The sequence below is a fragment of the Amphibacillus jilinensis Y1 genome, from assembly GCF_000306965.1.
Classification (GTDB): Bacteria; Bacillota; Bacilli; order Bacillales; family Amphibacillaceae; genus Amphibacillus_C; species Amphibacillus_C jilinensis.
The window spans coordinates 138,996-183,188 of sequence record NZ_JH976440.1 but is presented as its reverse complement, the minus strand read 5'-3'; the positions used below and the strand labels follow the sequence as shown (position 1 = coordinate 183,188).

Genomic DNA, 44,193 nt, shown 5'->3' with positions numbered 1-44,193 from the left:
AGCGCCGATGGTAGTTGGGGATTTCCCCTGCAAGAGTAGGACGTCGCTAAGCCTGTACCATTATTTATATCGTCGCGGGGTGGAGCAGTCTGGTAGCTCGTCGGGCTCATAACCCGAAGGTCGTAGGTTCAAATCCTACCCCCGCAACCAAATTATTTTTTAACAACATCAAATAACGAGAATGAAGCAAATTATTTTCTACTGCCAAAGTGAAACTAAATGACGTTTGATGCTGCTACTACATTTTGAACAATACGGTCCGGTAGTTCAGTTGGTTAGAATGCCTGCCTGTCACGCAGGAGGTCGCGGGTTCGAGTCCCGTCCGGACCGCCATTATACTATTAGTTAGCTAAACTATATTGTATTTCCAACAATGGAAATAAAGTATAGTTTTTTTATTGTTTTATCATAAATAACGGACGATTACGTTCAGTTTTACCTTAATGATTTTTCACCTTATATACATCTGAATTTTAAGTTCAGCTACGATACGATAACATAAGGGTAAACTTCATATTAAATATAAGCGACTTTGAATATAGACGCACAGGTGAGAAAGTTGAATAATTAATTAATGCTTAATAATAGCTCAAGACCTGTTTAACTGTATTCTTTTAAAAGGACAATTTGTTTCGATTTATTTTTAAATCTTTGCTATGATAGGATTAGTATGATAAGGGGAGTTTAAGCAGATGGATGAGTTTAAATTTATACAATCAATTAAACAACCAGTTTACCGAAATCGACAAATTATTAAAGGTGTAGGTGATGATGCTGCGGTATTTCGTGAGGCCTATCGTGATGTTGTTGTCGCCGTCGATACGTTTGTTGAAAATGTTCATTTTACTCGAGAAACTATGGAGCCATTTCATATTGGTTATCGATTATTAGCAGCTAATCTCAGTGACATGGCCGCTATGGGAGCCGAGCCTATCTCTTATTTAATTTCGATTGTAGTACCAACTGGTTGGAGTGATGAGGATTTAAAAGAGGTCTATCGCGGTTTGGATACGATTGCTAAAGTGTTTAAGGTTGATCTTATTGGTGGTGACACTGTTTCTGGTCAGCAATTTGTTTTAACTGTTACTATAAATGGTGCTGTTGAACAAGGTAAGGCACGCTATCGTCACAATATGCGAGATAAGGATGTTCTATTTGTAACAGGCACACTTGGTGATTCAGCAGCAGGTTTATCGATTTTACAAGGAGAAAACAAAGCAATAGGAGAAACAGAATATTTAATTAAAAGACATCGTATGCCAACACCACGTGTAGACTTTGCACGAGGTTTGCTTAATTTACCGCGTGTGGCACTTAATGATGTTAGCGACGGAATAGCAAGTGAGGCAAATGAACTTGCAGAGGCTTCCAAGCTTACCGTATACATTGAAGCGCATGCTATTCCACTTTCTGACCCAATTAAACAATTGCCGAAAAATGCACAAATGAACTATATGTTGAATGGTGGAGAAGATTTTGAATTGATCGGGGCAGTCGCACCTGAATATTGGCAAGTGGTGAAGCAGATAGCTAAAGAAACCAACACGTCAGTTACACAAATAGGTACAGTCAAAGATGAAGCAAATCACAAGGGTCAGGTGTACATAAAAAGACAAAATGGATATCAACAACTGCATTCAAGTGGTTACGTCCATCGAAATTAGGTGATATGATGAAAAGTAAAACATACCGAACATATACAGCATTAGAAACACAGCAATTAGCTAAAAAGCTAGCACTGCTTTTGCGTCCAAACGATGTGCTCACGCTCACAGGGGATTTAGGCGCAGGTAAAACAACTTTCACAAAAGGAATAGGGATTGGACTTGGTGTCAAACGGACAATAAATAGCCCGACGTTTACTATTGTCAAGAGTTATCAAGGAGAAATGCCACTGTATCATATGGATGCCTATCGATTGGAAGAAACAGCTGAAGATATTGGATTTGATGAATATTTTAATGGTGAAGGTCTTTCAGTAGTAGAATGGCCTCAATTTATTGAAGATTATTTACCCGAAGAGCGACTAGATATTATGATAAAAACGGAGGGGGATAATGAGCGAGTGCTTATTTTTGAACCCAAGGGAGCATATTTTGAATATGTATGTGAGGAGTTAGCCAGATGACCATTTTAGCGATTGACACGTCAAATGATGCAATGGGCATTGCTTTGTATCAGGATGATCAGGTGATTGCAGAATATGTATCAATTAATAAGAATAAACATTCTACTCGTTTAATGCCGGCAATAGCTCAACTGATGAAAGATGCTAATGTTGAGCCGAAGACATTAACTAAAATTGTTGTAGCAAAGGGCCCTGGTTCTTATACCGGCGTAAGAATTGGCTTATCTGTTGCTAAAACAATGGCTTGGAGTTTGAGCATTCCGATTGTGGGTATCTCCAGTTTAGAGGCTTTATCATTATCAACTAAGCCATTGCAACAGCTGGTTTGTCCGTTTTTTGATGCCCGCAGAGGTTTAGTTTACACCGGCTTGTTTAATGCTGATGGCGAAGCGGTTATCGAAGAACAGAATATATTAATGGAAGACTGGCTAAATCAGCTAAAAACCATTGAAAAACCCATTATTTTTGTAAGCCCAGATTTGTCAAAGTACCAAATGTTAATTGAAAGTGCCCTTACACAACCACAATGGTTACCAGATGGTTTCCACATATCAAGACCTGGGTTATTGGCGATTGCCGGTAAAGACCGACAAGGTGATCAGGTTCATCAACTTACACCAAACTATTTAAGGCTAGTTGAAGCAGAGGCTAAATGGCTAGCTGCTCAAGAAGGAGAGTAAGATGAAGGATGTTAATATTCGACCGATGGAACTTGATGATTTAGATCAAGTTACACAGATAGAAAAGAAGTCGTTTCAAACCCCATGGTCAAAAGTTTTATATCGTAAAGAATTATTTGAGAATCATTTTGCTCATTATTTTGTGATTGAAAATTGTTATCAGATTATTGGCTTTTGTGGGGTCTGGCTCGTATTAGATGAAGCGCAAGTAACGAATATAGCGATTGACCCTATTTATCGTGGGCAAGGTTATGGGAAAATGTTGTTTCAATACATGTTGAGTAAGGCGATGCTCAATGGAGCAAAGAGCCTATCGCTCGAAGTTAGGAAAACAAATAAAGCCGCACAAGCCTTATATGAAAGGTTTGGCTTAGAAAAAGCTGGTATACGGAAGAATTATTATACCGATAATAATGAAGATGCGATTGTGATGTGGGTGAAATTATGAGTGAAGAGAGAGGAACATATATTTTAGCAATTGAAACAAGCTGTGATGAAACAGCAGCCGCAATTATTAAAGATGGAAAGCAAGTTGTTGCGAACGTAGTGGCTTCGCAAATTGAAAGTCATAAACGCTTTGGTGGGGTTGTCCCAGAAGTTGCGTCAAGACACCATGTTGAACAAATCACCATTGTGTTAGAAGATGTTTTTAAAGAAGCTGGCCTTTCAATTGAAGAGGTCGATGCAATTGCAGTTACAGAAGGCCCTGGTTTAGTAGGTGCTTTACTCGTAGGTGTTAGTACAGCTAAAGCACTAGCCTTTGCAAATCAAAAGCCATTAATAGGCGTTCATCATATTGCAGGACATGTTTATGCCAATCGCCTTCAAGACGAATTTGAGTTTCCATTATTAGCATTAGTCGTATCTGGAGGACATACTGAACTGATTTTAATGCGAGAACACGGTGATTTTGAGGTCATTGGAGAAACAAGAGATGATGCAGCTGGTGAAGCTTATGATAAAGTTGCACGTACGATGAAGCTTCCTTATCCTGGGGGGCCGGAAATCGATCGATTAGCACAGCAAGGTGACGATATACTTGATTTTCCAAGAGCATGGTTAGAGGAAGGGTCCTTTGATTTTAGTTTTAGTGGACTAAAATCAGCTGTGATTAATACATTGCATAATGCTAAACAAAAAGGTGTGACCTTAAATAAAGAGGATATCGCTGCTAGCTTTCAAGCAAGTGTTGTTGATGTGTTAGTAGAAAAGACATATCGAGCAGCAAAAGTACACCAAGTTAAACAAGTGATTGTTGCAGGTGGGGTAGCTGCTAATAGGGGATTAAGAGATGCATTAACCAATAAGTTTGCAGATCAACCGATGCGTTTATCGGTGCCCCCATTATCATTTTGTACAGATAATGCAGCCATGATTGGTGCAGCGGCCATGATTGCTTATCAAAAAGGGCAACGTGCAGGTTGGGATTTAAATGCTAATCCAGGTTTGGACTTAGAAATGTATAGTCAACGATAAGAAAGTTACCCACAGAACTGTTGATAAATGTGGGTAACTTTTTCATTTGTTGTGATTAAAACCTTTTACTTGTGTACAAAAACTGTGCATAACTCCACTTTTTGTTGTGGATAATGTGTATAAGTCGGTTGATAACTGAAAAAAGGCTGTTTTTCCTGTGTATAACTTATGGGTTTGAAAAACGGTGCAGTAAGAGAAAATATCCCCTCTTACTTACACCGTTTAATGAATAGGATAAGTTATCAATAGCTTCAACCTTGTTTAAAAGCAATCTGCTTACAACTGACTATAAGCAAACGAATCTCAAGAGTTACGCTTGTAATGACTCCCACTCCTCTAGTAATTTATCAATCTTTTTACTTAATTGTTGATTCGCTTCAGTTAACTCAAGTGCTTTTTCATGATCCTGAAACACATCTGGTTGGCAGAGTAACGCTTCATTTTCCACTACCTTTTCCTCTAATGTTTCAATGACTTGTTCAATTTCTTCAATCCTTCTGATCCGTTTACGCTCAAGCTGTTTCTTTTGTTTATCCTCTTGAAAGCTTAATCTAGCTCGTGTTTCACTAACTTCAACCTTTGTTTCTTGTTCAAGTGCCTGTAATTCCTTCATTTCCTGTTTCTTTTCAATATAATAATCATAATCACCTAAGTAAATCATGGCGTCTTGATGCTGTTGTTCAATCACTTGTGTAGCAATTTCATTGATAAAATAGCGATCATGTGAAACAAATATAATGGTACCAGGATAATCAATCAAGGCTGCTTCTAAAATTTCTTTACTATCAAGATCTAAATGGTTTGTTGGTTCATCAAGGATTAACAGATTTGCATTTAAAAGCATCAGCTTAGCGAGTGCTAATCGTGCTTTCTCGCCACCACTCAAGGTGGAGACGGTCTTTAAAACATCTTCACCAGAAAAAAGGAAATTCCCTAGAATCGTTCGAATATCTTTTTCATTCATGTGTGGATAATCATCCCATAATTCCATTAAGACCGATTTATTCGAGGTAAGCTTTGCTTGTTCTTGGTCGTAGTAACCTATTTCCACATTTGAGCCGATTTCAATGGTGCCATCGGTTACTTGATAATCACCAATAATCGTTTTTAATAATGTCGTTTTTCCTACACCATTTTGTCCCACAAGCGCAATGCGATCACCACGATTTACATTAAAGTTAAGGTTTGAGAAGACAAAATCCTTCTCATTAGGGTAACGATAAGCTAACTGCTTTATTTTAAGAACGTCATTACCACTACGGCGATTAATCGTAAAGGAAAAAGAAGCAGAGGCCTCATCACCTTTTGGTTTATCAATACGCTCGATTTTCTCAAGTTGTTTCCGTCGACTTTGTGCACGTTTTGTTGTTGAGGCTCTAACCAAATTACGTTGAACAAAATCTTCAAGTTTTTTGATTTCTGTTTGTTGCTTCTCAAAAGCCTTAAGCTCACGTTCGTAATCCAATGCTTTTTGTTCTAGAAACTTTGAATAGTTACCAAGATATTTCTTTGACTGTTGTCTTGAAATTTCATAGATAATATTAACCGTTTTATCTAAGAAATAGCGATCATGTGAGACGATCACGACGGCACCGCTATAATTATTTAAGAAATTTTCAAGCCATGTTAGGGTTTCTATATCTAGGTGGTTTGTCGGCTCGTCTAATATTAACAGATCGGGTTTAGCGAGTAGCAGTTTACCAAGTGCAAGTCTGGTTTTTTGCCCGCCACTCAATTCATTAATCGTCGTGTTTAAATCGAAGTTAGAGAAATTTAATCCATTTAAGACGCTGCGAATATCTGATTCATATTGGTAACCACCCTTGGCTTTAAATGTGATTTGGCGTTGATCGTATTGATTGAGCAGCTGATTATAACGTTCCGTATTTGCAAGTAAATCTGGATCCCCCATTTGTGCTTCCATTTTCCGTAATACTTTTTCTTCTTCAATGAGATCAGTAAATACAGTTAACATCTCTTGCCAAATGGAGTTGTCAGACTCTAATCCAGTATGTTGATCCAAATATCCAAGAGAAGTTTCTTTAGGACGATGAATTTCCCCTTCATCGTAAGAAAGGGTGCCAGAAATGATTTTTAATAAAGTCGATTTTCCCGCACCATTTCTTCCAACAATCGCAATGCGATCTTGATTTTTTATTTCAAGTTTTATATTTTCTAAGATCGTTTGCGAGCCAAAACGTTTAACTAATTGATTAACTTGCATGACTATCATCTTCTTTTCACCTCATCTTTATCAGTGTATCTTATTCGTAAAGAGACAAGCAAGCAAATCAGTATAGGTTTATGGTAAAATTGTTTATACTAAGTAAAGAAATTTTAAATTAAATTGGGAACTTAGCCCGCGATCACCGTTCGGTTTATACCTGCATACAAAAGTGATAAATTCTAATCGGATAAAAAAGACAGAAAACAGTTAATTTGGTACACTAGTATTAATAACCAAACAGCACCCTACATACGTAAGCGTTGATAAAGATATAATTTTATGAAAAGAGGAGAATAAAGAATGGCAGGACAAAATAAAATTCCACAAGCTACAGCAAAACGACTACCGTTATATTATCGGTTTTTAAACAATTTACATTTGCAAGGGAAGAGTCGCGTGTCCTCAAAAGAATTAAGTGATGCCGTCAAGGTTGATTCAGCGACGATTCGTCGTGATTTTTCATATTTCGGGGCACTGGGAAAAAAAGGATATGGTTATAATGTTGAATATCTTTTAGGATTTTTCCGTAAAACATTAGATCAAGATGAAACGACAAGTGTCGCCTTAATCGGTGTTGGAAATTTAGGAACAGCTTTCTTACATTATAATTTCACTAAAAATAATAATACAAAAATTGAAATGGCATTTGAGGCAGATCAAAGTAAGGTAGGTGAGACGATCGGAGGTGTAGAGGTTTTTCATATCGATGAGCTAGAAGCGCGCTTAAAAGATGTGCAAGCAGCCATTTTAACTGTACCGGGCTCAGTCGCTCAACCGATTGCCGAGCAACTTGTAAAATCAGGGGTAACAGGGATTTTAAACTTTACACCTGCCCGTATCACTGTGCCTGAACAAGTGCGTGTCCATCACATTGATTTAGCTGTCGAGTTACAATCACTTGTGTACTTTATGAAGCATTATCCAATGGAAGAAGGATAAAAGAGCGCTAGGACATAACTAGCCGCAAATAGAAAAGAAAGAAGTTCCAAGCAAATGCATATTGCATGGAACTTCTTTTTATTAATAACTTTGTTAAGCTGTATTTTTCTATTTGAGGAGTGAAACCTAAATTAGCCTTCAGATATCCAAAGGCTAGTTTCACATCAATTTTATGATCAGCGTAATTTCGCCCGTTTTCTCGTCCGAAGCCTTTGTTCATATATATTCTTTTACCTTCCCCCTTTGCGTTTATCAGGATAAGAAAAAGGAATCCAGTATTAACTGAATTCCTTTTTCTTATTTCTTATTTTGTTTCTGTTTTCGCTTAATTCGTATATGTAAATGTATTAGGCGAATAGCGACACCAAACTGCAATGCTGCAACAGCAGTTAACAGAATGGTAATCGGATTCAAGACATCATCATCTATCGATTGATAAGCGAAATAAATAAATATCGCGCCAACAATGCCATATACAACGGCATTTAATAACGGTGAAATACGCATAAGTTGCTCTTAGCCTCCAATAACAATCATTTGAACTTGTTCAATTATTTGCTCCATTTCTACAGGATTAAATAGCTGCACGATGACTACGAAAGTATTCATAAGTACATGGGCAGCAATCGGAACGATAATACGTTTTGATTGTACATAAACAAATGCAAACACAAAGCTCATAACGAAATAGACGAGTAAATGAGTAAAGTCATTATGGATCACTGCAAAGATCAAACCGGAAATAACCCCGGCGATCCAAAAGTTACTACGCTTATAAAGTTCCCCAAAAATAATTTTTCGAAAAATTATTTCCTCTAAAACAGGTCCAACCACAGCAATAATTAAAATGAAAAGTGGGAAAGCTCGTGCAACTTCCATTATCTCTACTGTATTTTGTGATTGTTGATCGACACCAAACAATGTTATTTGAATGATATTTGCAATAAATTGTCCAAATAGGGCCATGGCAAGACCAAGGATAGACCAAACAACCGTCATGACAGGACTTGCCTGCTCAGGATCGCGTGGTAAATCTTTTTCTTTTCTTAATAAAAGCAAGGTGAAAATTAGTGCTAAAATAAAGCCAGTGATCTGCCACCCTAATAAAATATTGTTAAACTCATTAGGAGATAAATCAAATCTGTTTAGCCAACGAGCTACGGGAAAGATAGATAGTTGAGCGAAAACATAGATCAGAATAATCCCAATATAACGCTTCAGCATAGAAGCTTACCCCCTTTTCAATAAAAAACACCAATAAACGTATTTTACCACAAACCTAGAATAGAATTAAATATTGACATTTGACGTTGATATTTTTTCAAAAAAAATAATCACAAGACTTGCAAAATAACAATGAATTCATTATTATAATAATTGTGTTAGCACTCTTCGCAAACGAGTGCTAATAAAGTCACTTACTAAAAATTTTATAATAAATGGAGGAGGTTTTATAATGCTAAAGCCATTAGGTGATCGTATCATTATTGAACTCGTTGAACAAGAAGAAAAAACAACAAGTGGGATTGTACTCCCGGACTCTGCAAAGGAAAAGCCACAACAAGGTAAGGTGGTAGCAGTAGGTTCTGGACGTGTTGCTGACAATGGAGCAAAAATCACTCCAGAAGTAGAAGAAGGAAATACCGTTGTATTTGCTAAATATGCAGGTACTGAATTGAAATATGAAGGTAAAGAATACTTAATTCTTCGTGAAGATGACATTTTAGCTGTTATTGGTTAATGAAGAATCGATTGACAAAACATACTTAGTTTTAAGGAGGAATTATTAATGGCAAAAGAACTAAAATTTAGTGAAGATGCACGTCGCGCAATGTTACGTGGTGTGGATACGTTAGCAAATGCTGTAAAAGTAACATTAGGACCAAAAGGACGTAATGTCGTTTTAGATAAAAAATTTGGTTCACCACTGATTACAAATGATGGGGTAACCATTGCAAAAGAAATCGAACTTGAAGATAAATTCGAAAACATGGGTGCTCAACTTGTATCAGAGGTTGCTTCTCAAACAAATGATGTAGCTGGTGATGGAACAACAACGGCGACGGTTTTAGCGCAAGCAATGATTCAAGAGGGACTTAAAAACGTTGCATCAGGTGCTAACCCTGTAGGTGTACGTCGCGGTATTGAAAAAGCCGTTGACATTGCAACAAAAGAATTAGCTAAAATCTCTAAGCCAATCGAAGGCAAAGACTCAATTGCACAAGTTGCTGCAATCTCTGCAGCTGACGAAGAAGTTGGTCAATTAATTGCAGAAGCTATGGAACGTGTGGGTAACGATGGGGTTATCACCATTGAAGAATCTAAAGGATTTTCAACTGAATTAGAAGTAGTAGAAGGTATGCAATTTGATCGTGGTTACGCATCGCCTTACATGGTGACAGACCAAGATAAGATGGAAGCAGAATTAGAAGATCCATATATTTTAATTACTGACAAAAAGATCAACAACATTCAAGAAGTATTACCTGTACTTGAACAAGTTGTTCAACAAGGTAAACCATTACTTCTTATTGCCGAAGATGTTGAAGGTGAAGCCCTTGCTACACTAGTAGTCAATAAACTTCGTGGTACATTCAATGCCGTAGCGGTCAAAGCACCAGGATTTGGTGACCGTCGTAAAGCAATGCTAGAAGATATTGCTACCTTAACAGGTGCTGAGGTTATTACAGAAGATCTTGGACTAGATCTTAAAGCAACTTCTATTGAGCAATTAGGTCGCGCATCTAAAGTTGTTGTCACTAAAGAAAATACGACTATTGTAGAAGGGTCTGGTAATCCAGAAACGATTTCTTCTCGTGTCCAACAAATTCGCGCGCAAATTGAAGAAACAACTTCAGATTTCGATAAAGAAAAATTACAAGAACGCCTCGCTAAATTGGCTGGTGGTGTAGCGGTTGTTAAAGTAGGTGCAGCAACTGAAACAGAATTAAAAGAGCGTAAGCTACGTATCGAAGATGCCCTTAACTCTACTCGTGCCGCAGTAGAAGAAGGTATTGTTTCTGGTGGGGGTACAGCATTAATGAACGTCTACCAACAAGTATCAGCTCTAGATTTAGAGGGAGATGAAGCAACAGGCGCAAGCATCGTTCTTCGTGCTTTAGAAGAGCCTGTACGTCAAATTGTAGAAAATGCTGGACTAGAAGGTTCAGTTATTGTAGAAAAATTAAAAGGTGAACAAGTTGGTGTTGGTTATAATGCCGCAACAGGCGAATGGGTAAATATGATTGATTCAGGTATCGTTGACCCAACGAAAGTAACACGTTCAGCCCTACAAAATGCAGCATCAGTCGCAGCAATGTTCTTAACTACTGAAGCGGTTGTTGCAGACATTCCAGAAGAATCTGGTGGCGGTGCCCCAGATATGAGCGGAATGGGTGGCATGGGCGGAATGGGCGGCATGATGTAATCTGTCCCCCAAAACCTTTTCATCATAGGGTTGAGAACAATTTGACTGGTTTTTATAATTGACCAGTAAAATCTATAAGCCTCTCAAGAGTTTATAAACTCTTGAGAGGCTTTTCTTATATTCTTAAGTTTGTAAGGGTCCATGTGGTAAAGAGGATATGTAGAGATGCAAAATCACTGGCAGCTTAAATAAGGATCCTCTAATAATACTTGTTCATAAGTTTTAAAACCTATCTACTTTGCAACAAAACTCCCCCTTAAGCCGGCTTAAGGGGGGAGTTATCAATTTCAGTAAAAACGGTGTTAGTGACTGATGTTGCCTCTATATATAGCTCCAGTTATCACAGCGCCCAATTAAATAGGGTCAATGATAGGCATTATAATGATAATCAGTAGTTCATACGCTAACAGCTGTCACTCAAAATAATGCTTGCCTTAAAGTGTACTTTAAGGTTTAAGATAAGGAAGAACCAGCTGATTATGTCTGAAAATAACTGACAAGGAGGGATCTGGCCAATGGCATTCACGATCAAAGAAGCTTCAGAGCGGCTTGGTTGCCCGGCTCATACGATTCGTTTTTATGAGAAGGAGGGATTGCTACCTTACATTAAAAGAGATAAGAACGGGAATCGACTGTTCGAACAAGATCACCTAGATTGGCTCCGGGTGATGACATGTTTCCGGGCGACAGGGATGAAGCTTTCGTTGCTGAAGGAGATGGTGCATCTTGCGCTCGATGGTGATTCCACGATTCCACAGCGCAAAGCGATCTTGAATCAGTACAAGGAAGACTTATTTCGCCGCCAGAATGAATTGACCACAGCGCTCGACGCCGTCAATAACAAACTGTCGATATACGAAGAAATCGCGAAAGGGAAAACCCCTTCCGAGAGCCAGTTGTTAGTCAAGATGGAGGAGTCAGAGCGACAACAAACACGGAATGAGGGATTAACAAATGAAGCAAAGAATTTTAGGCAATAGCAATATCCGCGTCTCTTCGATCGGACTAGGAATTATGGGGATGTCTCCAGGCATTTACGGGGAGACTAACGACGAGCAGTCGATCCAAACGATACATCACGCTTTGGACATTGGCGTCACGATGTTCGATACCGCGGACGTGTACGGGAACGGACATAACGAAAAGCTGCTCGGCCGTGCTCTTCAAGGCCGCCGTGAGCAAGCCATAATCGCCACCAAGTTCTCGTACACCCCAAATTACGAGAGCATCAGTGGCCATCCTGATTACGTTAAGAAAGTAGTGGAGGATAGCCTTCGCCGTTTGAATACGGATTACATCGACCTATACTACCAACACCGCGTCGATCCGCAAATCCCGATAGAGGAGACGGTCGGAGCGATGGCAGAATTGGTCAAGGCAGGCAAAGTTCGGGCGCTCGGCCTGTCCGAGGCTTCCGCTTCCACCATTCGCCGCGCTCATGCCGTGTATCCTATCTCCGTGCTAGAGAGTGAGTATTCGCTCTGGAGCCGTGACATCGAAGAGGAGATACTCCCTACCGTAAGAGAGCTGGGGATTACCCATGTGGCCTACAGTCCACTGAGTAGGGGCTTTATCTCCGGCGAGCTTCGCACTTTCGAGGATCTGGCCGCTGACGATCTTCGCAGATGGATGCTGCGGTTCCAAGGAGACAACTTCCGGAAGAACATTAAGGTTGTCGACAAGATTAAGGAGATCGCGGTGGAGAAGAACTGTACACCATCCCAATTGGCCATTGCCTGGACGATTGCCAACGGGGCGCTACCGATCCCGGGTACGAAGCGTATCAAGTATCTGGAGGAAAATGCTGCTGCGGCTGATATCCTTCTCATGAAGGAGGACCTCGAACGAATCGATCAGGTCAGCCCAAAGAATGTCGTTCACGGCATGCGTTATATGAAAGAACAGATGACGCTTCTCGACGGCTAGACTATAATCAGAAGAAGCAATGGTTCACGGGCTCCGTGGACCATTTGCAATTGGATATTGTCTCAGGAGGTCGACAAGCCATGAACGCTCGTTTTTGTAAATTGCCTTTATACGATGATACGTAATTACTACGAAACAAAGAAATACGCTGTTTATACCATGTTAGGCTATACCATGGAAGGAAAGAAAGACATTCTTGGTCTGTGGTGGTATGGGTATTAAGGAGAATGCAACCACTGTTTGTCTTTTCCTTAGCGATCCTTTGTACTGGGTATGGGTTACTAAGCACAGATAATGGTTGGGAAGGGATGACCTATGGCATTATTGGTTTTGGTATCGTGCTTTCTTCTATTATAGGTGTGGCATTAATACCTGTTTTGTACAATATAAGATTGATTCACTCGATAAAAAGATAAAAAGGTGTACGATGATCATTTTAGGTTTATGTTTCATTTTGTGTTTTATATTTATGTGGTTCCCTGGGTTAATTAATTTTTCGGAAAATAATGAAGATAATTAATGTATCATTATATAGTGTATCTTTTTTTAGCGAAGGTGGTTGTATTAAGTTTTTTGAGAATAATGTAAGTTTAGGGTTTGCCTATAAAAAGATGTGAGCAAAAGGAAAGTATTCTCGTAAAAGAATGCTTTTATATATGTGACTAAACAATAATAAGATGTCAAAAAGCAGAATCAACATATAACCTAATCCGTTGTTGATTAGGCAACACTTATTATATTAGACAAAGTTTTACCGTATCTTACAAAAATGTAATATCTATTTAATAAAATTCGATGGTTACGACCTCCATTATTTTTTACAGTAAAATCAATAGTTGTTAGAAATAAAGGATCGATGATATATGATAAAGGTTTTCAATATAATTATTTGCATTATTGGGGTACTTGTAGATGGTAAGCAATGACCAAATGAGTTAAAATGCAATAAACTATTAGTTTTGAGGGGAGTCTTACTTCTCTCCCATTACATAAATAAGCTGAGAAGGGATAATATCCATGAAAAAAATCATGATAGTTGAGGATAATGATAAACTCCGTATACCTTTAGCTAAACAGATAGAAAAATTCGGGTACGAAGTAATTACTTTAGAACAATTCAATGATATCTTAGGCAAATTTCTTGAGAAAGAACCTGATTTAGTATTACTAGATATAAATTTACCATCATTTGACGGCTTTTATTGGTGCAGACAGATTCGCCAACGTTCAACATGCCCGATTATCTTTATATCTGCACGAGAGGGCACAATGGATCAAATTATGGCCCTAGAAAACGGAGGGGATGACTACATTACAAAACCTTTTGAATATGATGTGGTAATTGCTAAAGTCAAGAGTCATCTAAGACGAGCATATGGCGAATATGCACCCAGTCAAGGTGAGCGGATGATTAATTTTCATGGTTTAACATTTTTACCAGAGCGAATGGAACTTCGATTTCAATTGAAGTCAACAGAGGTTTCAAAAAAGGAATCATTATTATTAGAAGTATTATTAGAACGTGGAGAAAAGATAACAAGTAGAGATCGTTTAATTGAAAAAATGTGGAATACGGATATGTTTATTGATGAAAATACGTTAAACGTTTATATCACACGGGTAAGGAAAAGACTTTCTGATATTGGAATCAAAGATGCTATTGAAACAGTTCGTGGGGCAGGTTATAGGATGAGATGTACATGGGAGGAAGTAGAATGAAGTTATTTCTTCGTTCACATTTGTCCCTTGTTTTTGTTACCACCATACAGGGAATATTTGTGTTTGTTTACTACTGGTTTCTAGGATTTCAAGAATTGGATCATTTGTTTTATGTCTTTATGATTCAAGTAATAACTATAGGAATTTATCTAATATATCGATGGATACAGGATATAAAACTTTACCGATGGTTACAAAAGTCTAATGATGACGAATTATATGTAACACAATTGGGAAAAAGCGTACTAGCTGAATCCATTTATGAAAGGCAATCTGTACTCACCGAACTATATGAAAATAATCTGCAACAGGTTAAGAAAGATTTAAATGAAAGAGTAACATTTACAAATCAATGGGTACATCAAATGAAAACGCCCTTATCTGTCATCCATTTAATGATTCAAGATAATGATGAAGCGTTATTTCAGGCAATTCGAAAAGAGTTATATCGATTAGAAGATGGATTAAAAACTGTGCTATATTCATCACGACTATCTATGTTTGAAAAAGACTATTCTATTGAAAAGATCCCTCTTCAAAACTTTATGAATGAAATTATAATGGAAAATAAAAGATTGTTTATTCAATACAAAATTTTCCCTAGAAAGTACTTCCCAAAAGATAAATTGTGCGTGTATTCTGATAAGAAGTGGCTGCAATTTGTTATAGGTCAAATTATCTCAAACGCCGTTAAATATTCCGCTAACAAAAGTGATACATTAAATATCAAAATTGAGAAACAAGAAGAGTGCATCTTATTAGAAATTAAAGACTTCGGTGTTGGAATTCCTTCACAAGATATCAGAAGGGTTTTTGAACCTTATTTTACAGGAGTAAATGGTAGATTGTATCACGAGTCAACGGGAATGGGGCTTTATTTAGTAAAAGAAATTATGGGTAAGCTCCAGCATGAAATAGAACTACAATCAGAAATAGGACAAAGTACAACCTTTAAAATATATTTTAAGGAATATGTTTCATCGAATAAACACTAGCATAAAGGGAAATGAAAGAGTCGTTTTTAAAATGGACAATATAGCCGGAAAAACATACAAAATCGTCGCCATAAATTTCGACAAACTTCATAATTAGTTTGAATCCTAAGAGGAGGAGATTTGATTTATAAAGTTGGAGGAAGAGCGACGAAGAGTGAAAGAATTCTTGGAACGAGGTATGGCACATACTGATATCGCAGAGATGTTGGGAATGCATAGACATACTGTGAAAGCGTTAAGTGAACGAGAGAAAAACCATGTACAGAAGCGTGTGAAAAGGGATCGAAGCTAGATCCCTACAAAGAATACTTTATTAAGCGCGTAAAAGAAGATCACGTGTTTAATTGTGAGAAGCTTATCCTGGAGATTAAACAACGTGGCTATACAGGCGCGGTAGTACGATATTAAAGAGTTTGTACAACCCTATCGTAAGGCCTTTAAAGAAAGTCATACCTTACCCAACTAATGAAGGGGTAAGGTTCTTTTATGTCTTTTCCTTACTAAAGTGTAAGGTTGATTTAAGGTAATTCTATTTTTGTATTTTATATTCCTTATATAATAAATATACAGTCAAATATGTAGGAGGCAATATAATGGCAGATCTATTACAAGTACAAGATTTAAATAAAATTTATGATGGAAAATCGACCTTCCAAGCTTTAACAAATATTACGTTTAATGTTGAAAAGGGAGAATTTATTGGTGTAATGGGGCCGTCTGGATCGGGGAAGACAACACTATTAAATCTAATCTCCACAATTGATAGACCGACATCGGGACAGGTCATTGTTAACGGGCAAGAGCCTCATAAATTAAAAAAAGGGAAACTTGCAGAATTTCGAAGGAAAGAACTAGGATTTGTTTTTCAGGACTTTAACTTATTAGACACATTAATATTGGAAGAAAATATTATGCTGCCTTTGACACTAGAAAGTGTAGATTCAGGTGAAATTGACAAGAAAGTACAGGCTATCACTCAAAAGCTAGGTATTGATTTAATCTTAAATAAACGAACATATGAAGTATCAGGCGGTCAGAAACAACGTACTGCAATCGCTAGAGCAATCATTCATCAGCCTTCCTTGTTGTTAGCTGACGAACCAACGGGAAACTTAGATTCTAAATCATCGAAAGATGTGATGCAGACTTTACAAATGATTAACGAAAAAGATAAAACAACGATGTTAATGGTTACCCATGATCCATCTGCTGCTAGCTATTGTGATCGAGTTATTTTCATTAAAGATGGTAAATTGTACAACGAAGTATATAAAGGAACGAATCAAAAGGTATTTTTCCAACAGATTTTAGATGTTCTATCAATGCTAGGGGGAGATTCGGATGACCTTTCCACAGTTCGCTTATAAAAATATAACGCGTAATTTGCGGGCATATCTAGCTTTTTATTTAAGCAGTTCGTTCGCTGTTATGATTTTCTTTATGTTTGCGATGTTCATCTTTCATCCTGCATTAGAAACAGGTTATATGAATAACATTGCCAAAAAAGGCATGGTATTTGCAGAATGGGTCATTTTTGTCTTTTCAATCTTATTTGTCCTTTATTCTGTAAGTGCCTTTTTAAAAACACGGAAAAGTGAATTTGGAATCCTTACAATTCAAGGGGCATCACCTAAACAACTTCGCCTACTAATCACACTGGAGAATGTATTCATCGGTCTTGCTTCTATCATTACAGGAATCATTGGTGGAACAGTGCTTGCTAAACTGTTCTTTACTGCAGGGTCATATATAGTCGAAATGGAACCACTTGAACTATATTTCCCCTTGAAAGCACTAGGAATAACAATTGGGGTATTTCTACCTCTGTTTGTACTTATTTCTCAATTTACACTCTTTATTATCCATTCAGAAGAAGTAGTTTCTTTACTAAAGGGGTCGGTCAAACCAAAAAGAGAACCAAAGCCTTCTATACCTTTTTCTATACTAGGAATGATGTTCTTAGGTGGAGGGTTTGGCATGGCTTTATTTGCAGGTATTGATATTGGTAGTGCAGTTATTATTACTGTTTGTACAGTAATAGGGACCTACTTGTTTTATAGCCAGTTAAGTGTCTGGGTACTGAAACTGTTGAAACGAAATAAGAAATTTTATAGAAAAGGTACAAACCTACTTTGGATTTCTGATTTAATGTATCGAGTCAAAGATAATGCTCGTTTATTTTTCATCGTAAGTATTGTTTCTGCTGTAGCCTTTACGGCAACAGGGACTTTAGCCACTTATAAATCAATGTTTACCACTGAAGATTCATTATATGAAATGGAGTTTCTATCCTATTCTAGTAACAAGGATGAAAATGAACAACTGACATATATTCAACAACAGTTTGAACAAAAAAATATAGATTACGAGCAATCTAAATTTAAAGTGATTGAAACTGGTCAAGGATCATCGAATTATCCTGTTTTAGTTCTTTCATACAAAGATGGGATTAAGATATTACCTGAATTAAAAACTTCTAAACTTGAGGAAGGAAAAGGGGTTTACTTTGGGCAAACAGAACGAGAAGGATATACAGTACTCCAAGATAATACGACAGACTTACAATTAAATAACCAACAAATGTCGATAAAGTTGCAATCAATTGAACAGCCACTCCTTTCTCTTCATGATGTGTTAGTTGTTGATGAAAATACCTTTAATCTATTGAAGCAAGGTAATGAGTTAGTAACCTTTTATGCTTTTCAATTTGCTAATTCAAAAGAGAACTTAGATATAAGTCAAAAGATACATGATCATATCGTTGGTGAAACATATAACCCAGATGCTAGGTACTCTTCAAAGGCCATCGAATATTATCAGACTGTTCAATTACCAAGTTTAAGTCTGTTTATTGGTTTATTTATTGGCATCATCTTTTTTTTGGCTGCTGGGAGTTTCTTGTATTTCAGGTTGTTTACGGATTTATATGAGGAAAGAAAAAAATATAAATCACTAGCTAAAATCGGATTGAGTGAAAAGGAAATGGTTAAAAACGCAAACATTCAAATGGCAATCCTCTTTTTCCTACCATTTTTGTTGGCTATTGTTGAAACAGGTTTCGCCTTACAGGTGTTACAAAGGGAGGGAGGATTTTCTAACGTATTTCAATCAGGAGTTATTACCATTTTAGGATTCTTGGGATTACAGCTTCTATACTTTATTGTCATTCGTTCTAGTTACATCAAAAATTTAAAAGAATATGTATATCGCTAATTATAAATTAAGGGAGAGATAAATATTGAAAAAAGTAGTGAAAATAACTGTAGGAATTGTACTTGCTTTAGTTGTCATATTAGTTGGTTTTTTTACGCTTGTTCCAGAAGTAGAAAGAGATCTTATCAACCCTTTTGTACCTAAAGAAGAGATATATGTACAAATCAATGAAGAACCCATTGATGTTCGCAGATATGAATATACTTTAATTGGCTATACTGAAGACGGTGATAAAAAGGAAGTAACATTTAGTTCAGCAAGAGTATTAAAAGAAAATGCCTTTTTAATAGTTACTACAAAAGGGACTTATGTAGAAAAGTGGGAAGAAATACAGGTTGAAGAACTACCAGATAGAGTAAAAGAACAGTTAAACAGTGATTGACCAAATAGATTTGCCACCATCTGTTTAAAGTTCGAAATTATAAGTTTGAGTATCTGAAATGAGTAAAAGAATATTTTGTAACTATATTAAGAGAAAATAACCATCCCAATAATTAAGATGATGGAGAGGTTATATGTTTAAATTAGAATAAACAAAATAGAAATCCAAAATACGAGCAGTTAACCGAAAAAATAAAAGTGCAAATTTTAAGTAATATGATTAGCCCGAATACTGTACAAAGATCATACTATGAACTTGAAAATCAAGGATAGTTATATTCTATAAAAGGAAAAGGTTATTATGTCGCATCTATTAATATTTTTCAAATAGGAAAGAAAATAGAACATGAGTTAAAACCACAGTTTTTAAGAGTATTAGGAGATCAATTGCAAAAACATAAGCACGATGAATACCGGGTATGCATCATTAGGCGTGATTGATTTATAGCTCATGTGGGCGAGCAACGCAAATAGTAAAAGCAAGCAGAACTTTAATAAGATTCGAAATGGCCACAAAAAGTCGTTGCCCCTGTGAATTTCATAGCCGAGATTCCTGATACAGTATCCTATGCTCAAGCTGCCACTCTGCCAGTGGCAGGCTTATCTGCTCTTTATACACTTAGAAAAGGGGGAATGCTTCTAGGTAAACGAATACTTATAACCGGTTCGACTGGTGTACTTGGACATTTCGCTCATCAACTTGCTTCTCTGAGTGAGGCATTCAATGTTGGTATAGCTCGTAATGATGAGAAAGCAAAAAAAGTAATAGAAGCAGGTGCCAACGAGGTAATTATAGGTGAATACATTTCGAAATCAGTAGAAAAATTTGATCCATTTTACCTCATTGTATTTGTCAATTGAAAAGTGAACCATATGTTAATTTAATTTTGCACCACTTGTTCACTTTCTGATCTCAGCCATTCTGCTGTTTCACGCATCCGATAAGAATTGCCATTCATGTTTAAAACATAAGATCTATGTGTTAAACGATCCGTTAAAGCTGCGGTTAAAACAGAATCGTGAAAGATATCTTGCCAATTTATAAAAGACAAATTACTCGTTATTATCGTTGACTTTCTTCCAGCTCTTAAAGATAAATGGGAGAAGAGTAATTCTGCGCCTTCTTTATCAAATGAAATATAGCCTAATTCGTCGAGAATGACGAGGTCATATTTCTCGAATTTCAATTCAAAGCTACGTAACGTTCGTTCTGAACGATGTTCTTTTAATTGATTAATAAAGGAAGGTACTGTTGCGAGAAACACACGATATCCTGCCAAACAAGCCTCCATCCCTAATCCAATGGCCATGTGGGATTTCCCTGTCCCTGGTGGTCCAGTTAAAATGATATTCTGGCCTTTTTTTATGAATGCTAATGATGTTAATTCTTTCAGCTTTGCTCTTGCTTGTTCCGGTAATGCTTCGGTGACAAGTTCATCTAACAATTTCTTTTGTGGGAAATTCGCTGCACGTATACGATTTTGTTTTGCGCGTATGGATCGATCGGCCTTCTCTTGCGTAAACACTTGGTATAAAATATCATAAGCCTCTTCTTCGTTTTCAAATGCATCTTTACATTTACAAGCGATAGCAGCAACTTTAAAGTTTTGCCTTTTCAATTAATGAACTTCCACAGTCACTTTTAATTGTAATACCATCCTGATCACCTGATCCATCAAACTCCAGTAATTTTTATACTCTCTAAATAAATGATCCGATGTAATTTGAGTAGAAAATGTTCAATTTTAGTTTAGCAGTTACCCGAGATTAATCACTTTAAAAAATGGTATAGATATAACAAATGAAACGTGCAAAAGAGAACAACGAAAATAATTTGACATTGTGAAAACAATTAGCAAAGGATAAATACTATGATACTTTTGGTTTAGGAATCTAGAATATCAAGAACTGATATTAATAAATTTAATTCATAAATATGGAATTTTATTTACATTTTAATGGTTTAAGCTTGCTATTTTTATAAAAAATGGTATTATATCACTTATAATATTAATACTATTTAAGGAACTCGTATTAGTTTATATAATTAAGAGGGTGCCATCTAAATTGAAAATAATAAAATTCTTATCAGCGTTGTCTATTGTAATTTTCATAGCATTATCATATGTATTCAGAATAAACGATGTCATTTTTAATAATGTGATTACTTATTTAATTGTGGTATTAATAGTTATTTATAGTATTCAATTAATAAAAAAAGGGGATAGGGAAATTGGATTTATCTTACTTTTTATGGCCATATTTTCTGCATTAGTGCCCATACTTAAACTATTGATTTAATATAAATTATTTAATTCTATTAATATAGTTTAAAAAAGTAATACTATATTACTTTTTTTAATAGCATCAACTACTATTTATCTCGGTTTATTAGAGACTAGTAGAATCTATGGTGAGGGGGGAGTAATTTAGAAAGTAATGGTCAACGTGGTCTGGAAAAATTAAATAAGGGAGGTTTTAAAATTGAAGGTTCGTTTTATTAAAACAATCGTAGGCAGGGATTTATGATAAGATAAATCCCTGCCTGCTCGTTAATATAGAATGTGAATTTTCTATTAATAAATGATTGCTAAGCTTCAAGTCGCTATGTAACTATCCTTTTGGGGGTGCTCTTTTATAATCATCTGATGGATAATACATGATTTTTCAAAAATAACAGAAGATTATCAAGGTATGTGCTTCTTCAGGTTAAAGCTTTAAACTAAAAAAGAGCACGTTGACTAGCGCAAGTGCTCTGATGGGCATATTTAAATTAATGTTCAAGAATCACTTAGCAATTGAACCGCTTTGATGTTTAGCACATTGTACATATTTATCATAATTGCATCGTGTATTTGATCGCCTTTCCAATAATTTTAGCGGGGTTGTTCTCGTTCACGACAATCGGATCATAGCTAGGGTTATCTGGAACGAGAATCAATGTATCACCTTGCTTTTTCACACGCTTTAGTGTGGCTTCTGTTGCGCCGTTAACGAGTACTGCAGCAACTTCCCCACTTTCAACCTCAGGTTGTTCTCGGATCAAAACCACAGATCCATGCGGAATGGTAGGTGACATCGATTCGCCAGCTGCTTCCAAGCAGATTAAATGACCGCTGGGCAACGTGTCGGGGGACTCATAATAATAACCTTTTATATTCTCTTCAGCTGTGATTGGGTCACCACATGCAATTGTACCAAGAATCGGAATTGCTACACTTTGTGATGCAATCGGTGTAAGGTTGTGTGGTAGCTCCTCTGTTAACTCACTTCTCGTAATTCCGAAATAGTCTGCTAAGCGCTGTAATTTATCAGGTCTTGGATACGTCTTTCCCTTCATCCAATTAGAAACGGTCATTTCAGGTATATTTAAAGCTCTAGCCATCATCGTTTGTGTGATTCCTTTTCGTGCTAATTGTTGCTTAAGCTGCTGGGCTAAGGTTTGTTTTAAGTCACTCATTTTTATCCCTCCTACTTCTTTTATAGTACCTTTTTAAGTTAGTTTTGTAAAGCTATTATACCTTTAAAAAGTATTTAAGTAATAAAATGAGTTGACAGTACCTTTTTTAGGTATTATATTATAGAATATATTGAAAATATTATAACCAATTTTTTTTTATCATAGATAAGCGTTCATAAATTGTCACAATATATAGAGGGGATGGACGCTAATATCTTGATTTATGCAACTGAAAATTAGTGGAGAAAGAATGAGAATGCCAACAGATTGAAGGTTCGTTTTATCTTATAGTACCTTTTAAAGGTACTAAATAAACCAGTAAGGAGATTGTTATCATGTATGACATTAAAGTAACGAAAGAAACTTTTAAAAAAGTAGAAGCTGAATGGCGAAATTACCAGCAGACGCTAAAGGAAATTAAGCGTTTAGAGGAAACCATTATTAATCCCTATCAAGAAACGTGGCAACGCGATGATAATATTGGAGGTGGACATGCTAATATTATTCGCGATCCAACACAGGCAACGGCCCTGCAATTAGCCAAGCACAAACAGTTAGATTATTTAAAGCAAATTGTTCAAGCAATTGACACGGTTTATGAAAAGCTATCAGATGAGTATCAAGCCTTAGTTAAAGTGAGATACTGGTCAAATCGCAAATATACGTGGGATGCGATTGCTGATCAATGTTTTATTAGTAAACGACAAGCGATGCGTTGGCGAGATGAAATTATTCATGTCACGATTGAAGTGTTAGGTTGGAGATAGTCAATGTCACTCCCATGTCATTTTTTTAATCAAAAACCGTGCTATTATGGTAGTGTAGAAAATTAGAGCAAAGCAGCTGAAGGATGAGCAGTTGCTTTGTTTTATTTTTATCACCGATAAGCGTCCATAAAACCCTTACTAATGTCCTGGTGCACGCAACGATCCATCAGTGGGAGAAAAACGAAAGCATTGACGGATTGAAGGTTCGTTTTATAAGTCATTATGGATAAAAGGCGTCAGCAAATTAGGTGCTGAGACTAACAACGCATTGAGCAATTTAAAAAGAATACATAAGTTTAGCTAAGAAGCAACGATGATAAGTCTACTGTAATAAGCTAAGTCAATTTAATAAAACTTTGCGTTAAAACGGAGATAGCATGCAGCTGAATCTTCGTTTTTTTGATGGAGGTAAATGGATACCTTGACCTCAACACGTCAATAAAAGGTTGCACCAACAAATAAGGAGGTAGAGCTATGAATAATTCTCGATCCCCAACGTATTGACAGGTTAAAGACGAACGAAATCAATCATTTTAAAAAATATTAGGAGGAAATTAAAATGTCAGAAACAGCTATTCAATCAGTATTGGAAGGAAAAAATAAAATTTTATTATTTAGAAAGTTAGCGGATCAGGAGAATCAAGCGGCAAAGCTTGTTTTTCAAACAAGCCACACCTTTAGTTATAGTCGTGAGCTTGAGACGATTATTACCAAAGATGGCACGATTGTTAAACCAGGAGAACTAGAGTCTGAAGTTAGTATTGAAGCGATCCAAACGAAAAAAGATCCCCTTGCAGCGATGTTACGAGAAGCTGTAATTAAAGGAGAGAAGCTAGAAGTTTGGGAAGTCACTGTTGATCAAGAACTGAAAAATGATCAAGGGAAGTATCCGGCTATTTATGCACAAGGTTATCTTGGTTCATGGGAAGATGTCTCTAGTGCGGAAGAAGATGCAACGATTTCAAGTACATTTACCGTTGAGATGGAGCCTCAATTCGGCTTTGCAACCTTAACAGAGGAACAGGAAGAAGCGATTCAATACTTGTTTAAAGATACGGTTGCAGAAGGAGAGGAAGGAAACGAGGGGGCATAATTGCCTTCTTCATTTTCTTTACACTATTAATACCGTAAGCGTACGAGGATGGAAAACGACAAAGTTGTTGGTTTATCATAGATAACCGTCCGTATAACCCCCGCCTCAAAATCTATTTAGGCGGGAGCTAATGGACGCTAATATCCTGATTCACTCGGGCCAACAGGATGTTGGTCACACAAGCGTTTTCGCAGGACGCGAAGACGTTAGCTTGTGTTCCTCAGTGGGTGGGTAAGATCGTAGACATCTTTAAGAAGGATTACAGACTAAGCCCGCCACGTCCTGTGGCAACGTCTGCATGACCTACGTCCTGTAGCGCTCCATCCACTGATTAAACGTTCGATTTATTAAATCATAGGAGGTTATGAAATGAAGTTTTATATTAAGGATAGTGAAGTTGAATTAAAGTTTGGATTGAAATTTTGCCGTGAGCTTGATCAAGTATATAAAGTTGATTATCAAGGTCTTGAGTTTGGTATGGGTGTTAACTTAGCTTATATGAATTTGCAACAGGCTAATCCAGTAGCGTTAACAGAGGTGATTAAGGCAGCTACTGCCCACCTTGGTTTTTCAATACATGAGATTGATCAGGCTATTGAAACGTATGCAGAAAAAGAAGGCGATTTAAGTACACTATTTGAACAGATCGAAACTGAAATGGGAAAGTCAGCAACGGTCATTCACACGATCAAAACGTTCAGTCAACAGGCAAAAGCGAGCGAAAGTTAAACCAAGCGGTTGCAACCTATGAATCTATTATTCTCAATTGCTTTCGCTACTTGAATTGTCAATCGTTACGTGAGATTGAGTTAATGACTTTATATGAGTATAAGATGAGAATGCGTGCCTTACGATTGCAACGTATTGATGATGAATATGATATGCATCTTCAAGCATGGCTTCATCAACAAGTAAAAGCAACGAAGGAAAAAGGAAAACGACAAGTACCAGTTTTCCAAAGTTTTAAGCAATTCTTTGACTATGACAAGCGGGTGAAGGAAATAGAAAGGCCAATTCAAAAGAAAGTTAGTCTCTCAACTAAACAAAAAAACATGGCAAAGGCAGCTTATGTTGCTAACTTAAGAAAGGAGGTTTAAATATGTCAGAAGCTAATGATATTACAAATTTTTTACAAAATACAGCTGGTGAAGTAACGAGTATTATTGGTGTAATTGAAAAACAATTGTCGAATAATCCGTTGACCGCATTAGCAGAATCAGTCAATGAATTTGCCAAGAGCTTTGATAAAGCAGCTGAACGGATTAACGGTTTTGCTGATCAAACCACCGGATCTTTCCAAAGCGTTTGGGAATCTGTTCAGGAGCTAAGCAAAGTTTTTAGCACTTTGGATAAATTGATTGGCGCCAATAAATTTGTTATTTTTGCAACAGTCTTGGCTACATTAGCGATGCTTTTCGTTGAGCTATATCAAAATTCAGAGACCTTTCAAAATATTGTTAATCGTGTTTTTGAAGCTGTTCGAGATTTCGTTGTGCCAATTGTAGAGGAAATTGCTGATGTGGTTACAAAAGTGTGGACATTTATTACCGATTGGTGGGAAGAACATGGTCAAGTGCTTATTGAGAAAGCGCAAACCATCTTTGAATCAGTCTGGGAAACGATTCAAGAGGCCATGGAACATGTCTGGGAGATTATTGAATCTGTTTTAGGTAAGGTAATCACGTTTATACAAGACCAATTAGAAAAAATTCAAACGTTCTGGTCAGAACATGGTGAGACGATTATGGATGCCGTAGAAAACATCTTTAGTTTTATCTATGGGATTATAGAGGCCGTTATGGATAAGGTGCAGGATATTATTGCATATGTCTTACCGATTATCCAAAACATCTTTGAACGCGTCATGCCAATTGTTAAACATATTATCGAAAAAACATGGGAGAGAATTCAGATCGTTATTGAAACGGTCATTAATGTTATTTTAGGGATTATTGAATTTTTTGCTTCCATGTTCACTGGTGATTTTGAAGGGATGAAAGAAGCGGTATTGAAGATTTGGGATTCCATTTGGGATGGTATTAAAGGTTTAGTAGACAACGCTTGGCAGACGGTCAAACCAGCTTTTACAGCGCTTTGGGATTCGATTAGTGGTTGGTTTACTGATCTATTTAACGATGCACTGGATTGGGGCGGCGACTTAATAAAAGGGTTCTGGGAAGGTATTAAAGGAATGGGAAACTGGCTTTCGAGTAAGGTAGGAAATCTCATCTCTAAAGTGGTACCGGGACCGATTAAATCAGTATTAGGTATTGCCAGCCCATCGAAGTTGATGAAAGAGTATGGTAGATATACAGGGCAAGGATTAGAAATCGGTTTAAATCATTCACGAACCAAATTACGCCGTGCCTCTGAGGCAATGGCTCGTGTAATCGAACGCCCTATTTCAGATCTCGATGTAGCCGGTCAAGTAAATCATATTCATCGTGATTCCCAACTTTTTAGAAATCAAAGGCATCAGCATCAATTATCTAGTCAGAAACAATCTGCATTTATTAATGTCTCAATTGGAAATCAAGAATTTCGTCGCTTTGTTGAAGATATTAATCATGAACAAGATCGTATCCATCGGACAGAAAAATCATTTGCTTAGGAGGTGAGCGATATGTATCAATTTGTGGATACAACAGCAGGGAGCACATCGAGTGCTTCCTTATCATTAAATACGATATTTAATGGTCATAATTTAGATCAATTATTAACAGACGATCAAGGTAGTTTTGCAACATTAACCGTAACGGGGCGAAGTCATAGTGAGCAACTAATTGAAACCATAGACATCATGGGGATGGATGGTTTACTAGAACAAGATAATCCTGATTTGACACATCGTCAAATTGAAGTGAAGTACAAAATAACGGATAAAAGTAGTGCTGGACTTAGACAGCGATTATCTCGTTTAAATCATTTATTGGAAGGATCAAAAAAGCAGCTGCAGTTTACTGATGAGGATTTTCTATTTTATGCAACCATGCAAAGTCATATCTTACCGGAAGAAGAGAGCAATACGCTTATCGCAAGTATTGTTTTCCTATGTTCCGATCCGTATAAATATGGTGAGGAAAAAGAATCGGTCTTTGCGTCTAATACGCTCAAGGTAAACAATGAGGGAACGGCAACTGCTTATCCCATTTTTGAATTCGAGGTGCTAGCACCGATTACTTTTGCGATGGTACAGAATCATTTAAATGAATATTTATTACTTGGTTATCCTGTCGATGAGGATGTTAAGGTCGTAGAACAAAATGTACTTGTCTATGATTCAAATGGTGAAGACATAAATGAGTGGAGTACATCACCGGTAAATATCGATGATATAAATAATCAAATTGTTTCAGGGGAAATAGGGTTTGATGGTACAGGGTTTATTGCAACCGACTACGGAACAGGTGATTATGGTCATGGTCCTGCAATCATTAGAGAGATACCCTCAGCTCTATCAGATTTTGAAGTAGAGGTTATTTTTGATACGCGTGATGAGGACGTAATTGAAAATTTTAGAACTGAGCTTTATCTTTTTAGTGAAGGAATGGATATGATAGGTAAGCTAGGAATTAACGACAATACTGCTAGCCTATCTCGACGTAGAGCACATGGAAGAGTAGGAGAACATACGAACTTATTTGATCCCAAATACGCAATCAGTCCAAACAACTATCAGTATGATGATATGGGTTTAGCTACATTTTCTATGCGGATGATAAGGATGCAAGGATGCTTCACTTTTTACATTGCTAGAATTGATAGTCGAGGTCGACACGTACAGAGTATGACAAGATCATACGCAACTACAGAAAACGATTCTAATGTTTTAGGAAATTTAAAGTTTATCCAATTATATATTAGGACATACGACAACAGACCTGTATCGCTAGCTAGGATAAATCGAGTAAGAGTGTATCAAAAAAATATTGTACAAGAAGATCAAACGCCTTATATAGCAACGACAGGCGATGTTATCACATTCGACGCGCAAAACGAGGAAATGCTGTTAAATGGCGAAGATGCAACACCACTTAAAGACTTCGGTGGCCATTACTTTACTCTTAAAACAGGAGAAAATGAACTTACCCTGCATCCAGAAGAGAATTTTAACGCAACTGTACGCTATCAAGAGCGGTTTAAATAGGAGGTGATAAAATGATACATGTTTTGAATGGACAGACAAATGTTATTTTAGACACAATTGATCAAGGAAGTGTTTTACAGAATGAGCATAGACGTTCGCTCAAAGATTATCTAGAAACGTTTGAAATTACTGCTTTAGCTGATAAAAAGTTTGCTGAATATTTAACTGAGCGAAACCGGATGGTCATTCCTGCTGAAGAACAAGGGTACACTGAATTTATTATTGATGAAGTCGTTAAAAAACGGGGTCCGAACGGTTTGGAAGTGCGCGTCTTAGCACTAGCTAGTTATTTGGAATTAAGAAAAGCTGCTGTTGTCGAACCACAGACATTAACAGGTTATACGCCGACAACGGCGGTGAGCTTTGCTACTAATGGTACAGAATGGCGTCCCGGAAGAATGGACAGTAATGCTACCATGACGTTCAATATTGACAGCTATACCAATCCGTTTGCGTTCCTAAAACGTGTCGCTAATGGATTTGATCTTGAATTAAGCTTTAGAACAGAAACAGAAGGCGGTCGTGTTGTTGGTCGTTATGTTGACTTATTAGAGCGCGTCGGTGACTGGAAGGGCCGAGAAATCACATTCGGTAAAGATTTAGAGGGGATTGTGCGTAAGGAAGATGTTAGTCAAATTTACACCGCATTATTATGCTTAGGTCCAGAGAATGAAGATGGTGAACGCCTTGAAACGTTAGTGGAGGATGCTGACGCCTTACAAAGATGGGGGAGACCAGATCCAGCGACAGGTGAATTAAAACATTTAGTTGATGTGTTTGAGCCACAGTCAAATCAATCAGAGTTTTCGCTAGAACAATTGGCGCAATACGGTCGTACAGAACTTAATAAACGCATTCAGGCGTTTATTACTTATGAATGCGATATTATTGATCTTGAAAATGTCCCCGACATGCACAACAAGCAAATCCGTTTTGGGGATACCATTCGCATCAAGGACCAGAAATTTAGTCCACCATTGTACATTGAAGCACGTGTTTTTGAACAGCGCCGTGATATTTTTAATAAGTCAAACAAACATATTGAGTTAGGAGATTTTATTGAGTTTACTGAGGAAGAGGTAACTAATATCTGGCGACAGCTACAGGCACAAATTAAAGCCAGAATTAGCTTTAATGAGTTGAAGGAATATACGTATAACAAAGAAGAAATTGAACAACGAGATTTAACTGTATACAGCAACTCGAAAGATTACGCAGATACAGCCGTAGAAAGCGTTGAGATTGATGATAATAACTTTAGAGATGATCAGCCATCGACACCACAAAACGTGGTAGCGGAAGGCTTTTTTAAGGTTATATCGGTTAAATGGGATTATAAGAGCTCATCTACCATTGCGTCATACGAAGTTTATGCTTCACAGACACCCGGCTTTACCCCTGCTGTTAGTAATATAGTGTGGAGTGGTAAGGCAGGTAGCATCATGTTTGAAGCCGAGACGAACGAAATCTGGTTTTTCAGAGTTAGGGCGGTAAACACGAGAGGTACAGCGTCTGGTTATTCATCAGAAGTTAGCGCAGAGACGGTCAGAGTACAAGATATTGACGTTGAAATGGGCGCTATTAATGCCGAAAAGTTAGCTGACCTTGCAGTTACAGCGGAAAAACTAGCGGACGGTGCTGTCACTGAAGATAAAATTGAAGAAGAATCTATTGTCGAAACTAAAATTAAAGATGATAGTATAAGTACACCTAAATTACAATCACAGGCGATTACATCTGAAAAGATAGCAGCTAACTCAATTACAGCTGAAAACGGTGCAATCGCTGAATTAGCAGTCGGAAATGCAGCTATACAAAACAGCGCTATAACTAACGCTAAAATTGCTGAGGCTGCAATCACAGAAGCTAAGATAGATGATTTAGCGGTTACTGATGCCAAGATTGCCAGTATTACAGCAGATAAAATAGATGCGGCTAATCTTTCGGCAATTAGCGCTAACTTAGGTACGATAACAGCTGGAGATATAACTGGTGTTAATATAACCGGATCTCTGTTTTCATCAAAAGACGATTCGCACCCTGACTACAATAAAGAGATGAGCTTAGGTGATTCTCGATTTAGTTTATCTAAAGGCACGAAAGATGACGCAGTGATTTCTTATGTAGAGATAACGTCTGAAAAATTCTCAGGAATAAATTTGTCGTTTGAATTGAGAGGTGCAGGCATTGACTTTTATAGTGAAATCGGTAACCATCATAGAGGTGCTATTAGGACGGGGAGTGATTTGTATGGACAGAGCTTCATCGAGTTAACGTCAACGCAGAAGACTAAAGTTTCAGGATCAATAATAGAAATTTTTTCTACGGCTATAAATATGTCAGGTGCCATTGATTTAAACGGTAATTTAGTTCTACAAGGAGGGAGTTACGTATATACAAACGCAATTGATCACAACGGTGCTGGTTCTCACATGTATGTTAGACCGATGGCGAACGGATCAGTTAGAATAACAGAGACAGGATCTACAACTAGTTATAGACCTATTCAGGCAAGCTCTTTCGATACATCTTCGCTATCTGATTATAAAACAGATATTAAGCATATTACTTTATCAGCACTAGATACTATCAATCAATCTGATTTATGCCAATACAAACTTAAATCGGATGTAGAAAACGGTGTTTATAAAAATAAATACGGTTTGGTGATCGGAGAGGGCTATAAAACACCAGAAGAAGTAATTAATTATGATGGAGATGCAATTTCACAGTATGATATGAATACTTTGTCGTGGAAAGCCATACAAGAGTTATCGACTTTAGTTATGACACAAAAAAAAGAATTATCCGAACTAAAACAAAAATTGGAGGAATTGAAATGAATCAAGACGTAAATGAAATAATCAACAATCTGAGTACAGAGTACGCACAGCAATTAGCTCAGGCTAACCGTAAAGTTGCTATATTGTTGGAGGAAAACGAACGACTTAAACGAGACGCAGAAACGCTTAAAAGCGAGTTAGAATCACTTGAAAACAATGAAGCCGAATAGGCTTATTTTTTTTTCATTAGGAACAGATAAAACTTTAGCAAAGCGACAGGAAGTAATAAAGTCAAACTATGCTGGTCCCAAGTTTAAGAAAAAACTAACTTATTTGCTATAGAATTCGAAAATAGGGATTTTTTTAATGACGTTGATTGCATGTTATCACAGGCAGCTGTCCATAAGACGTCCGCCTCAAAATAGAGAGTAAAGCTCATCTATTTAGAGGAAAGCTAATGTCCTGATCCACGCAAAACCATCAGTGAGCGGGTAAGATCGTAGACTAAGAACGCCACGTCCTGTGGCAACGTCTGCATGACCTACATCCTGTAGGCCCACGCTCGCTGATTGAAGGGTTGTTTTAGTACAAATCTATTAAAGAAATAATCTCTAAGTGTTGAATGATACGGGGTGTTTGGGTGCATCGGTATCATTTTCTTACTTTAAAGGAGGGGAGGTATAGATGGGTGAACGTGGTCAATGGTATACCAATAAGGAGTTGTTTGAACAACTTAACCAGGTTCAAGTAGATTTTAGTGAATTACGCTTAGAAATGCGTGAAACGCGTAAGATGATTAACAAGTATAATGGCTTGCGTGAGAAGCTAGGCTTTGTAGAAGAGAAGATTAATAAAATCGAAGCGAAGCGTGAGGGTAAGCAACTATTAGGTCAAACGATTCGTGAGTGGGGTGGTTGGCTGTTTGCTTTAATTACGTTAATTATTTTGATTTATCGGGGGTGAATGGGTGTTAAATATAAAAGGTGTCAATAAACAAACGTGGGGGCGGATCATCGCCCTTTTTTTAATTTTGTTAAATCAGATAGGTCTTGCTTTTTTTGACTTTAAGCTTTTGCCTTTTACGGATGATGATATTTATCAAGGGGCATCTGTGTTGATTTCAATTATTGTGACCGTTTGGGCAAGTTGGAAGAATAATAGTTTTACTTTAGAAGCGCAACACGCAGACCAACACTTACAAGGAGGTAAACAAGATGATAAAAATATATCTTGATCCAGGTCATGGCGGGACCGATCCAGGGGCGGTTGCTAATGGTTTGCAAGAGAAAGATCTTGTATTAGATATTGCTCAGGAAATAAATCGGTTATTGCGTCGCTGTCAAGGGGTAGACGTCCGAATGAGCCGGACCACTGATCAAACAGTTCGTTTGCAGCAACGGACGGATGACGCTAATCAGTGGGGAGCTGACTATTTTTTGAGTATCCATATTAACGCTGGTGGGGGAACAGGCTATGAAGATTTTATTTATAACCAACTCTCCTCTGGATCTGATACCGTAACAATGCGTGATGTGATGCATCAAAACATCGTTGAGCGGATTGGTATGCGGAATCGTGGCAAAAAGACAGCTGGATTTCATGTGTTAAGGGCGTCGCGTATGCCGGCGCTTTTAACGGAAAATGGCTTTATTGATCATGCAGATGATGCGGTTAAGATGCGTGATCAAACGTGGATTAGGCAAGTTGCTCAAGGACACGTCAATGGATTGGTTGATCTATTTCAACTAGAGCAACAGCAGCAAACAGGAGTTCGTGAAGATGAAAAAACACGAACTTATCAAGGTAATAGTATTGTTGATTACTTGAATGCGATGGGTAAAAATAGTTCATATCAAAATCGTAAAAAGCTGGCGGAAACGCATGGAATAACCAATTATCAAGGAACGGCAGAGCAAAATTTATCACTATTGAATAAGTTGCGTGCTAATAATCAATCCCAACAACGTTTTGTATCATCAGCTGCCACTGGTGATCTCAATACAACAAGTGTCGTTGATTATTTAAAAAGTGTGGGTGAAGATGCTAGTTTTGCTCATCGAAGTGATTTGGCGCAACAATTAGGGATTGCAAATTATCGTGGGACGGCTAGTCAAAATACGGAATTGTTAATGAAGCTAAGACGTTCACAATGAAGCATAAGAGTGGGACCATTCTTTACCTATACAAAGAGTGGTTCCTTCCATTATAATTGATAATGATATTCAATATCAATTATAATGGAAGGAAAAGAAGGAAAGGAACATAATAATGATCAATAGTAAACAGTTTCCAAAACACGATTTTAATTGGGGTGGCGTCGGTTTTGTATTACATGATATTGAACAAAAGCAAGCAGGTACTCTCGCCCACCGGTTAGCGACACAATATCAATTTATAATGATTAGAAGTGGAAAGGCATTGGTTCAAATTGACAACCAGGAGGTCCATTTAACTACTGAGGGTATTTGCTTTATTCATCCGAGCCAAGTTTATCAATTGACGTCAGTTGACGATGATGCGTTTAATTATACAAAAATAAGTTTTCAGATCATTAATCTCGATCAATCAGAGCATTTCCTTTCATATCAAGACTTTCCACTACAAGGTAGTTATTATTTAGCCGATCCACAGAAAGTATTAAAACGGATCGATCAGCTAGTCACACTTTCTAATCACGAGCGTTCAGTTGATCAATTTAAAAAGCGATTAGCGTTTGAACAAATCATCGTATTGTGTATTGATCAAGAGCAGTCATTAGAAAATCAACGAACCGAGCAATTGCTAGCCGATACTAAGCATTACATTGATTCGTATTTTGATCAACCGCTTTCTATGGCCTATTTAGCAAAAAAGACTGGATTAAGTCAAGTCTATTTTGCCGAGATGTTTAAAAAGGTTTATGGACAGAATGTGAGTGACTATATAGCAAGGAAAAAGACCAATAAAACGAAACAATTGTTAATTCAGACAGAAGACAAATTACGCTCAATTGCTAACCAAGTCGGCTACTCCGATGAGTTTTATTTGAGTAAAAAATTCAAGCAAATCGTTGGGGTGTCTCCTTCTTTATATCGCAAGCAAAGAAAACGAAAAATTGCTGCTTATGACTTATCTTCAACGGGACACTTGTTGGCGTTAAATATTTTTCCATATGCAGCTCCGATTCATCCAAAGTGGACAGCATACTATTATCAAAAATACCGTTACGATATTCCCGTCCATTTAAGTGCATTTCAGATTAATAAAGATAGGTGGCATAACCTACAACTGTTAAAAGCGAGTAAACCAGACTTGATCATATGTAAAAGTGGACAAGCACAAGAAGAAGTTGATCAATTATTAGCTATTGCCCCTGTATTCTTTTATGATCAATCGCTATCCTGTATAGACCAAGTAAGGGTAATTGCACAATACTTAGGTGAAGAACAAGAATATAGTGATTGGTTAATTCGCTATCAAGACGACCTTTGCCATAGCCAAAAGGTATTGTCTAATGATGTGAAACGAAGTCGCTTTTTGCCCTTGCGATTTTATAAAGGCACCTTGTATTTAGATTATTCGACAACTATGCGTGAGCTTATCTTTGATCAACTATCATGTCAAACGGTTATGGCGTTACCAATTGCAAATCAACAACCGCTTTCTTTAGAAAAGCTATCAAACTTAAATCCAGATTGGATCTTATTAAATATTTGTCAAGAAACAGAAACACTTACACAGTGGACAGCTATGGAAGGGACAATAGTGTGGCAGGGTCTCAAAGCTGTGCGCTATCAACAAATTTTTCATATTGCTTCCGATCCTTGGCGTGAGTGTTCAGCTTATGCCTATCAACGTGTTTTAGCAAAATTTACAGAAAAATTCGGGGGTTTGTCAAAATAAAAACCTCAAATTCTACATGGACGTGATGTCGGATGATCTTTATCATTGAAAATGAGAATCAATATCAATTATAAGTGGAAAGGAAGTAAATCATGATGAAAAAAAGGGTAATTAAATTTAGCCTATGGGCTTTTATTTTTGCAATATTGGTTGCATGTGGAGACCAAGACCAAGTAGAGGATGTGGAGGTTACAGCTGATCCGGAGCAAGCGGCTATAGCAGAAGATGATGATCAAGTTGAAGAAACATTAACGGAAGTGACTTATTTAGGAGAAAGATACCCTGTTGATGGTTTGGCGGAGAACCTGATTATTACAGGAAGTATGGAGGCAATGGAAGATGCCTTATTACTTGGTATCGAGCCGACAGGTGCGATTACGGTAGGTGGAGAATTTCCTGACTTGTACCAGTCAATCACGACAAATGCTGAAGCTATCGGGGAAAAACAACAACCAAATGTTGAGACCATTTTACAACTTGATCCTGATTTAATTCTAAGTACTGCTAAATTCCCAGAAGATGTAGCAACAGACTTAGACAAAGTGACAACAACGATTCCAGTTTCTCATATTGCTTCAAATTGGCAAGAAAACTTAAAATTACTGGCAGAGATAACGGGTAAAACAAGCGAAGCAGACTCTATATTAGAAAATTATGATCAAGATTTAGAAAATGTCAAAGCCAATATAGTTGATAAATTGAATGAAGAAGTCATTGTAATGGTGCGGATTCGTAATGGAAATATTATGATTTATCCAGAGGATGTTTATTTTAACGATCTATTATATGGTGATCTTGGTCTTGAAGCGCCTGAAGTCGTACAAGCTGCGGAAGCCCAAGAAGTGATCTCACTAGAGATGTTTAGTGATCTTAACCCTGATTACTTATTTGTGCAAATGGAAGAAAGTGAAAATCAAGATCAGCCAGATGTGATTGAAGAGTTAGAAAACAACCCGATTTGGCAAAGTATTGAAGCAGTAAAAAATGATCGGGTTTATTTAAATACTGTTGATCCACTTCTCGAAGGTGGAACAGCTTATAGTCGAATAACGTTTCTAGATGTTATTAATGAAAAAATAATTGGAAATTAAATGAGACAAGATCTATAGTATGATGTTAAGAGATAATGAATGATAGTCAAGATTTCATTTGTTTTAAAGCAAAACGGAACTATTCTAAAGAAAGAGTTTGAGAAGCTACTTAGCGAGATTACCGTCCATAAGTCGCTCACCTCAAAATAGGGAGCTAATGGGCACCAATGTTCTGATTCACTAAAAGCCCAATCAGTAGGAGGGTAAGATCGCAGACTAAAACCGCCACGTCCTGTGGCAATGTCTGCATGACCTACGTCCTCTACTGATTGAAGGTTCGTTTATACTTCATTGACCTATGCTATTTTTTATGGCAGTGTCCAATAAATGGGGGACAGTTCAAAATAGCCATGCTTTAAATTGAGACCTCACAGTGAGATGGACTTGCCAGCGAGGAAGCTCAAGCCCTGCCTGTGGAAAGCGCTTGACAAAAGGGGAAGGTCACGGTTTTAGCAAGGCTGTCATTCAGAAAAATGAGTAAAAATTGATGGGCTGAAAACAAGCCTAAACAGACTATACGAGGTTGAGTAGTATGAAAAAAAAACGTACCATTCCTATGCTAATTCTTATGATCTCACCAATAATTATGATCATGGTAACCCTTTTATCTATTATCTATGGTGCGAAAGACATCAGTTTAACCACGGTCGAACAAGCATTTTTTGCATTTGATGCAGAAAATGTTGATCATCAGATTATTTGGCATTCGCGGATGCCTAGAGCAATAGGATCATTGTTGATCGGTGGATTTTTAGCTATATCTGGTGCTATTATGCAGGGGGTGACAAGAAATTACCTTGCCTCCCCTTCGATTATGGCGGTCTCAGATGGGTCAGTGTTTGCAATTACTTTAGCAATGATCTTCGTTCCACAAGCCTCCTCGCTTCAGATGATCGGTTACTCATTAGTTGGCTCAGCGTTATCTGTCTTACTTGTTATTGGGATGGCTTCACGCCTGCTTAATGGCTTTTCTCCGGTTCAATTAGCGATTATGGGGACAGTTGTAGGGACATTTTTAAGTAGCATCTCTGCAGGACTTGCTACTTACTCTCATATTTCACAAGATATTAGTTTTTGGTATAATGCGCGGTTGCATCAACTGGATCCCTCCTTAATAAAATGGGCTATTCCTTTTGGGGTGATTGGGATTGGTTTAACTCTGGTGCTTTCCAATGGAATTACCATTCTATCATTAGGAGAAGAGGTTGCTGTTGGCTTAGGGCAAAAGACAAAGTATATAAAATGGCTTGCTATGGTAGCTGTTATTATATTAACAGGTATTTCTGTTGCGTTAGTTGGTCACATTGCATTTATTGGCTTAATTATTCCGCATCTAACCCGTTTTTTAGTTGGTAGCGATTATCGCTGGATTATCCCTTGTGCCGGTATGATTGGAGCAATATTCTTGACCCTATCTGATCTGTTAAGCCGTTTTATAAATTACCCGTTTGAAACCCCAATTAGTGTCGTCACATCATTAATCGGTGTGCCTTTTTTCCTCTACTTAATTCGAACACGGGGAGGAAAAGCAAGTGTCTAGTCGAAAGCATAACAGATTTTGGTTAACATGTTTAATAAGTTTTTTGTTGTTGATAATGATCGTATTTATCAGTTTAACACAAGGTAGTTTTCAAATCTCGGTAAAAGAAGTGGTCACTACCCTTTTGGGGTTGGAAGATGATCCAGCCTTTCAATTGGTTGTCTTTGACTTTCGTTTGCCTCGAATCGTCGTAGCGATCCTTGTAGGTTTTGGTCTGGGTATTAGTGGTAACGTCCTTCAAGGCATTACAAGAAATGAAATAGCAGATCCGGGCATTTTAGGGATTAATACAGGAGCAAGCGCAGCAATCATTCTATTTATGTTTTTCTTTCAGGGCCAATTAACAGATATCGGTTGGTCTGGAGCTATCATGATGCCACTATTCGGATGGGTGGGTGGTTTGTTTACAGCACTGTTTATTTACTTTTTTTCTAGAAAGCAAGGTCAACTTGATCCGCAACGGTTAATTTTAGTTGGTATTGCAATTAGCGCTGGGCTCAGTGCGCTGATCTTGTTTGTGTCATTAAAAATGGCGCCACAAGATTTTGAAATGGCCACTATTTGGATTCGTGGAAGTGTGTCCAATGCCAATTGGCTCAATATTGTAATGATCCTGCCATGGCTTATTTGCTTTGTTCCGCTTATTTTTTTAAAGGCCACTGTACTGGATTTGCTTCAGTTAGGTGAAGAAAAGGCAATTGGATTAGGTGTCGCAGTGGAAAAAGAAAAAATCATCTTACTGTTAAGTAGTATTGGTGTCATTAGTGCTTCAGTTTCGATTTCTGGTAGTTTAGTATTTGTTGGCTTAATTGCACCACATATTAGTCGCCAATTAATAGGTCGCCATCATCGATACAGTTTGCCAGCCAGTGGATTAATTGGCATGCTGTTAGTTGTATCAGCAGATTTAATCGCTAAAGTTATTTTTGCTCCGGTTGAGCTTCCTGTTGGTACTGTTATATCAATTATTGGCGTCCCATTTTTTATGTATTTATTATTGACAAGCTTTAACAAAGCTTAGATCGTGGAGGTGAGGTTCATGGAAGATAGTTATACGATACCACATACAAAGCAGTTTACTTTAAGATCACAAACGAAGGAAAACTATCAAGTATTTATCTCGGTTCCCACGAGTGAACCACCTGAAGACGGGTATCCGGTCTTGTATGTATTAGACGGTAATGCATTTTTTGGCACCGTCGTGGAGGCTGTAAACGTTCAATCAAGAAAACCTGATAAGACAGGTGTCTGCCCGATCGTAGTTGTAGGGATTGGTTATCAAACTGATCAACCGTTCTCAGACCAAAGGTTTTATGATTACACATTAACTGAGCATAATCAGTTTATGGCTAATCGTCCTGATGGATCACCGTGGCCGAAACAAGGAGGAGCACGCTTATTCTTAGAATTTATTGAACAGGAGTTAAAACCAACTATTCAAGAAAGATGCTTTATTAATTTAAAACGTCAAACGCTCTTCGGGCACTCTTTAGGTGGATTATTTACATTATACGCCTTGCTGTCGATGTCAAGTACCTTCAGTTATTTTGCCGCTGGGAGCCCGTCGATTCATTGGAATCAAACATTACTAGCAGACTATCAGCAACGATTTCAAGGGCGAGGTGAGCGACTTTTAATAACAGTGGGCGAACGGGAGCGAGAGCATCCAAGTGGGATGGTGGATCACGCTGTTGCATTGGCTGAACGATTACAAGACAAAATAGGTATAAAAAGCTTTTTTAAACAATTTGCAGGTGAAGGGCACGCTTCTGTAGTACTTCCTCTTGTTAACGATATGTTACGTTTAGCATCATCTTAGCTAGATTAATTTGTCACAACTCTGTCAAAAAGCTATACAATCATAGTTGAAAATAGTATGGTAAAGACATCTATATTCTGGAGGCGGATGTCAGTGACACAACATCAAAAAGTACTGTTCAATCAATTAGAGTCTTATCGGCATGATCTATTAGCAGTTGTGGAAGGCTTATCGAATCAACAGGCAAATATAATACCGCAAGGCTTTCATAATAATGTACGGTGGAACTTAGGTCATGTGTATTTAGATCAGTTTCTTTGGATTGAAGCATTAACAAAAGAAAGAACGGCAGTACCTGAACGTTTCACTCAATGGTTTGGCTTTGGTACATCTCCAAAGGATTTTACTGAAGAAACACCAAGCTTTGAAGAATTAAAGCATTTATTAAAAACACAATCTTCATTTATCAAGCATAGCTATCAAGCGCGTTTAGATGAAGTATTTGAACCAATTGAGATGGGGATGCGAACGATTGAAGAAGTGTTGGTGCGGACGATCTTCCATGAAGGCATGCATGTCCAAGCGATTATGGATTTGAGAAAATTCATCACAGAATAACCGTCTGTAAAAAACCTACCTCAAAATAGATAACAGAGGTAAATCTATTGAAGTGGGAACTAACGAACGCTAATGCCTTCGTAGACTAAAACTGCCAAATCTTTAAGATGGGTTACAGACTAAGGACGCCACGTCCTGTGCCCACGTCTACATGGTCTACTTCCAGTAGCTCTCCGCCCACTGACTGAAGTTTCATTTTATAAAGAAAAATAAGTAAATTCTGAGGAATTTCAGGCTGTTTGTGACAATTTGTTTACAATTAGATGATTAGCACATGTCAATTGGTGGCATGTGCTTTTCTATTTTAACCAATCAGAGTTATACTGGGGAAAATATGCAGGGGAGGCTGAATCATGGATATTGAAACCTATCTTCAATATGATGCAGTAGGATTAGCTGAATTAGTCCGAGATAATCAAGTGACACCGAAGGAATTGCTTGATCTGGCTTTTGCGCGACTTGAACAAACCAATCCTACTTTAAATGCTGTTACACGGACACGCCAAGAAAAAGTTTATCAAGAGGCGAGTTCACTAGAAAATAGAGGACAAGCTCTGTATGGCGTACCAATGTTATTAAAAGACATTTCACAAACGATTGAGGGTGAGGTCCTAAGTTCGGGATCAAAGCTATTCATTCAAAATATAGCCAAGCAGGATTCGCATTTCGTTGCAAAACTGCGCAAGGAAGGCTGTTTATTTTTAGGTCATACCAACACACCAGAATTCGGTTTGAAAAATATAACGGAACCTGCTTACTATGGAGCTACAAGGAATCCATGGCATTCGGATTATTCACCTGGTGGCTCGAGTGGAGGTGCAGCCGCCATGGTTGCTGCAGGTGTTGTTCCTGTTGCTGGAGCAAGTGATGGAGGGGGATCGATTCGAATACCAGCTGGTTTTACTGGATTAATGGGTCTTAAACCAACACGTGGTCGAACACCAGTTGGGCCAGGTGTCGGCCGACAGTGGCAAGGCGCATCGATTGACTTTGTCCTTAGTCGTTCTGTTCGTGATAGTGCCACGTTTCTTGACCTGCTACAAACCGTTCAGCCAGAAGCTGCTTTTCAAACGCCTCTATATCCGGGACGTTATCATGACATTGTCGAAAAACCTTATGATCAAAAATATCGAATTGCTTATACCACAGCATCACCTGTTCGAACAACGGTAAGTGATGACGCTAAACAAGCTGTTCACCGTATGGTTAACTGGTTAGAAGAACAAGGTCACTTGGTCGAAGAAATGGAAGCGCCGGTTAATGGCATTGATTTAATGAAGCAATATTACGTCATGAATAGTGGGGAGATCAATCGCGTGATTGAGCAGCTGGAACGCCAATCAGGAAGGTTACTAACACCAGATGATGTTGATATTTTTACGTGGGTGCTACATGTAGCTGGGAAAAATATCTCTGCTGCAGCATATAGTGAAAGCTTAAATGGTTGGGATCAGGCCGCAGCTCAAATGGTAGACTTTCATGATCAGTATGACTTTTACTTAACGCCAACCAATGCCAGTGAACCACCGAAAATAGGGGAGTTGACGCCATCTGAATCTGAAGTAAAAGAGTTGCTAAAGGTTGATCATTTGTCATCAACTGAACAGCAACAGCTCGTTTATGATATGTTTTTGCCAAGCTTAACTTATACACCTTTTACTCAATTAGCCAATCTCACCGGTCAGCCGGCAATGAGTGTACCGACCCATCTCAGTCGTCAAGGCTTACCGATTGGTGTTCAATTTGTTGCATCAAAGGGAAGAGAAGATTTGTTGTTAAGTCTTGCGAGCTTAATTGAGCGCTCAAATCTCTGGGTAGATCATAAAGTTGTCAGCAAAGCGATGCGAACATAAACAATTAAAGTCGAGCGTATGCCTATGTAAATTTATCATTGGGAATACGTTTGTTTTTTAACCGACTAGGTATACATAAAATTTTAAAACTAGAAGTTTATGTTCATCACAGGTAACCGCTCGTAAAACGCCGATCTCAAATGAGCGAGTAGAGCTCATTTGAGATCGGCGCTAACGGACGGTAATGCTCTGACTCATTCACCGGCCAATCAATGCGAGAGGAATGAGAACGCCACTGATTGAAGGTATGTTTTATCCTAAAAAAAGGTTGTTAAAACACTTTACAAGCAATAGGATAAATGTTTTAATATATGTGATGTTTGTCTCGCTATATTTTTTTAACATAAAATGAAAACGCTTGCACTAAAAAGAGAGAGCAGGACAGTGTTGTGTAAAGGATGAAAATTAATCATTCAACAAGGGTTAATTTTGACAACACTTTACTTTAATGGATGGAGGTGAAATTAAAGCGCAAGCGTATTGCGAAAAACAAATAAATGCTACAGTCAAAACAAATAAAAAAGTTGTAATGTTCTCATATTTTTTAAAAAAAGGAGTGCAACTGATGAGGAAAAATTTAAAGTTACTGTTTTGTCTTGGTGTTATCTTTGTTTTTTTAGGTCTTGGATGGCGTATGTCTGCACCCGTTCTTGCCCAATCTGAAACAAGTGTTGAAACGAATCAATTGATAGATACAGATGATAGTGCAATTTTCCATGCGTGGAATTGGTCTTTTGATACCATTAGAACCCACTTAGCGGATATTGCAGATGCTGGGTTTAATCGAATCCAAACGTCACCAATCCAAGCTAATAAGGAACCGTTGATGGCAGGTAGCCAATGGTGGATTCTTTATCAACCGATTAATTTTGAGATTGGTAATACACAATTAGGTGACAGAGAAGCATTTAAACAGCTCTGTGAAGCTGCGGAATCATATGGTATTGATATTATTGTCGACGTTATTCCCAACCACATGGCTAACGCTGGTGGTGGATCTCTGCAGTATACACCAAGTCCAAATGTCGATCCGATTATTTTAAATAACCCTGATTTTTGGAGAGAGCCAAGGGGAGTCCAAGATTGGAATAATCGTTATCAAGTGACACATTGGGGGATTGGATTACCTGATCTCAATACAGCCAATCAAGAATTACAAGACAAGGTGATTGACTTCTTAAATGATGCAATTGAATTAGGAGCAGCTGGTTTTCGTTTTGATGCAGCTAAGCATATTGAATTGCCGGATGATCAAGTAGGATCGAACTTCTGGCCTCGTGTACTAGGGGCACTAAATAATAAGGAAGCGCTTTTTATTTATGGAGAAGTTCTTCAAGGTGGGGCTGACCGATTCTCAAGCTATGCCGAATATATGGGTGTTACCCCTTCCCACTATGGTGATCGGGTGAGACATGCAGTTGGTTTTAATAGTAATCCAAATGTTCGTGACATGCAGGATTACGGTGTGAATGTTGATCCGGATAAACTGGTGACGTGGGTTGAATCTCACGATACCTATGCCAATGATTCAGAGGAATCCACGGCGATGAGTGAGTGGCAACTGAGAATGGGATGGGCACTGATTGCAAGTCGCGCTGAATCAACGCCACTTTATTTTAATCGTCCAGCAGGAAGTGGTAAGTTTTCCAATCAACTAGGTCAAGCGGGAAATGATTGGTGGAAGCATCCGGATGTTGTCGCTGTTAATCATTTTCGCCAGGCGATGGCCGACACAAGTGAATATTTAAGACCGATGAGTAATGACATCATGTTTATTGAACGTGGACAAGATGGTATGACTATTGTCAATCTTGGTAGTCGCACGGAATTAAATGCTACGACTAATTTATCAGATGGCACTTATATCAATCAAGCGAGTGGTAATGAAAGCTTTACGGTCTCGAACGGCAGAATCACTGGAACGATAGGTAGCGGAAGTGTTGCCGTTTTATATGATGGTCAAGATAATGGAGGGAGTGACCCAGGCAATGAACTTGTCCCCGTTACTTTTCATATCAATCAAGCAACAACGAATTGGGGGCAAAATGTTTATATTGCCGGTAATATTGCTGAGCTTGGTAGTTGGGAG

Annotated in this window: 42 protein-coding genes and 2 tRNA genes (1 of these 44 cut by a window edge); 39 read left to right on the top strand and 5 right to left on the bottom strand. The window is 37.8% G+C overall.

The window, feature by feature from the left end:
• Window positions 1-73 precede the first annotated feature (73 nt).
• From B494_RS0115590 to tsaD, 7 genes are all read left to right on the top strand, one after another.
• Window positions 74-150: transfer RNA gene (locus B494_RS0115590), tRNA-Met, on the top strand.
• Window positions 151-256: 106 nt separating this feature from the next.
• Window positions 257-333 (top strand) — tRNA-Asp (locus tag B494_RS0115585).
• Window positions 334-692: 359 nt separating this feature from the next.
• On the top strand, window positions 693-1,664 hold the full coding sequence (thiL, locus tag B494_RS0115580; protein WP_017473315.1) for a thiamine-phosphate kinase: 972 nt from the start codon (window positions 693-695) through the stop codon (window positions 1,662-1,664).
• 8 nt (window positions 1,665-1,672) lie between these two features.
• Window positions 1,673-2,128, top strand: coding sequence for a tRNA (adenosine(37)-N6)-threonylcarbamoyltransferase complex ATPase subunit type 1 TsaE (gene tsaE / locus B494_RS0115575; RefSeq protein ID WP_017473314.1), 456 nt, complete (start codon window positions 1,673-1,675; stop codon window positions 2,126-2,128).
• Entirely contained in the window at window positions 2,125-2,808 is a 684-nt protein-coding gene (tsaB, locus tag B494_RS0115570; protein WP_017473313.1) for a tRNA (adenosine(37)-N6)-threonylcarbamoyltransferase complex dimerization subunit type 1 TsaB, read from the top strand. The genes tsaE and tsaB overlap by 4 nt, the downstream gene beginning before the upstream one ends.
• 1 nt (window position 2,809) lies before the next feature.
• Window positions 2,810-3,256, top strand: a complete 447-nt coding sequence (rimI, locus tag B494_RS0115565; RefSeq protein ID WP_017473312.1) for a ribosomal protein S18-alanine N-acetyltransferase — start codon at window positions 2,810-2,812, stop codon at window positions 3,254-3,256.
• Window positions 3,253-4,284 carry a tRNA (adenosine(37)-N6)-threonylcarbamoyltransferase complex transferase subunit TsaD gene (gene tsaD / locus B494_RS0115560; RefSeq protein WP_017473311.1) on the top strand — a complete coding sequence of 344 codons (1,032 nt, stop codon included), beginning with the start codon at window positions 3,253-3,255 and terminating at the stop codon, window positions 4,282-4,284. The genes rimI and tsaD overlap by 4 nt, the downstream gene beginning before the upstream one ends.
• A 310-nt stretch (window positions 4,285-4,594) precedes the next feature.
• On the opposite strand, the gene B494_RS0115555 is transcribed toward tsaD, so the two are convergent.
• A complete protein-coding gene (locus tag B494_RS0115555; RefSeq protein ID WP_017473310.1) occupies window positions 4,595-6,517 on the bottom strand; it encodes an ABC-F family ATP-binding cassette domain-containing protein in 1,923 nt (640 codons plus the stop codon).
• A gap of 294 nt (window positions 6,518-6,811) precedes the next feature.
• Here B494_RS0115555 and B494_RS0115550 point away from each other — a divergent pair, with 294 nt between their 5' ends.
• Complete coding sequence (locus tag B494_RS0115550; RefSeq protein ID WP_017473309.1) at window positions 6,812-7,450, top strand: redox-sensing transcriptional repressor Rex; 639 nt, start codon at window positions 6,812-6,814, stop codon at window positions 7,448-7,450.
• Window positions 7,451-7,747: 297 nt separating this feature from the next.
• On the opposite strand, the gene B494_RS0115540 is transcribed toward B494_RS0115550, so the two are convergent.
• Together B494_RS0115540 and B494_RS0115535 are read right to left on the bottom strand one after the other, a co-directional pair.
• Window positions 7,748-7,957, bottom strand: coding sequence for a YdiK family protein (locus B494_RS0115540; RefSeq protein WP_017473307.1), 210 nt, complete (start codon window positions 7,955-7,957; stop codon window positions 7,748-7,750).
• A 9-nt stretch (window positions 7,958-7,966) separates the two neighbouring features.
• A complete protein-coding gene (locus B494_RS0115535; RefSeq protein WP_017473306.1) occupies window positions 7,967-8,674 on the bottom strand; it encodes a CPBP family intramembrane glutamic endopeptidase in 708 nt (235 codons plus the stop codon).
• A gap of 232 nt (window positions 8,675-8,906) precedes the next feature.
• On the opposite strand from B494_RS0115535, the gene groES reads away from it, so the two are divergent.
• The 12 genes from groES (at window position 8,907) to B494_RS0115480 (ending at window position 19,972) form a co-directional block, all read left to right on the top strand.
• Window positions 8,907-9,191, top strand: a complete 285-nt coding sequence (gene groES, locus B494_RS0115530) for a co-chaperone GroES (protein ID WP_017473305.1) — start codon at window positions 8,907-8,909, stop codon at window positions 9,189-9,191.
• Window positions 9,192-9,239: 48 nt separating this feature from the next.
• On the top strand, window positions 9,240-10,877 hold the full coding sequence (groL, locus tag B494_RS0115525) for a chaperonin GroEL (RefSeq protein WP_017473304.1): 1,638 nt from the start codon (window positions 9,240-9,242) through the stop codon (window positions 10,875-10,877).
• A gap of 515 nt (window positions 10,878-11,392) precedes the next feature.
• Window positions 11,393-11,857 carry a MerR family transcriptional regulator gene (locus tag B494_RS0115520; protein WP_017473303.1) on the top strand — a complete coding sequence of 155 codons (465 nt, stop codon included), beginning with the start codon at window positions 11,393-11,395 and terminating at the stop codon, window positions 11,855-11,857.
• Entirely contained in the window at window positions 11,832-12,803 is a 972-nt protein-coding gene (locus B494_RS0115515; protein WP_017473302.1) for an aldo/keto reductase, read from the top strand. Before B494_RS0115520 ends, B494_RS0115515 begins: the two co-directional genes overlap by 26 nt.
• A gap of 227 nt (window positions 12,804-13,030) precedes the next feature.
• Window positions 13,031-13,219 carry a hypothetical protein gene (locus tag B494_RS19640; protein ID WP_017473301.1) on the top strand — a complete coding sequence of 63 codons (189 nt, stop codon included), beginning with the start codon at window positions 13,031-13,033 and terminating at the stop codon, window positions 13,217-13,219.
• Between the two features lie 601 nt (window positions 13,220-13,820).
• Window positions 13,821-14,522 (top strand): response regulator transcription factor, encoded by a 702-nt coding sequence (locus B494_RS0115510; RefSeq protein ID WP_017473300.1) that lies wholly within the window; start codon window positions 13,821-13,823, stop codon window positions 14,520-14,522.
• Entirely contained in the window at window positions 14,519-15,517 is a 999-nt protein-coding gene (locus tag B494_RS0115505) for a sensor histidine kinase (protein ID WP_017473299.1), read from the top strand. Before B494_RS0115510 ends, B494_RS0115505 begins: the two co-directional genes overlap by 4 nt.
• Window positions 15,518-15,650: 133 nt before the next feature.
• The gene (locus B494_RS21750; RefSeq protein WP_017473298.1) at window positions 15,651-15,809 is read left to right on the top strand and encodes a terminase gpP N-terminus-related DNA-binding protein; all 159 of its coding nucleotides are present in this window, start codon (window positions 15,651-15,653) and stop codon (window positions 15,807-15,809) included.
• Between the two features lie 301 nt (window positions 15,810-16,110).
• Complete coding sequence (locus tag B494_RS0115495) at window positions 16,111-16,884, top strand: ABC transporter ATP-binding protein (protein ID WP_017473297.1); 774 nt, start codon at window positions 16,111-16,113, stop codon at window positions 16,882-16,884.
• On the top strand, window positions 16,859-18,730 hold the full coding sequence (locus B494_RS0115490; RefSeq protein WP_017473296.1) for an ABC transporter permease: 1,872 nt from the start codon (window positions 16,859-16,861) through the stop codon (window positions 18,728-18,730). The genes B494_RS0115495 and B494_RS0115490 overlap by 26 nt, the downstream gene beginning before the upstream one ends.
• Window positions 18,731-18,755: 25 nt before the next feature.
• Window positions 18,756-19,112, top strand: coding sequence for a YxeA family protein (locus B494_RS0115485; protein WP_017473295.1), 357 nt, complete (start codon window positions 18,756-18,758; stop codon window positions 19,110-19,112).
• Window positions 19,113-19,642: 530 nt separating this feature from the next.
• Window positions 19,643-19,972 (top strand): MDR/zinc-dependent alcohol dehydrogenase-like family protein, encoded by a 330-nt coding sequence (locus tag B494_RS0115480; RefSeq protein WP_017473294.1) that lies wholly within the window; start codon window positions 19,643-19,645, stop codon window positions 19,970-19,972.
• A gap of 20 nt (window positions 19,973-19,992) precedes the next feature.
• Here B494_RS0115480 and istB read toward each other — a convergent pair whose 3' ends face one another.
• Both istB and B494_RS0115465 read right to left on the bottom strand, forming a co-directional pair.
• The gene (gene istB / locus B494_RS0115475; protein ID WP_017473293.1) at window positions 19,993-20,730 is read right to left on the bottom strand and encodes an IS21-like element helper ATPase IstB; all 738 of its coding nucleotides are present in this window, start codon (window positions 20,728-20,730) and stop codon (window positions 19,993-19,995) included.
• 1,217 nt (window positions 20,731-21,947) lie between these two features.
• Complete coding sequence (locus B494_RS0115465; RefSeq protein WP_017473291.1) at window positions 21,948-22,571, bottom strand: LexA family protein; 624 nt, start codon at window positions 22,569-22,571, stop codon at window positions 21,948-21,950.
• Between the two features lie 335 nt (window positions 22,572-22,906).
• Here B494_RS0115465 and B494_RS0115460 point away from each other — a divergent pair, with 335 nt between their 5' ends.
• The 19 genes from B494_RS0115460 to B494_RS19605 form a co-directional block, all read left to right on the top strand.
• Complete coding sequence (locus B494_RS0115460) at window positions 22,907-23,338, top strand: hypothetical protein (RefSeq protein WP_017473290.1); 432 nt, start codon at window positions 22,907-22,909, stop codon at window positions 23,336-23,338.
• Between the two features lie 559 nt (window positions 23,339-23,897).
• On the top strand, window positions 23,898-24,431 hold the full coding sequence (locus tag B494_RS0115455) for a phage major tail protein, TP901-1 family (protein WP_017473289.1): 534 nt from the start codon (window positions 23,898-23,900) through the stop codon (window positions 24,429-24,431).
• 369 nt (window positions 24,432-24,800) lie between these two features.
• The gene (locus B494_RS0115450) at window positions 24,801-25,160 is read left to right on the top strand and encodes a tail assembly chaperone (protein ID WP_017473288.1); all 360 of its coding nucleotides are present in this window, start codon (window positions 24,801-24,803) and stop codon (window positions 25,158-25,160) included.
• Window positions 25,161-25,243: 83 nt separating this feature from the next.
• Window positions 25,244-25,528: a hypothetical protein gene (locus tag B494_RS19635; RefSeq protein ID WP_017473287.1), complete on the top strand. Its 285-nt coding sequence runs from the start codon at window positions 25,244-25,246 to the stop codon at window positions 25,526-25,528.
• 2 nt (window positions 25,529-25,530) lie between these two features.
• Complete coding sequence (locus B494_RS0115440; RefSeq protein WP_017473286.1) at window positions 25,531-27,042, top strand: phage tail protein; 1,512 nt, start codon at window positions 25,531-25,533, stop codon at window positions 27,040-27,042.
• A gap of 12 nt (window positions 27,043-27,054) precedes the next feature.
• On the top strand, window positions 27,055-28,578 hold the full coding sequence (locus B494_RS20265) for a distal tail protein Dit (RefSeq protein WP_017473285.1): 1,524 nt from the start codon (window positions 27,055-27,057) through the stop codon (window positions 28,576-28,578).
• A gap of 11 nt (window positions 28,579-28,589) precedes the next feature.
• Window positions 28,590-31,421: a phage tail spike protein gene (locus B494_RS0115430; RefSeq protein WP_017473284.1), complete on the top strand. Its 2,832-nt coding sequence runs from the start codon at window positions 28,590-28,592 to the stop codon at window positions 31,419-31,421.
• Window positions 31,418-31,591 (top strand): hypothetical protein, encoded by a 174-nt coding sequence (locus tag B494_RS21180; protein ID WP_017473283.1) that lies wholly within the window; start codon window positions 31,418-31,420, stop codon window positions 31,589-31,591. The genes B494_RS0115430 and B494_RS21180 overlap by 4 nt, the downstream gene beginning before the upstream one ends.
• A 454-nt stretch (window positions 31,592-32,045) precedes the next feature.
• On the top strand, window positions 32,046-32,324 hold the full coding sequence (locus tag B494_RS0115420; RefSeq protein WP_017473282.1) for a hypothetical protein: 279 nt from the start codon (window positions 32,046-32,048) through the stop codon (window positions 32,322-32,324).
• A 4-nt stretch (window positions 32,325-32,328) separates the two neighbouring features.
• A complete protein-coding gene (locus B494_RS19625; RefSeq protein ID WP_017473281.1) occupies window positions 32,329-32,595 on the top strand; it encodes an SPP1 phage holin family protein in 267 nt (88 codons plus the stop codon).
• A complete protein-coding gene (locus tag B494_RS21240; RefSeq protein ID WP_017473280.1) occupies window positions 32,576-33,514 on the top strand; it encodes an N-acetylmuramoyl-L-alanine amidase in 939 nt (312 codons plus the stop codon). The genes B494_RS19625 and B494_RS21240 overlap by 20 nt, the downstream gene beginning before the upstream one ends.
• A 115-nt stretch (window positions 33,515-33,629) precedes the next feature.
• Window positions 33,630-35,243 (top strand): AraC family transcriptional regulator, encoded by a 1,614-nt coding sequence (locus B494_RS19610; protein ID WP_017473279.1) that lies wholly within the window; start codon window positions 33,630-33,632, stop codon window positions 35,241-35,243.
• A gap of 95 nt (window positions 35,244-35,338) precedes the next feature.
• A complete protein-coding gene (locus tag B494_RS0115400; protein ID WP_241211436.1) occupies window positions 35,339-36,334 on the top strand; it encodes an ABC transporter substrate-binding protein in 996 nt (331 codons plus the stop codon).
• A gap of 532 nt (window positions 36,335-36,866) precedes the next feature.
• Window positions 36,867-37,874 (top strand): FecCD family ABC transporter permease, encoded by a 1,008-nt coding sequence (locus tag B494_RS0115390; RefSeq protein WP_017473277.1) that lies wholly within the window; start codon window positions 36,867-36,869, stop codon window positions 37,872-37,874.
• Window positions 37,867-38,895: a FecCD family ABC transporter permease gene (locus B494_RS0115385; protein ID WP_017473276.1), complete on the top strand. Its 1,029-nt coding sequence runs from the start codon at window positions 37,867-37,869 to the stop codon at window positions 38,893-38,895. The genes B494_RS0115390 and B494_RS0115385 overlap by 8 nt, the downstream gene beginning before the upstream one ends.
• An 18-nt stretch (window positions 38,896-38,913) precedes the next feature.
• Window positions 38,914-39,693, top strand: coding sequence for an alpha/beta hydrolase (locus tag B494_RS0115380; protein ID WP_017473275.1), 780 nt, complete (start codon window positions 38,914-38,916; stop codon window positions 39,691-39,693).
• Window positions 39,694-39,786: 93 nt separating this feature from the next.
• Window positions 39,787-40,251: a DinB family protein gene (locus B494_RS0115375; protein WP_017473274.1), complete on the top strand. Its 465-nt coding sequence runs from the start codon at window positions 39,787-39,789 to the stop codon at window positions 40,249-40,251.
• A gap of 353 nt (window positions 40,252-40,604) precedes the next feature.
• Window positions 40,605-42,104: an amidase gene (locus tag B494_RS0115370; protein ID WP_017473273.1), complete on the top strand. Its 1,500-nt coding sequence runs from the start codon at window positions 40,605-40,607 to the stop codon at window positions 42,102-42,104.
• 565 nt (window positions 42,105-42,669) lie between these two features.
• On the top strand, window positions 42,670-44,193 hold the 5' portion of the coding sequence (locus tag B494_RS19605; protein ID WP_144032264.1) for a carbohydrate-binding module family 20 domain-containing protein. It continues 195 nt past the right edge of the window; 1,524 of the gene's 1,719 nt are visible here — the first part of the coding sequence; it begins with the start codon at window positions 42,670-42,672; the stop codon falls past the right edge of the window.

Bases quoted from the DNA above. Each gene is read 5' to 3' on its own strand.
- thiL (WP_017473315.1), top strand. From the start codon at position 693: ATGGATGAGTTTAAATTTATACAATCAATTAAACAACCAGTTTACCGA.
- tsaE (WP_017473314.1), top strand. From the start codon at position 1,673: ATGAAAAGTAAAACATACCGAACATATACAGCATTAGAAACACAGCAA.
- tsaB (WP_017473313.1), top strand. From the start codon at position 2,125: ATGACCATTTTAGCGATTGACACGTCAAATGATGCAATGGGCATTGCT.
- rimI (WP_017473312.1), top strand. From the start codon at position 2,810: ATGAAGGATGTTAATATTCGACCGATGGAACTTGATGATTTAGATCAA.
- tsaD (WP_017473311.1), top strand. From the start codon at position 3,253: ATGAGTGAAGAGAGAGGAACATATATTTTAGCAATTGAAACAAGCTGT.
- B494_RS0115555 (WP_017473310.1), bottom strand. From the start codon at position 6,517: ATGATAGTCATGCAAGTTAATCAATTAGTTAAACGTTTTGGCTCGCAA.
- B494_RS0115550 (WP_017473309.1), top strand. From the start codon at position 6,812: ATGGCAGGACAAAATAAAATTCCACAAGCTACAGCAAAACGACTACCG.
- B494_RS0115540 (WP_017473307.1), bottom strand. From the start codon at position 7,957: ATGCGTATTTCACCGTTATTAAATGCCGTTGTATATGGCATTGTTGGC.
- B494_RS0115535 (WP_017473306.1), bottom strand. From the start codon at position 8,674: ATGCTGAAGCGTTATATTGGGATTATTCTGATCTATGTTTTCGCTCAA.
- groES (WP_017473305.1), top strand. From the start codon at position 8,907: ATGCTAAAGCCATTAGGTGATCGTATCATTATTGAACTCGTTGAACAA.
- groL (WP_017473304.1), top strand. From the start codon at position 9,240: ATGGCAAAAGAACTAAAATTTAGTGAAGATGCACGTCGCGCAATGTTA.
- B494_RS0115520 (WP_017473303.1), top strand. From the start codon at position 11,393: ATGGCATTCACGATCAAAGAAGCTTCAGAGCGGCTTGGTTGCCCGGCT.
- B494_RS0115515 (WP_017473302.1), top strand. From the start codon at position 11,832: ATGAAGCAAAGAATTTTAGGCAATAGCAATATCCGCGTCTCTTCGATC.
- B494_RS19640 (WP_017473301.1), top strand. From the start codon at position 13,031: ATGCAACCACTGTTTGTCTTTTCCTTAGCGATCCTTTGTACTGGGTAT.
- B494_RS0115510 (WP_017473300.1), top strand. From the start codon at position 13,821: ATGAAAAAAATCATGATAGTTGAGGATAATGATAAACTCCGTATACCT.
- B494_RS0115505 (WP_017473299.1), top strand. From the start codon at position 14,519: ATGAAGTTATTTCTTCGTTCACATTTGTCCCTTGTTTTTGTTACCACC.
- B494_RS0115495 (WP_017473297.1), top strand. From the start codon at position 16,111: ATGGCAGATCTATTACAAGTACAAGATTTAAATAAAATTTATGATGGA.
- B494_RS0115490 (WP_017473296.1), top strand. From the start codon at position 16,859: ATGACCTTTCCACAGTTCGCTTATAAAAATATAACGCGTAATTTGCGG.
- B494_RS0115465 (WP_017473291.1), bottom strand. From the start codon at position 22,571: ATGAGTGACTTAAAACAAACCTTAGCCCAGCAGCTTAAGCAACAATTA.
- B494_RS0115460 (WP_017473290.1), top strand. From the start codon at position 22,907: ATGTATGACATTAAAGTAACGAAAGAAACTTTTAAAAAAGTAGAAGCT.
- B494_RS0115455 (WP_017473289.1), top strand. From the start codon at position 23,898: ATGTCAGAAACAGCTATTCAATCAGTATTGGAAGGAAAAAATAAAATT.
- B494_RS0115450 (WP_017473288.1), top strand. From the start codon at position 24,801: ATGAAGTTTTATATTAAGGATAGTGAAGTTGAATTAAAGTTTGGATTG.
- B494_RS19635 (WP_017473287.1), top strand. From the start codon at position 25,244: ATGACTTTATATGAGTATAAGATGAGAATGCGTGCCTTACGATTGCAA.
- B494_RS0115440 (WP_017473286.1), top strand. From the start codon at position 25,531: ATGTCAGAAGCTAATGATATTACAAATTTTTTACAAAATACAGCTGGT.
- B494_RS20265 (WP_017473285.1), top strand. From the start codon at position 27,055: ATGTATCAATTTGTGGATACAACAGCAGGGAGCACATCGAGTGCTTCC.
- B494_RS0115430 (WP_017473284.1), top strand. From the start codon at position 28,590: ATGATACATGTTTTGAATGGACAGACAAATGTTATTTTAGACACAATT.
- B494_RS21180 (WP_017473283.1), top strand. From the start codon at position 31,418: ATGAATCAAGACGTAAATGAAATAATCAACAATCTGAGTACAGAGTAC.
- B494_RS0115420 (WP_017473282.1), top strand. From the start codon at position 32,046: ATGGGTGAACGTGGTCAATGGTATACCAATAAGGAGTTGTTTGAACAA.
- B494_RS21240 (WP_017473280.1), top strand. From the start codon at position 32,576: ATGATAAAAATATATCTTGATCCAGGTCATGGCGGGACCGATCCAGGG.
- B494_RS19610 (WP_017473279.1), top strand. From the start codon at position 33,630: ATGATCAATAGTAAACAGTTTCCAAAACACGATTTTAATTGGGGTGGC.
- B494_RS0115400 (WP_241211436.1), top strand. From the start codon at position 35,339: ATGAAAAAAAGGGTAATTAAATTTAGCCTATGGGCTTTTATTTTTGCA.
- B494_RS0115390 (WP_017473277.1), top strand. From the start codon at position 36,867: ATGAAAAAAAAACGTACCATTCCTATGCTAATTCTTATGATCTCACCA.
- B494_RS0115380 (WP_017473275.1), top strand. From the start codon at position 38,914: ATGGAAGATAGTTATACGATACCACATACAAAGCAGTTTACTTTAAGA.
- B494_RS0115370 (WP_017473273.1), top strand. From the start codon at position 40,605: ATGGATATTGAAACCTATCTTCAATATGATGCAGTAGGATTAGCTGAA.